Annotated in this window: 48 protein-coding genes, 2 pseudogenes and 1 riboswitch (2 of these 51 cut by a window edge); of the genes and pseudogenes, 5 read left to right on the forward strand and 45 right to left on the reverse strand. The window is 39.3% G+C overall.

The window, feature by feature from the left end:
- The 9 genes from pfkA to ACFQRG_RS20010 all read right to left on the reverse strand — a co-directional run.
- Nucleotides 1-501, reverse strand: the 5' portion of a protein-coding gene (pfkA, locus tag ACFQRG_RS19970) for a 6-phosphofructokinase (protein ID WP_380969464.1). 456 nt of this gene lie to the left of the window's left edge; only the first 501 of its 957 coding nucleotides appear in the window; the start codon lies at nucleotides 499-501; the stop codon falls past the left edge of the window.
- Nucleotides 502-615: 114 nt separating this feature from the next.
- Nucleotides 616-1947, reverse strand: a complete 1332-nt coding sequence (locus ACFQRG_RS19975; RefSeq protein ID WP_380969466.1) for an MFS transporter — start codon at nucleotides 1945-1947, stop codon at nucleotides 616-618.
- 476 nt (nucleotides 1948-2423) lie between these two features.
- A complete protein-coding gene (locus tag ACFQRG_RS19980) occupies nucleotides 2424-3143 on the reverse strand; it encodes a FadR/GntR family transcriptional regulator (RefSeq protein WP_380969468.1) in 720 nt (239 codons plus the stop codon).
- A 162-nt stretch (nucleotides 3144-3305) separates the two neighbouring features.
- On the reverse strand, nucleotides 3306-4064 hold the full coding sequence (locus tag ACFQRG_RS19985) for an SDR family NAD(P)-dependent oxidoreductase (RefSeq protein WP_380969470.1): 759 nt from the start codon (nucleotides 4062-4064) through the stop codon (nucleotides 3306-3308).
- Between the two features lie 37 nt (nucleotides 4065-4101).
- Nucleotides 4102-5052 (reverse strand): transketolase family protein, encoded by a 951-nt coding sequence (locus ACFQRG_RS19990; RefSeq protein ID WP_380969472.1) that lies wholly within the window; start codon nucleotides 5050-5052, stop codon nucleotides 4102-4104.
- On the reverse strand, nucleotides 5053-5886 hold the full coding sequence (locus ACFQRG_RS19995; protein ID WP_380969475.1) for a transketolase: 834 nt from the start codon (nucleotides 5884-5886) through the stop codon (nucleotides 5053-5055).
- 410 nt (nucleotides 5887-6296) lie between these two features.
- Complete coding sequence (locus ACFQRG_RS20000; protein ID WP_380969477.1) at nucleotides 6297-6749, reverse strand: DUF2188 domain-containing protein; 453 nt, start codon at nucleotides 6747-6749, stop codon at nucleotides 6297-6299.
- 142 nt (nucleotides 6750-6891) lie between these two features.
- Nucleotides 6892-8478, reverse strand: a complete 1587-nt coding sequence (locus tag ACFQRG_RS20005; RefSeq protein ID WP_380969479.1) for a plasmid pRiA4b ORF-3 family protein — start codon at nucleotides 8476-8478, stop codon at nucleotides 6892-6894.
- Between the two features lie 17 nt (nucleotides 8479-8495).
- Complete coding sequence (locus ACFQRG_RS20010; protein ID WP_380969481.1) at nucleotides 8496-8870, reverse strand: hypothetical protein; 375 nt, start codon at nucleotides 8868-8870, stop codon at nucleotides 8496-8498.
- A 212-nt stretch (nucleotides 8871-9082) separates the two neighbouring features.
- Here ACFQRG_RS20010 and ACFQRG_RS20015 point away from each other — a divergent pair, with 212 nt between their 5' ends.
- Entirely contained in the window at nucleotides 9083-9979 is an 897-nt protein-coding gene (locus ACFQRG_RS20015; RefSeq protein ID WP_380969483.1) for a LysR family transcriptional regulator, read from the forward strand.
- Nucleotides 9980-10212: 233 nt separating this feature from the next.
- Here the strand turns inward: ACFQRG_RS20015 and ACFQRG_RS20020 are convergent, their stop codons facing one another.
- Nucleotides 10213-11103 carry a hypothetical protein gene (locus ACFQRG_RS20020; protein WP_380969485.1) on the reverse strand — a complete coding sequence of 297 codons (891 nt, stop codon included), beginning with the start codon at nucleotides 11101-11103 and terminating at the stop codon, nucleotides 10213-10215.
- Nucleotides 11104-11511: 408 nt separating this feature from the next.
- Here ACFQRG_RS20020 and ACFQRG_RS20025 point away from each other — a divergent pair, with 408 nt between their 5' ends.
- Nucleotides 11512-12687 carry a hypothetical protein gene (locus ACFQRG_RS20025; protein WP_380969488.1) on the forward strand — a complete coding sequence of 392 codons (1176 nt, stop codon included), beginning with the start codon at nucleotides 11512-11514 and terminating at the stop codon, nucleotides 12685-12687.
- A 294-nt stretch (nucleotides 12688-12981) separates the two neighbouring features.
- On the opposite strand, the pseudogene mmuM reads toward ACFQRG_RS20025, so the two are convergent.
- The 7 genes and pseudogenes from mmuM to ACFQRG_RS20060 form a co-directional block, all read right to left on the reverse strand.
- Nucleotides 12982-13923: pseudogene (mmuM, locus tag ACFQRG_RS20030) on the reverse strand (homocysteine S-methyltransferase).
- Nucleotides 13898-15307, reverse strand: coding sequence for an S-methylmethionine permease (gene mmuP / locus ACFQRG_RS20035; protein WP_380969610.1), 1410 nt, complete (start codon nucleotides 15305-15307; stop codon nucleotides 13898-13900). The pseudogene mmuM and the gene mmuP overlap by 26 nt, the downstream one beginning before the upstream one ends.
- 81 nt (nucleotides 15308-15388) lie before the next feature.
- A riboswitch (SAM riboswitch) is annotated at nucleotides 15389-15493 on the reverse strand.
- Between the two features lie 295 nt (nucleotides 15494-15788).
- On the reverse strand, nucleotides 15789-17147 hold the full coding sequence (locus tag ACFQRG_RS20040; RefSeq protein WP_380969490.1) for an MFS transporter: 1359 nt from the start codon (nucleotides 17145-17147) through the stop codon (nucleotides 15789-15791).
- Nucleotides 17148-17321: 174 nt separating this feature from the next.
- Complete coding sequence (locus ACFQRG_RS20045; protein ID WP_380969492.1) at nucleotides 17322-18608, reverse strand: ammonium transporter; 1287 nt, start codon at nucleotides 18606-18608, stop codon at nucleotides 17322-17324.
- Nucleotides 18608-19018 carry a hypothetical protein gene (locus ACFQRG_RS20050; protein WP_380969494.1) on the reverse strand — a complete coding sequence of 137 codons (411 nt, stop codon included), beginning with the start codon at nucleotides 19016-19018 and terminating at the stop codon, nucleotides 18608-18610. Before ACFQRG_RS20050 ends, ACFQRG_RS20045 begins: the two co-directional genes overlap by 1 nt.
- A 147-nt stretch (nucleotides 19019-19165) precedes the next feature.
- Nucleotides 19166-20509, reverse strand: a pseudogene (locus ACFQRG_RS20055) (GntP family permease).
- Between the two features lie 12 nt (nucleotides 20510-20521).
- Nucleotides 20522-21718: an iron-containing alcohol dehydrogenase gene (locus tag ACFQRG_RS20060; protein ID WP_380969496.1), complete on the reverse strand. Its 1197-nt coding sequence runs from the start codon at nucleotides 21716-21718 to the stop codon at nucleotides 20522-20524.
- Between the two features lie 378 nt (nucleotides 21719-22096).
- Between ACFQRG_RS20060 and ACFQRG_RS20065 the strand changes: the two genes are divergently transcribed.
- Nucleotides 22097-22477: a VOC family protein gene (locus tag ACFQRG_RS20065; protein ID WP_380969498.1), complete on the forward strand. Its 381-nt coding sequence runs from the start codon at nucleotides 22097-22099 to the stop codon at nucleotides 22475-22477.
- Nucleotides 22478-22568: 91 nt separating this feature from the next.
- On the opposite strand, the gene ACFQRG_RS20070 is transcribed toward ACFQRG_RS20065, so the two are convergent.
- The 13 genes from ACFQRG_RS20070 to fabL all read right to left on the reverse strand — a co-directional run bounded on the left by ACFQRG_RS20070 (nucleotide 22569) and on the right by fabL (nucleotide 38127).
- Complete coding sequence (locus ACFQRG_RS20070; protein WP_380969500.1) at nucleotides 22569-23444, reverse strand: DMT family transporter; 876 nt, start codon at nucleotides 23442-23444, stop codon at nucleotides 22569-22571.
- Nucleotides 23445-23650: 206 nt separating this feature from the next.
- On the reverse strand, nucleotides 23651-24628 hold the full coding sequence (locus tag ACFQRG_RS20075) for an ornithine cyclodeaminase family protein (protein ID WP_380969612.1): 978 nt from the start codon (nucleotides 24626-24628) through the stop codon (nucleotides 23651-23653).
- A gap of 102 nt (nucleotides 24629-24730) precedes the next feature.
- Nucleotides 24731-25093, reverse strand: coding sequence for a hypothetical protein (locus ACFQRG_RS20080; RefSeq protein WP_380969503.1), 363 nt, complete (start codon nucleotides 25091-25093; stop codon nucleotides 24731-24733).
- A 57-nt stretch (nucleotides 25094-25150) separates the two neighbouring features.
- Nucleotides 25151-25939 (reverse strand): SDR family oxidoreductase, encoded by a 789-nt coding sequence (locus ACFQRG_RS20085; protein WP_380969505.1) that lies wholly within the window; start codon nucleotides 25937-25939, stop codon nucleotides 25151-25153.
- Nucleotides 25940-25955: 16 nt separating this feature from the next.
- The gene (locus ACFQRG_RS20090) at nucleotides 25956-27971 is read right to left on the reverse strand and encodes an FAD-dependent oxidoreductase (RefSeq protein ID WP_380969507.1); all 2016 of its coding nucleotides are present in this window, start codon (nucleotides 27969-27971) and stop codon (nucleotides 25956-25958) included.
- Between the two features lie 5 nt (nucleotides 27972-27976).
- Nucleotides 27977-29110 carry an acyl-CoA dehydrogenase family protein gene (locus ACFQRG_RS20095; protein ID WP_380969509.1) on the reverse strand — a complete coding sequence of 378 codons (1134 nt, stop codon included), beginning with the start codon at nucleotides 29108-29110 and terminating at the stop codon, nucleotides 27977-27979.
- 27 nt (nucleotides 29111-29137) lie between these two features.
- Nucleotides 29138-30724 carry an AMP-binding protein gene (locus ACFQRG_RS20100; RefSeq protein ID WP_380969512.1) on the reverse strand — a complete coding sequence of 529 codons (1587 nt, stop codon included), beginning with the start codon at nucleotides 30722-30724 and terminating at the stop codon, nucleotides 29138-29140.
- A complete protein-coding gene (gene aroA, locus ACFQRG_RS20105; RefSeq protein ID WP_380969514.1) occupies nucleotides 30718-32052 on the reverse strand; it encodes a 3-phosphoshikimate 1-carboxyvinyltransferase in 1335 nt (444 codons plus the stop codon). Before aroA ends, ACFQRG_RS20100 begins: the two co-directional genes overlap by 7 nt.
- Before the next feature lie 468 nt (nucleotides 32053-32520).
- On the reverse strand, nucleotides 32521-33561 hold the full coding sequence (locus ACFQRG_RS20110) for an alcohol dehydrogenase catalytic domain-containing protein (protein ID WP_380969516.1): 1041 nt from the start codon (nucleotides 33559-33561) through the stop codon (nucleotides 32521-32523).
- 4 nt (nucleotides 33562-33565) lie between these two features.
- Nucleotides 33566-34786, reverse strand: coding sequence for an acyl-CoA dehydrogenase family protein (locus ACFQRG_RS20115; RefSeq protein ID WP_380969518.1), 1221 nt, complete (start codon nucleotides 34784-34786; stop codon nucleotides 33566-33568).
- A 160-nt stretch (nucleotides 34787-34946) separates the two neighbouring features.
- The gene (locus tag ACFQRG_RS20120; RefSeq protein ID WP_380969520.1) at nucleotides 34947-36584 is read right to left on the reverse strand and encodes a class I adenylate-forming enzyme family protein; all 1638 of its coding nucleotides are present in this window, start codon (nucleotides 36582-36584) and stop codon (nucleotides 34947-34949) included.
- A gap of 20 nt (nucleotides 36585-36604) precedes the next feature.
- Nucleotides 36605-36859 carry an acyl carrier protein gene (gene acpP, locus ACFQRG_RS20125; protein ID WP_380969522.1) on the reverse strand — a complete coding sequence of 85 codons (255 nt, stop codon included), beginning with the start codon at nucleotides 36857-36859 and terminating at the stop codon, nucleotides 36605-36607.
- A 494-nt stretch (nucleotides 36860-37353) separates the two neighbouring features.
- A complete protein-coding gene (gene fabL, locus ACFQRG_RS20130) occupies nucleotides 37354-38127 on the reverse strand; it encodes an enoyl-[acyl-carrier-protein] reductase FabL (protein WP_380969525.1) in 774 nt (257 codons plus the stop codon).
- A gap of 240 nt (nucleotides 38128-38367) precedes the next feature.
- Between fabL and ACFQRG_RS20135 the strand changes: the two genes are divergently transcribed.
- Nucleotides 38368-39636 carry a beta-ketoacyl-[acyl-carrier-protein] synthase family protein gene (locus ACFQRG_RS20135; protein WP_380969527.1) on the forward strand — a complete coding sequence of 423 codons (1269 nt, stop codon included), beginning with the start codon at nucleotides 38368-38370 and terminating at the stop codon, nucleotides 39634-39636.
- Nucleotides 39637-39842: 206 nt separating this feature from the next.
- Here ACFQRG_RS20135 and ACFQRG_RS20140 read toward each other — a convergent pair whose 3' ends face one another.
- From ACFQRG_RS20140 to ACFQRG_RS20205, 14 genes are all read right to left on the reverse strand, one after another.
- A complete protein-coding gene (locus tag ACFQRG_RS20140; protein WP_380969529.1) occupies nucleotides 39843-40700 on the reverse strand; it encodes a class II fructose-bisphosphate aldolase in 858 nt (285 codons plus the stop codon).
- Nucleotides 40701-40793: 93 nt separating this feature from the next.
- Nucleotides 40794-42182 carry a nucleobase:cation symporter-2 family protein gene (locus ACFQRG_RS20145; RefSeq protein ID WP_380969531.1) on the reverse strand — a complete coding sequence of 463 codons (1389 nt, stop codon included), beginning with the start codon at nucleotides 42180-42182 and terminating at the stop codon, nucleotides 40794-40796.
- 940 nt (nucleotides 42183-43122) lie between these two features.
- The gene (locus tag ACFQRG_RS20150; protein ID WP_380969533.1) at nucleotides 43123-43995 is read right to left on the reverse strand and encodes an NAD(P)-dependent oxidoreductase; all 873 of its coding nucleotides are present in this window, start codon (nucleotides 43993-43995) and stop codon (nucleotides 43123-43125) included.
- 69 nt (nucleotides 43996-44064) lie between these two features.
- Entirely contained in the window at nucleotides 44065-45417 is a 1353-nt protein-coding gene (locus tag ACFQRG_RS20155; protein WP_380969536.1) for an allantoinase, read from the reverse strand.
- Between the two features lie 41 nt (nucleotides 45418-45458).
- Nucleotides 45459-45893, reverse strand: a complete 435-nt coding sequence (locus ACFQRG_RS20160) for a Fur family transcriptional regulator (protein WP_380969539.1) — start codon at nucleotides 45891-45893, stop codon at nucleotides 45459-45461.
- 207 nt (nucleotides 45894-46100) lie between these two features.
- Nucleotides 46101-47609: a catalase gene (locus ACFQRG_RS20165; RefSeq protein ID WP_380969541.1), complete on the reverse strand. Its 1509-nt coding sequence runs from the start codon at nucleotides 47607-47609 to the stop codon at nucleotides 46101-46103.
- 141 nt (nucleotides 47610-47750) lie between these two features.
- Nucleotides 47751-48701, reverse strand: coding sequence for a ferrochelatase (hemH, locus tag ACFQRG_RS20170; RefSeq protein ID WP_380969614.1), 951 nt, complete (start codon nucleotides 48699-48701; stop codon nucleotides 47751-47753).
- 37 nt (nucleotides 48702-48738) lie between these two features.
- Nucleotides 48739-50091 carry a glutamyl-tRNA reductase gene (hemA, locus tag ACFQRG_RS20175; RefSeq protein WP_380969543.1) on the reverse strand — a complete coding sequence of 451 codons (1353 nt, stop codon included), beginning with the start codon at nucleotides 50089-50091 and terminating at the stop codon, nucleotides 48739-48741.
- A gap of 72 nt (nucleotides 50092-50163) precedes the next feature.
- The gene (tpx, locus tag ACFQRG_RS20180; protein ID WP_380969546.1) at nucleotides 50164-50703 is read right to left on the reverse strand and encodes a thiol peroxidase; all 540 of its coding nucleotides are present in this window, start codon (nucleotides 50701-50703) and stop codon (nucleotides 50164-50166) included.
- Nucleotides 50704-50739: 36 nt separating this feature from the next.
- A complete protein-coding gene (uraH, locus tag ACFQRG_RS20185) occupies nucleotides 50740-51099 on the reverse strand; it encodes a hydroxyisourate hydrolase (RefSeq protein WP_380969548.1) in 360 nt (119 codons plus the stop codon).
- Nucleotides 51096-52634: a factor-independent urate hydroxylase gene (gene pucL / locus ACFQRG_RS20190; RefSeq protein ID WP_380969550.1), complete on the reverse strand. Its 1539-nt coding sequence runs from the start codon at nucleotides 52632-52634 to the stop codon at nucleotides 51096-51098. The genes uraH and pucL overlap by 4 nt, the downstream gene beginning before the upstream one ends.
- A gap of 182 nt (nucleotides 52635-52816) precedes the next feature.
- Entirely contained in the window at nucleotides 52817-54148 is a 1332-nt protein-coding gene (locus ACFQRG_RS20195; RefSeq protein ID WP_380969615.1) for a purine/pyrimidine permease, read from the reverse strand.
- Nucleotides 54149-54150: 2 nt separating this feature from the next.
- Complete coding sequence (locus tag ACFQRG_RS20200) at nucleotides 54151-54918, reverse strand: ABC transporter permease (protein WP_380969552.1); 768 nt, start codon at nucleotides 54916-54918, stop codon at nucleotides 54151-54153.
- Complete coding sequence (locus tag ACFQRG_RS20205; RefSeq protein ID WP_380969554.1) at nucleotides 54918-55673, reverse strand: ABC transporter ATP-binding protein; 756 nt, start codon at nucleotides 55671-55673, stop codon at nucleotides 54918-54920. Before ACFQRG_RS20205 ends, ACFQRG_RS20200 begins: the two co-directional genes overlap by 1 nt.
- 223 nt (nucleotides 55674-55896) lie before the next feature.
- On the opposite strand from ACFQRG_RS20205, the gene ACFQRG_RS20210 reads away from it, so the two are divergent.
- On the forward strand, nucleotides 55897-57111 hold the full coding sequence (locus ACFQRG_RS20210) for a PucR family transcriptional regulator (RefSeq protein WP_380969556.1): 1215 nt from the start codon (nucleotides 55897-55899) through the stop codon (nucleotides 57109-57111).
- A gap of 41 nt (nucleotides 57112-57152) precedes the next feature.
- Here the strand turns inward: ACFQRG_RS20210 and ACFQRG_RS20215 are convergent, their stop codons facing one another.
- Nucleotides 57153-57671: the end of a nucleobase:cation symporter-2 family protein gene (locus ACFQRG_RS20215; protein ID WP_380969558.1), read on the reverse strand. The gene runs 816 nt beyond the window's last position; only the last 519 of its 1335 coding nucleotides appear in the window; its start codon lies beyond the right edge, outside the window — the gene reads right to left on this strand; it ends in the stop codon at nucleotides 57153-57155.

Below are 57671 nucleotides of genomic sequence, written 5' to 3' on the forward strand. Positions count from 1 at the left end.
TTCGACAATAGTCGTCTTATCATGAGAAAAATCTGTATCTTTAATTTTACCTATACACTCCAATACTGTATTTAAAGTTGTATCAAAACCAATAGAATAATCTGTATATGCCAAATCATTGTCTATCGTTCCAGGTATACCGATCACTTTAATACCTAGTTCATGTAATTTTTCGGCTCCTTTTAATGACCCTTCTCCGCCAATTACAACCAAAAAATTTATATCAAATTTTTTTAAAACCTTAATAGCCTTTTTTCTTCCTGTTTCTAGCATAAATTCCGAAGACCTAGAAGTTTTTAATATTGTTCCGCCTTTATCAGCAATATCCTCTACCTTTGAAGAAGTTAATCGCTGAATTTTACCCTCAATTAAACCTTGGTAACCATACTGTATGCCCATTACATCTAGCTGATAGTAATTTGCTGTTTTTACTACCGCTCTAATAGCGACATTCATTCCCGGGGCATCTCCACCGCTTGTTAGGACCCCTATTTTGCTCATAACCAATACACCTCTTACACGATAAGGAAATTTCGCAGTTTATAAAAAATCTCCAGCAACTAGATAAACATTGCTGCCGGAATTCTTTAAGATTGAATCAAGCAACCCAGCCTTTCAACTAGATTTTTCCATCTTTTTTTCACCATTATGACTTAGAGCTTTTCCGGACTGTTTTACCAAAAAGATAACAATACAAGAACCTATAATCATAGTGACACCTAAGAAAATCATACTTGCATTAAAAGATCCTGTTAAATCTTTAATATATCCCACGATGTACGGTCCAAAAAATCCGCCAATATTTCCTATACTATTAATTAGTGCAATGGCTCCTCCAGCTGCTGCTCCGGTTAAGAATGAAGGTGGAATTGCCCAAAATGGTGAGTATGCGCCGAATGCTCCACATAGAGCAATTGTCAGAAGTACAAATGATAAAATAATGCTTGTATTTGCAACATAAGTACTGATTATCATTGCAATGGCACTTATTGTTAAACATACAGCAACATGCCAACGTCTCTCGTTCTTCTTGTCGGAATGATTCCCAACTAAAAACATTGTTACCATAGCACAAACATACATAAGCCCTAAAATCCAGCCCATCCCCTGAGTACTAATAGATACTGTCTCTGATAATCCTTTCGAAATAGTCGGTAAAAACATATTAATTCCGTAATAACCAACCATCCAGCAAAAATATCCTACGGATAAGATTAAAACATCACGATCCTTTAAAGCCTCTAAGAAAGTGTAGTGTTTTACTTGTTGCTTTTCCAGCCTCTCTTTTGTCGTAACATCAATTAACCATTTTTTCTCGTCTTTATTTAACCATTTTACATCTTCAATTTTATCATCAAGATAAAAATAACATACGACACCTAAGATCACGGCTGGAATCGCTTCCAAAATAAATAACCATTGCCAACCGGCTATATCTAACCAGTCAATACTTAGCAAGAATGTGGAGAGCGGGGAACCAATGGCATTAGCAGCAGGTATCGCCAACATGAATCCCGCAATTGCTTTTGCATGATGTTTCGTTTGATAAAAACCGCTTAAATAATTTACTAAACACGGATAAAAGCTGGCTTCAGCAACCCCTAAAAGAAACCGTACAATATAAAATTGAGCAGGAGTTTTTATAAAAACCATTAAAATAGCTATAATGGCCCATGTAACCATTATTCTGCTAATCCATTTTCTTGCTCCAACTTTCGCCATTAAAGCGCTGCCCGGCACCTCTAAAAGAAAATAACCAATGAAGAAGATTCCTGCCCCAAACCCATAAACAGCATTTGAAAAGCCTAAATCTTTATTCATTTCTAGAGCTGCAAATCCAATATTCACTCTATCCAGTATGGATATTGTAAAACATATGAATAAAAATGGAATTAATCTTAATGTAACCTTTTTAGTAGTTGAACGCTCTAATGAAAATTGATCCAATATGATTCCCCCTAAGTTTTCATACGTTAAAAATGTTGCAAACCCTTACATTAAATAATTTAAAATAACACTTTTATCCGTCCTGAAATTCAGTAAAACAAAAAGGTAGATAATATTAGAATTTCAATAACCCCTTTAAAACATAGCATATCTGCCGAGAATTAATGACTTTAGCATTCTCCATCTTTTCTTTTTATAATGGCTTAAAATCTTGCCTATCAACCTCCCCATATTTTTATACGTCCACTTGTATACTTGTCTACTAAGTTACTTGTATAATTAGTATAATTTTATCGATTTTGTTTGTCAATAGTTTTAAAATTATGATTTTAAGCTGTATACAAGGAATCTTAAGATATATTCTGAGCACGGAAAATAAAAAAATTCCCCTTCACTAAAAATGGGGAATTAAAAGTGCATCCTATTGTTTCTCTTTTTAATGCCTTTAAAATTCATTATTGCAGTCAATTTTCGTTTTAATCTTTCCAATACCTGTCATATAAATTTTGCATATGTTTAGTCATAAATTCCATAGCTTCTTTTTCATTGTGTTCCTCAATCGCTTTAATAATTAATTTATGTTCTTTAAAATTAACTTCCCTATAGTCTGGCCGCGTAACGGTTCTATCTCGAATAAATTTCCACATTTCTTGTTGTTTCATCGCATTACTAATAGCCATCATGATGTTAACAAATAAATCATTATGAGAGGCTTTTGCAATACTATAATGTAATTTCTCATCTGTTTCTGGTACATATAAGCCTGCCTCGGTTTCTTCCTCCATCTTTTTGATAGTCGAATGAAGAACCTCTATATCTTCATTATTAGCTCTTTGAGCAGCATATTTTACAATAACAGGCTCTATATTCATCCTCACTTCTACAATATCCTCAGGGGATATTGAATTGAAAAAGATGGCTGATTGCTGACTATCATGGGCAATCTGATTGCTTTTCACATACACCCCTTCACCTTGACGAGAGTAAATAAAGCCATTTAATTCTAATGCACTAAGGGCTTGACGAACAGGGGCACGGCTTACACCAAACTGTTCGCACAGCTCCCTCTCAGCTGGCAGTTTATCACCAATTTTCAATGAACCTGATTGGATTTCTGAAAGAATTTGATTATAAATTTGCATATACAATTTCTTGTTAGATACAGGATTAAAATTAATAATAACCACTTCTCTCATATTGTGTTCGTTGTATTCTAAGTAAGTAATTAGACATGTATAATTATATTAATATTATTAAAAAAGGGCAATAAGCTTAAATCCATTTGTGGAAATTATTTAAATAAATAATATAGACAGGCATCCCTAACAAGAATGCCTGTACAGTAAAAATTATTTAAATTAATCCATATGTGAACCACCGTTAATATCTATTTCCTCACCTGTAATATAAGATGCTTCTTCTGAAGCTAAGAATGCAATGGTTGCAGCAATTTCTTCCGTTTCTCCAGGTCTTCCCATAGGGATTCCCGCAATAACTTCCCTTGCCTGATCCTCAGGAAGGGATTTCCATATGTCTGTATTAACAAGTCCAGGTGCCACACAGTTTACTGTTATTCCATCGAGTGCAACCTCACGTGCAAGGTTCTTTGAGAAACCTAATACGGCAGCCTTTGAAGCGGAATAGTGCGGTCCTCCAAATATTCCTCCTCCGCGTTTTGCTGAAACTGAAGAAAGACTGATGATTCTGCCAAACTTTTGCTTTTTCATCGTTTCTAATACTGATTGAGTGCATAAAAATAATCCAAACATGTTAACATTAAATATTCTTGTTACGTCCTCAAGTGTCATATCTTGAACGGTCACCTTTTGTGAAACCCCTGCATTATTAACAAGGATATCGACCCTTCCATAAGTTTGGAGAACTTTCTCAACCATGGCTTCATTAGATTCTTTACTTGTTACATTTAATTCTATCCCTAAAGCTTTTCCTCCAGCTTCTGTAATAGCATTAACAGTATCCTGAATTCCGTCCATATCTATGTCAGCGACAACTACTGCTGCTCCCTGTTTTGCAAGTGTTAATGCTATTTGACGTCCTATCCCCTTTTTGGAACCACTGCCCGTAACAATCGCTACTCTATTATCTAATTTAAACATTTATACTCTCTCCTCTAGATTAATTGATTTAGATAGTTTACTTGAGCATTTCCTTCGCTGTTTTTAATATGTTTTCTATTGTAATTCCATTAAGTTCTAATAGTTTTTCATATGGTGCGGATTGTCCGAACTGATCTTGCACCCCTATTCTTCTTACGATGCCCTTTCCTTCTTCTGCAACTACTTCACATACAGCACTTCCAAGACCATTTAAAATATTATGATCTTCAATAGTAATGATCTTGCCAATCTTTAAGCAGTCAACGACTGCTTCACGATCTAGGGGTTTAATGGTATGCATGTCTAATAATTTTACAGAAATCCCCTCTTTTTTTAATTGTTTTGCTGTTTCTAAAGCGAGATGAACGGTATCACCATTCGCAATAATAGCTATATCTTTACCTTCTTTGATTTTCTTTGCTTTCCCAATTATAAATTCTTCATTTTCATCATATAGAACTGGAACCTTATCTCTAGTAAAACGAAGGTATACCGGTCCATAAATTTTTGCTGCTTGTTCTACTAATTTTCTGGTAGAATAATAGTCAGCGCCCATTATCACTGTCATATTAGGAAAACTTCTTAAAACTCCCATATCCTCTACAGCTTGATGACTCCCACCATCATTAGCCGGGGTTAGACCTCCATGAGAACAGGCAATTTTTACATTTAGGTTTGGATAACAAATTTCTTGTCTAACTTGCTCCGCCATTCTTAAAGAACCAAATACAGCGTAAGTGCTTACAAATGGGATCTTACCAGTGGTTGCAAGTCCTGCAGCTAAGCCGGCAGCATTCTGCTCAGCGATACCAACATTAATATGTTGATCAGGTAATTGTTTTATGAAATTTACTGTTTTACATGACTTTGCAATATCAACATCAATAACATAAATATTTTTATTTTTTTTACCTAATTCTACGATTTCATCACCAAAGGCTTCTCTAGTAGCTTTTTTTATTGTCAGAGTTTTTTCCATCATACTCATTTATTGTAAACCTCCTGTGATTTCTTCCAATGCCTTCTTGTATTCTTCATCATTAGGAGCCACCCCATGCCACTCAACAACATCTTCCATAAAAGAAACACCTTTACCTTTTACCGTTTCACATACTATACATTTTGGTTTTCCGTTTTTTGCCACTCTTATTTCATCTAATGTTTCAACAATCTCTTCCATAGAATGGCCATCAATTTTTTTCGTTTCAAAACCAAAGGCATCAAATTTCTTTTCTATATCTTGTAAAGGCATAATTTCATCACAAAAACCATCAATTTGAAGTCTATTGTTATCTACAAATATAACTAAATTATCTAATTGATATTTAACTGCGGTTTGAGCAGCCTCCCAAATTTGCCCTTCTTGACACTCTCCGTCTCCTATCAATGCAAAAACTCTATAATCTTTCGAATCTCTTTTTCCTCCTATTGCCATTCCAACTCCACAAGAAAGCCCTTGTCCCAGTGACCCTGTTGAGATATCGATTCCAGGACACTTTTTCATATCTGGGTGCCCTTGAAAAGGAGAACCATACTTTCTTAAAGTGTATATCGTTTCATATGGGACATAACCTCGTAAAGCTAAGGCAGAATATTGTATAGGACAAACATGTCCCTTTGATAGAACAAATCTGTCACGATCTTCCCAAGTTGGATTGTTCGGATCAATGTTCATTTCTTTAAAGTATAATGCGGTCATAATATCTGCTGCAGAGAGTGAACCTCCTGGGTGACCTGACTGTGCTTCGTGAATCATTGTTAAAGCCGTCCTTCTCATTTCAATAGCTTTTTCTTTTAATTCTTCAATACTTATATTTTTCATTTCCGCCACCTCATAAAATTATGAATCGAAATTTTCTAATATTAATTCAAAAAAAATTAAACATTTGTCATATTGTCTACTTGTCTACTAAGTTGACTTGTAATTTAAGTATATCTCTAATTTAATATTTGTCAATCTGAATTTTATATAAATTAATTGATTGTCCTAATTTAATGAAACCAGGGGTATGATAGTAGAACATACGAAGGAAGGTAAAGAAATTGCTAATTAAAAATATAGCAAACAGGATGATTCGTTTACGAATAACAGCCTTACGGATGCATTAAAATTGGCGCTCAAAGGAAAAGAATAATTTAAAGAAAACACTGCAAGCCATTTTCGCTTGCAGTGCTTTCTTTTGTATTTTAAAAAAGGAATTTTTCTATAAGCTAGTTAAGAATGTACACGTTCTAGCTTTTATAAGACACACGATCTTGAATTTTTCCGTTTTTTTTATGAATAATAACTTCGGTCCCCTTATTTTTAGCAATTTCTTTTGCTCGTTTAACCGCTTCATCTTTATGATCTAGAACTTCGCTTGGTTTCTTGGCATCTTGAGATTGTACTGCCCAGCCGTTGGAATGCGGAATAACATGTTCGCCTTTGTCCATGAGTTCCGGACGGCTCTTGTATATCTGACTATCTGACCTTTCTGTCGGATCTACATTTTCCTTCAGCTTACGAATCTCATCCTGGCTGGCATTCTTATACCATTCTTTTGCCTGATTTGTAGCTATTGGAATCGCCCGACCTTCTTCATACCCTTCATCAATCATGGCATTGGCGATATCGATCGCTTTCTTTCGTACGGCATACTTCAAATTTTTCATGGAACTTGGGTAATCATTCATATCCCAAGGCATTGATATCTACCTCCAAGAAATTTAATTGTACTTGTTATAACTATAACCGGGTTATTCATTATTGAAACATCCATGAACTTTGATCAAATCGTTTAATATAAAAAAGCGCGGAGAAAAACATGTTCCTCCGCGCTCTTCCGTATTAAATAAAATGAAACATTTCTTTACGAACTTGTTCGATAATTGGAAGCTTATTAACACCTATACATTTAATTGATAATAATTTGAATATAGGTTGGAGAATCACAGCGTCCTTTTCATTATCCAACCATACTTCTCTTGGTATATGTTCAAGGTTCTCAATCATTTTTAAAAATGATGCTTGCAATTGTTGTGCATATTGATCATGGGCTATAATATCGTGAAATATAATCATTCCTTGTTTTTGTTCAGCTGCTACGACAAAACTTGGATAATATGGACGTTCACCTTTGTTTTCTTGAACAGGTTCCGGTCCATAAAAGGACGAAAATTCAATCGGAATATTTAACTTTTTATATTTATTTTTCATCTGTCTGACAGCAAACTCTGATTCAAATAGCTTTACAGTTCCAATTTCTTCATCTTCATAAAATTTTGGGGTAATTAATTCCTCTTTCCATTCAACTTTCCCGCTCTTTTGGATGGGAAGCCGCGCAAACCATTGATCAAAATGGGATTCGTTAACAAGCTTAGGATTGTTTTTAGTTCTTTGGACAACCTCAATCACTTGTCTGAGCACAATATTAATAATGTCGGCTTCTTCTCCGTCAATCAGCCACGGGTAATAACCTGGTTTAAAGCTGCGGAATAACGGCCATTGTTTTTTACCGCGAAAGCTAAGGCCTTGCCGTTTGATCAGCTTATAGTCGTCAGGTGAAAGTTCATCCCGGTCGGAGAATGAAATCAGGATGCTTCTCTGATTCATAACGAGATCATGATAATCTTCTGCTCCCTCTAATGTTTTAAATATACTTTTTAATCCATCATTGCCTAAATATATGGCGAGTCCAAATTCTTCACCGGCCTCTCCAAGAACGGAACAATACGTCAGCTCACGAGAATCCGGAAGCCCCACGACAATAATTTGATCACTGGACATCCACTCCCAAGGTTTAAGTTTCTTATATTGATCAACGTTATTAAATAGCTCTGACCAGTTGTCTCCCTCTTGTTCCGGTACACTCCAAAAGCTACTGAAATGCTCATTAATCTCTATTGCTAATGCTTTATTGTCAGCTAAAAGTTCCCTATATTCATCATCATCTTCCAAAGACCCTCTGCTGTCTTCCTCAGGTGCAAGTCTCATTGCTTTAATACAACGCGGATAATTAACGCCTTTTTCGACTGGCAATATCTTTTCCAAAACAATTTCATGCTGCCAATCATCACCAAAGTCATAAGTGTACAGGCATTTATCCTTTTCATCCAGTAAATAATCTTCAATTATCTCTTTCTCTTCATCAAGCGATTCCGTTCCAAGACCCAAAAAATCATTATCAACCTTTTGGGATTTAATAATGATATGTCCCGGTTGAAAAGGCCCGTCAAACATGTTATTTAATCGGGCTGATTTTAGATGACCCTCTTTTAATTCAATTCTGAAATCATGAAGATGGTAATCCTCCCAATCAAAAGCGATCTGAATTAACTGATGAAGTGTCTCAAAAGTTATTTTACTGTCCACTTGAATTCTTCGCCATACCGGCGGTTTCATGTATTTTAAGTTGATTTTTAATTGATAGATCATACAGTCGCTCCTTAAGTTTACTGCTTGTTTAAACGCTTAGCGTCAACAAAATGAGTCGCATAAATTTTCTCAACAGAAGGGTCGCCATATTTACTAAATTGCAACTTAACCTTTGGCCCTTTTCCCCACGAATAATAATAAGTCCAAGACGGTTTTAATCCTCGGTTTTGTGCATATGACCTTAGTTCTTTCATGATGTATGAAAGTTGTTTTAAATTCCCCATAATCCCCCGTTCTAAGTAAGGAACCTGCCTTTTTCGCCATTTTTCATGGTCTTTTACAGAAAGTTTATCCATTCGGATAAATAAGTCAACTGCACTGACATAGCCTTTTTCATAAACAATAGCTTCGGCTATGTTGCGAACCCTAATAGCCATTTCTTGACGATTCATAAAATCTCCTTCAATTTTCTTTCTATTTTCTTTAGCCTATCAAAAAGTTGGAGGTTTTAAAATAAAAAAGTAGTATAAAATTGAAAAGCATTATATTTGCCATTATTCCTCCGGCCAATTCGAAAATGCCAAATACTTATATCTTATATCAAGATATGCTTGATGGGTATTTCAAAAACGCATAAACTAAAACAATAAAGGAGGCGTGTTATATGGAATTTAGAGTTTTGCGGTATTTTCTTACTGTTGCAAGGGAAGGAAGCATTACGGGTGCCGCTGATTTTTTGCATGTTACACAGCCAACCTTGTCAAGACAATTAAAAGACCTTGAACAAGAGTTAGGAAAAAAACTATTTATCCGCAGCAGTCACAGTATCATTCTTACCGATGAAGGAATGCTCCTGCGAAAGAGAGCAGAAGAAATCGTTGCTATGGTCGATAAATTAGAGGCAGAATTTAGTTCCATGGAAGAAACAATAGGCGGTGATGTTTATATAGGCGGCGGGGAAACAGACGCCATGAGACAGATTGCACGGGTAGTGAAAAATTTACAGTTAAGTTATCCAAATATACGGTATCACCTCTACAGCGGAAACGAAGACGATGTGACAGAACGGCTTGACAAGGGATTGCTTGACTTTGGTATTTTAATTCAACCAGCTGATTTATCAAAATACAATTATATCAATATCCCAGCCAAAGATGTTTGGGGCGTTGTTATGAGGAAAGACAGTCCTCTTGCTTTTAAAAATACCATTCAAGCCGAGGATTTATTAAATGTTCCGCTAATTTGTTCACGACAGGCTATGAAACAGACTTTTTCAAAAAATGAATTTGCGGATTGGTTTGGTGAAGATTTTAATAAATTAAACGTTGTGACGACATACAATCTTGCATATAATGCTGCCCTTATGGTTGAAGAGGGTATTGGTTATGCAATAACCCTTGATAAAATAGTGGATACGTCCAGTGATAGTAACCTTTGTTTTAGACCGCTGGAGCCAAGACTTGAATCCGGCTTAAATATTGTTTGGAAAAAGCATCAAGTTTTTTCCGCTGCTGCCGATATGTTTTTAAAAGAAATTCAGCGGAAGTTTTCAAATTCTTAATCAGCTGTATAGGCTTAAGTGTAACCTTGATGGGCACTGGGCAGTACCCTAAGCAGAGCTATCACTCAATCGAGTATTATGAAAATCCCTCCTGAATCTTTTACATCTCAGGAGGGGTTTTCAATGGCGACCCTCATCTTGAATCGGTATACTGGTTCCAAACTAATTTCTTCCGGAGAAAATGTTCTTTTCATTTTTAACGTGTTTACTTCCTTTGCTCTCTTTCTTTTCAGTCAAAGATTAAAATCCCTTTTCATTTCCCCGATTGTCTCAAATCGGTCTGTTTCGGCTAAATCCGGATGATCAAACGACATCTCATGCGATTTTAACTTTTTATTAACCTCACGATGGAAGGAATAATCCCAGCGAAGCTTGTGAATGAAATGTTCTCTTGAACCTTCAAACCCAACAGCTTCTTTCAGCCAGTCTAGCGTGTCCGCCTCCCATGCCTCAGGAAGCGGTGAGGTTCCTTGAATGTCTTTGAATCTTAGCATATTGCCGTCGACCTTTAAGGCACGCGGGTTATAATAGCCATAAACCTTTTCAAAGCGCTCACTATTTTGAAGCACACATTTCCCGCCGCGATGTTCGCGCAGTCCATACCCGCCTTCAGTGCTGTTCATATGATCAAACTGTTCTTGATCGACAAGCGTCAGCCAAATCTCCGTTTCAGCACCGGTAACCGGGGCGATGATAGCCGGCAGCGCGCCGTATGGTGCCAAAAAAGACCCATAGACAATATCCGAATCTTTTATCGTTGCCCGGTAGCAAATCGTCAGATCGCTCATATCCGGAGTTAACCCGAATTTATAAGCTAATTGCGCAAGACAAACGTTTGACCCATAGCCAAGCAGCGGAATCCGTTCAGTAATCGGCGCAGCCTGTTCCTTTTTCAAAAATTCCTTCACCGTCATTTTTACCGTACTCGAAAAAGCAAGTGTACCGAGCAGGTCATCGCGCTGTGAAATATGAATCGTACAATCTTCAACGGCTTTTCCATGTTCTTCTTCAATTTTATGGGCTTTTCCTTTATAAAAAATAAACGATGAGACCGGGCGCGGACCGGGGTAAATATCCGGGTGATCATAAGGACTTAAATTAAAAGGTTTCGATTCTCTATACATTTGGGACCTCCATAAAAATTTCCATTGTTTTATCCGTTTATCATTCTTCTGAATTTTACCAAACTCAAATTGAAATTGAAAAATTAAGAGGAGCACTTTTTATTTCATAAAAAAATTATCTGTTTTTGTCGACTTTTAAATTTACAATGTTTCCAGCAGGGGCGATAATGGTTGCGCTTACTAAAAAATTTAGTATTAATTGCCTTGAGTGAAATTTCAAAAAATGACTATTCAAGGCCTTTATCTTATGATAAAATCCTTAAAACATAAAGAATAATTTAAACATTGGTATAAGAAAGCAGTCATACAGTTAAGGACCTGTCCGAAAACCAAAAAGACTATTTTCATAACTTGCCGCTTTATTATTCTAAAAATTCATTAAACTATTTCATAAAAGGGGTCTTTATAATGAATGAACCAATTTTTGCAGCCATGCTTATTTTATTTTTATTGGCTGTTGGCGAACTTATTTCTATTATGACAAGAGCGAGAATTCCTATGTTACTTGTCGTTCTTATAGGATACTTGATCACGCTTTGGACAGGCATCTTCCCAAAAAAGATTATTGATTCATCAACTATAGGCACATTTGGAACGTTAATGATTGCACCGCTGATCGTTCATATGGGAACACTCGTCCCGTTTAAAATTATAAAATCACAAATTAGAGCGGTCATTATCGCTTTATGCGGGGTCGCGGTTGCTGCTGTACTTATTCTTGCCATTATTACGCCTATGTTTGGTTATTCGTCAGCAGTAGCCGGGACAGGACCTTTAACCGGCGGCACCATTGCATTTATATTAACCGCCCAAAAACTGAAGGCTATCGGCCAGACTGGCTTAGTTACCATTCCAGCTCTTATTCTTGCAATACAAAGTTTAATCGGTATGCCGCTTGCCTCATTCTTTCTGCGCCGTCATGCTAAGCATGTCAAGAAAACACTTAATCAGGCAGCTTACACAGAGGTTGCTGCTGCTGCAGACCCTGAAAGCATACTCACTGATTCAAAAAGAAAGACTTGGATTCCGAAAAAATATCAAACGCATGTCATCCTTTTATTGCAGCTATTTATTGGCGGAGCATTAGCTATTTTCTTAGGCAATTTAACCGGCATTAATTATAGCTTATGGGCATTAGTCATTGGTCTAATCGGTGCATATATCGGCTTTTATAATGATAAGATGCTGGAACGTGCGAACTCATTCGGCATCGCTATGGTCGGGATTATCGTGATTACGATGAGCTCTATGAATGATGTAACGATCCATATGTTTGTTGGCTATTTACCGGTCGTTCTCGCCATTATGGCAATAGGTATTGTCGGGATTATCGCAGGCGGCTTTGTTGGGGCAAAATTAATGAAGTGGAACATGAATAAAGGGATTGCAGTAGCCTTAACAGCTTTATTCGGATTCCCCGGTGACTATCTGCTCTGTGAGGAAATCAGCCGCAGTGTCGCTGATAACGAAGCAGAACAGAAAACCATTTTTAATGAAATCCTTACACCAATGCTTGTCGGCGGCTTCACAACCGTCACCACCGCATCAGTTATCATTGCAAGCATCTTAGTTCAGACTATTTAATTGAATATAATTAATCAAAAAAACTATGTCTATAAATGGGATAAGAGAATTGACATGTATATATAATCGCTTAGCTAAAAATTTACAATTTTACTCTGGACTAAAAACAAACACAAATAAAACATGTAAATTAGAAAGAAATCATTTATGAAAAAGAATATCAATCATACTTAAAACCGATTCCCTTATTTTAGGAAATCGGTTTTGTTGCTCTATCTAAGCCGACAAAATATTTTCCACCTACTTATTAATAGACTTTTGTATGGACTTGGATATTACTATATACTCTAGAGGTTAACGCAATTTATTTGCAATCTCCTTAATATGATGGGGTTCTGTTCTGCAGCATCCTCCGATTAATCGTGCTCCTGCATCGTACCATTCCTTGGCTTAAACATCGAAAGACTGACATGATTCTTGGCCATGCCATGTTTTAGTTTCCGGATCATAGTTTTCACCGGAATTCGGATAAACGATAATTGGCTTCTTCGTATTTGTACTTAACACATTGATGGCTTCTGTGACAAACGATGCTGGGGCGCAATTGATGCCAATTGCGGCAATTTGATCATGATCATTAAACATTTTTGCACACTCTTCCAACAAGGTACCGTCACTGATTGTCTTGTTATTTTTCAAAGAGAAAGATAACCAGGCATATGATTCCGGAAAGTCTTTTAATAATGAGGCTAATATCTTTGCTTCTTGCAGAGAAGGAATTGTTTCAAACGCTATTAAATCAGCACCTGCTTCGATCAAAGCTGCCATTCTTGTACGATGAAATTCCGCTAATGTTTCATCTGTAACATTATAGTTTCCTGCATATTCTGAACCATCTGCAAGATATGCCCCATAAGGCCCTACCGATGCCGCAACCAATGGCTTCGGTCTAAATGCCTGCATATCTTGCTGCCAAAAATCATCTCTTGCTTTGCTGGCAAGCAGTACAGTCTTTTTAATTAACTCTAAAGCCTCTTTTTCTTGTATTCCACGTTTAGAAAATCCATTAATAGTAGCTTGATAGCTTGCGGTGATTGCACAATCAGCCCCCGCACGAAAATAGTCAGCATGAACCTGGTAAATCACTTCTGGACTTTCCAGCAGTACTCGCGCAGACCAAAGAGGGTCATTCAAATTGCAGCCATACCGTTCAAGTTCTGTAGCTAAAGCGCCATCCAGAATCATAACTGAATAATCTCGTAAAATAGCATCAATGGGATTGAGTTTTGTTAACATATTTTACTCCTCTCTTCTTCAATCTTTGCGTGAAATAATAACTTCCATAGCAAATAAAAATAAACGGAATACCGCAATAAAGGGCGATTCGTTGTGTAGGGTCAAATGCAATGCCAATACATGAAGCAAGACAAAGTACAAAAGAAGCGATTGGTACAATAGGATATAGCGGTGTACGGTAGGCCAAATCCTGTACTGAATTTCCCTCTTTAATATATTGTCTGCGAAATAGAAATTGCGAAACACTGATACTCATCCAAACAATAACCACAGCTAAACCCGAAATAGATACAAGCACGATATACACAGTTCCTGGTGCAAAAATACTTGAGAGCAAAGCTAAACCGCCGCCTATCATACTAAAAATAATAGCGACCAGCGGTACACCCCGTTTGGTTAACTTTGCGAAAACCGGCGATATAGTCTTTTTATTTGCTAGTGACCAAAGCATTCGGGAAGAAGCATATAAACCAGAGTTTGCCGCAGACAAAATGGCTGTCAAAATAACAAAATTCATAATATCAGCTGCGTATGGCACTCCAATTCGTTCGAAAACTGCTACAAAAGGGCTTTTTAATACTCCCGCATCCGACATTGGCAATAATGCAGATAAAATAACGATCGTTCCTACAAAAAAGATGACCAATCTCCACAATGTTGTGCGAATAGCCTTTGGGATAGTCTTGGCCGGATTTTTCGTTTCTCCAGCTGCAATGCCAATTAATTCAGTTCCAGAAAAGGCAAAATTGACTGCAAGCATTGTCATGATAATAGCAAAAGTACCATTAGGAAATAATCCGGCACTGATAAAGTTAGAAAAGAATGGAGCTGCCTGTGAATTCTTCATTGGAATAATGCCTACCATTGCTGCTACGCCTAAAATAATAAATACGACAATTGCTATGACCTTTACAGAAGCAAACCAGAACTCCGATTCAGCGAAAAACTTAACCGTCAGCGCATTTAATAAAAAGATCAAAATGGCAAATAGTGCACTCCATATCCATACATTAATAGATGGAAACCATCGTTGCATAAGCAAACCTGCAGCTGTAAACTCAGAACCTAATGAAACAGTCCAAGTCAGCCAATACAACCAAGCAACTGTATAACCTGTTCCTGGCCCAATGTATTTCGCAGCATAGCTGTGAAAGGCACCCGTCTCAGGCATATGTACAGATAATTCCCCTAAACATAACATGACCAGATAAACGACTACTGCTCCAATCAGATACGCGAGAATGGTGCCAAATGGGCCGGCCTGTTGGATGGTATAACCTGAACTAAGAAATAATCCGGTTCCAATAACCCCGCCAAGAGACAGCATAACAAGATGTCTTACTTTCATTTTCCTTTGAAATTCCTGCTTTCCTTCGTTACCCATCATACTCTCCTTCTTCATCATCCAGAAAAAACAAAAACACACTCTAAAGAAGAGTGCGTTACCGACAAATAAAAACGTACGCTCTTATCTATCAGGGTTTATCACCCACTGGAATTAGCACAGTATCTTAATAGATCTGTTGCTGAGGTTTCATAGGGCCAGTCCCTCCGCCTCTCTGGATAAGAAATATTTTTTAATAACTTTATCAATTTACGAATTAAACGTCAAGAGAATTCTGCACTTTTACAAATTATGGTCCTTCTAGCACTTAATCTAATTCTTTAATGGTAAATCTTTTACAGATGTCTGTTGCGTTTACTTGCCTCTGCGTAAAATTGGCATCTACTGCTGCAAATTTTTTCCTAACGTATAAAAAGAATCCCAATTTATCTATGAAACATAAAGATAAATTGAGATTTTAAACTAGGGAATCTTAACATTGTAAATCTGCATTTTACTATATATTTTTTTATTTTAGTTACTAAATCTCCTCTAACTCCTTCTTATTTGTCTTAGGCCCAAAACCTCCGATTGAAATGGCCACAATCAACATAGCAACCGAGATAAACCCAAAGACACCGACAACACCAAATTCATGAAGCAATCCAGCGATGATGAATCCCGAGAATACAGAACTTAATCGGCTCCAACCATACGTAAATCCGACACCGGTGGCACGAATGCGTGTTGGATATAACTCCGCCTGGTAAGAATGGAATAAAGTGCTGAACCAGTTATTAAGAAGCGTAATAATAATTCCCATTAGAATAATCAAAGAAGGTATTCTAGTCAAAGAAAAAATAGTACCAGCCACAGCGATTGCGATTGAAATAACAACGATCATCCACTTTCTTTCAAGCCGGTCTGATGTTAACATACCTAAAATTGGGCCAAATGGATTTGCCAAAGCCATGATAAATGTATAGAAGAGTGAATGGACGAGCGTAATACCCTCACTTACTAATAAAGTCGGTACCCAGGAAGCAAACCCGTAAAATCCGATAGTTTGAAATAGATTGAAAACTAACAGCATAATTGTCCGCGATCTGTACGGCGGTTTCCATATTTCTGAGAACTTCCCCTTCTCTTCCGCCTTAACTTCTTTGTGTTGGACAGGCGGCAGTAAACCGACTTCTTGTTCAATCATTTTCTCCAAATGTTTCATCGTTTGATCAGCTTTGTCTATTTGACCATGCTGCTCTTGCCAGCGCGGCGATTCCGGGAGACCAAGTCGAATCCACCAAACAAAAACAGCACCAAGTCCACCGATCAATACAACCCAGCGCCATCCATCCATTAAGAAATGTGTTGGAACAAGCAGATAGGCCAGCAGGGTAACAATAGGAACAGCCCAAAATGTAATAAATTGACTATACGCGATATAAAAACCGCGTTTCGATGAAGGCGTCATCTCAGTAATATAAGTGTCAATGATCACTAATTGTGCGCCAACACCAAATCCGGCACATAACCGAAATATGTCGAGCCATACAGCAGATGGTGCGAAGGCCATACAAATAGTAAAAATAGAGTATATAAGAAGCGAGTAAATATAACCGTTGCGCCTGCCGACTTTATCACTGACATATCCAAAAATTAAAGTCCCAAAAAACATACCTAAAAAACCGGCGCCAACAAAGTAAGCCATGCTCCCTGTCGTTAATAATTTTTCATCTATAAGTGCCGCACCGATGGAGCCGACTAAAAATAACTCATAAAACTCAAAAAAGCCTCCGATAGAAAGCTTGGCTACAAATTTAAGAAAATACTTGGACATCGGAAGGCGGTTCATCCGATCGACAACTGCAGCTTGTTGTTGCTTTTGATATTGTGTTGACATTTTTTTCACCCCTAGAGTCTGTTCTTGTCGAAATAGTAAAAATTATGTTAGCAAATTGTTATAATTACGAATATACTACTTAATTTATGGGCTGTAAATAACAAATTATTTCAAAAATTAAAAAGGAGCCGGATAAAGACTTCCATCTTTATCCGGCTCTTATGCTCCCGTCATTTAATTGGACTCTATATCATCTTCCTGATATTTGATGTAGCGGTCTTCATGATTAATAAAATCGTGTTCCCTATAAGCTGCTATCATACCATGATAACTAATATCCAATCCTACTTCCTCTTCCTCTTCAGTTGCGCGAACAGGGATCCATAATTGAATGACTTTAAGCCCTAACCACGTTAACGCAAATCCCCATAGGCTCAGTATGGCAAGCCCTAAAATTTGGATGATCAATAAGTGCCAGCCCCCGCCGGTAAAAAGTCCGCCATCTTTCGCAAATAAACCTACTGCAATCGTCCCCCATATGCCTGAAACAGCATGAACAGGAAAAGCCCCCACAGGGTCATCGATACGTCTCGCTTCAAGCCAATTTGTTGCGAACATCATGAGCAAACCGGAAACCGCTCCAATAAGAATGGCAACTTGATCACTGACAAATGCACATCCTGCTGTTATGCCAACCAAACCTGCTAATGAACCATTAATGACAGAAGGCGCATCCGACCGATGATAACGAAATAATGTATAAATCAATGTCGTCGCACCGCCTGCTGCTGCGGACAGCATAGTCACAATAGCGATATGCCCGATCCTGCCATCTGTTGCGCTTAGTGTACTCCCGGCGTTAAAACCGAACCAGCCGAACCATAATAAAAATGCACCAACTGAAGCTAGAGGAAGATTGCTTGGTAAAGCGACTGTACTCGTACCCTCAGGTGTCAATTTTCCTTTACGGGGGCCAATAAAAATGGCAGCTGCCAGAGCTGAGAACCCCCCTAACGTATGAATCACCGCTGAGCCGGCGAAATCTTCCATACCTAACTTTCCTAACCAGCCGCTGCCCCAGACCCAATGCCCGGCAATAGGATAAATAAGTGCTGTCATTAAAACAACGAATAGTAAATAAGCCCGAAAATTAATGCGTTCAGCTACTGCACCTGATACGATTGAAATAACTGCAATGACAAATGCAGCTTGGAATAACCAAAATGTATCCAAAGAAATATGAAGATTTAAATGGGAGGGGTGGTTCGCTAACATGAACCCGTCCGTGCCAATTAACCCTAAAAAATCATTTCCGTACATAAGACCAAAGCCGATGAGATAATAACAAAGCGTTCCTATTGTAATATCAGCAAAGACTTTCATAATAATGTTGACATTGTTTTTATGCCTGACAAATCCTGCTTCGAGGAGCGCAAATCCCCCTTCCATAAGCAAAATCATAGCCGCAGTTAAAACAACCCAAATTGTGTCCAAACCTGAACTTACTGTATGAATGGTCATTATTGCAACCCCTCCATTTCTTTCAAGATTCTTAGTTCTTCAATAATGGCTGTTGACAAAACGATTTCGCTTTCAGATGGCCTATTTTCCAAAAACCTTAATGCGTCATCTATTTTGGCAATGTATATCTTTATCTTCTCTATTTTCTTTACACGTTCTTTAACATGAACAAGATATTCGACTGCCTGGTGGTGGCTTGGCGGGCGTCCGGTAAAAAATTTTCGAAATGGGGATAAGGATTGGTATAAAGCTTCTTTCGCTCTCTTGTCTTTTTCGTATTTATAAATTTTGTCCTTAATTTCTTCAATCTCATGCTGCTTTTTCTGTTTTAGTGATTGAAGCAGATCAACTAATTCATTGGATGAAACTTGGAAAATGATATTTTGATACAACTCATCCAAAACATTCATGTCATATCTCCTTACATCAAATGTTATATTTCTTACTATTATATTTATAATTGAATTTTTAGTCAATATTGTCCTCTTTTTTTCTTATTAACTGAGCAAAAAAAAGATGCCCACAAGATGGACACCTTTTTACATACATTTAATTTTTTAGAAAATAGAATACAAGATAACCGCAAGCAGAAGAGCTGCAGTTGGTACAACGACACTTAAATAAAAAATAGGTAAATAAGAGCGTTTATGTGTCTCACCGCATATCGTTCTAATTGTTGTTACGACATAGCCGTTATGCGGCAGTGAATCAAGTCCGCCGGAGGCTAATGAAGAAACACGGTGCATGGCTCCCGGATCTATACCTTGGGACATATAAATAGGAGCCAGTATCGGCAGGGCAATACCCAGCCCTCCGGAAGCAGAACCTGTAATACCGCATATCACCGAGATGCCAATCGCCAATCCTAAAAGCGGCGGACCGGGTATTTCAACAAGTGACTTCACAAGTGATTGGAACGCCGGAACTTTAGCGACAACGCTGCCAAATCCGACAACAGCACATGTGTTTGCCGCAGCAATTAATGCATTTTGCGCCCCTTCTGCCAACGACTTCCAATAATAAGGAACAAACTTAAAGTTTAATAACCAAGTAAGGATAATGCCTATAAAAAGGGATGTCATCGCAGCGGCCGTTGAAGATATCCAATGGGCTAATATATTTAAAATAACGATAACAGCGATTAACGGTAAAAAGGCCAACAGCGCATTCGGTAAAGCTGTATTCCGGGCTGTTCCTCCTGCTTTCGCCTTTTCATCGGCTGCTGAAACTTCACTTTAAGCTTGCGATGCGGCGCCTGCCGGCAATTCAAATTTTTCTCCTTTGGCAACCGCCTTCTTTACCATATAGCCTAACCACAGACCGCCAACAATCATAATTAATAAACCCATGATAAAACCGATAGCCCCGCCGGCTAGTGGTGTTGTATGAAAGAATTTTGTCGGAATAATATTTTGAATTTCAGGGGATCCGGGAGACGTCATTGTAAAAGATACTGAACCAAAAACGAGTGCAGCTGGTATAAACCTGTGTGGAAGATTTGCTTTTTTAAATAACGAAACCGCGATAGGATAGACGGAAAATCCAACAACAAACAGGCTGACACCGCCGTAGGTCATAATGGCACATGCCGCAACAACAGAAAACACGGCGCGCTTTGCTCCTAATTTTCGGCTGACCCAATCGGCAATGGCGTCCGCCGCTTTAGTATCCTGCATCACTTTTCCAAACACAGCGCCAAGCAAAAAGATTAAAAACCATGAGGCAAAATAATCTGTAAAACCGCCCATATAATATTTTGTCATGGCTGTTTCTAAATTAAGTCCCCCGGTAAGCGCGGCAATCACCGAACAAATAATACCGGCAATAATAATATTAATTCCCCTCATTGTTAAATAAACTAACAAGGCGAGAGAAACAATGAGACCAATAATACTTAGCATCTACGTACCCCCTTAATGTTTTATAAACGCTTGAGATTTAAAAACATAATGATACGCATCCTTATAAAGTGATATAATTTCTTGTTTGGACGGCACTTTAGGATTATTGGCAGGACTTCCGCTTTCAATGGCATCATCAGCCATTTTTTCAAGTGAATGATAGAACTTCTCGCTATCAATCCCCCATCCTTTTAAACTCGGAATATCTAACTTATGACAAAGCGCTTTTACATCACCAACAAATTTATCAGCCACCCCCTCCTTCGTAAGCCCTTTCAAATCATCGTAAAGAAATTGACCGATTTCATTTAACCGGCGGGCGCAAGCATCACGCGTGTAATCTAAGACAACCGGCAGCAGCATCGCATTAGATATACCGTGAGGAACGTGAAATAAAGCCCCAATTGGACGCGACATGCCGTGAACCAAACAAACGGATGAGTTAGAAAATGCCGCACCTGCGAGCATTGCCCCATAAGACATGTTAGAACGCGCTTTAACATTTTTACCGTTTTGATAAGCTTCTTCAATGTTTTCCATGATTATTTTTATAGCGGTTAGAGCGATTTGATCCGTAAAAGGCTGCGCTCTTTTAGAAATATAGGCTTCAATCGCATGAGTCAAAGCATCAACACCTGTTGCTGCAGTAACACTTTTAGGAGATGAAAGCGTCAATTCAGGATCGACGATTGCCTTTTCAGGTAAAAATGCCGGCTGCTTGATCATCATTTTTGTATCATTTGTTGTATTTGTTATGACTGTGACATCTGTTGCTTCAGATCCGGTGCCGGCTGTTGTAGGAATGGCAATTAACGGAATGCCCCGCTTACCCGCAACGGTTTTGTTATTCATATAGTCTTGGATTTTCCCGCTGTTTGTTGCTAAAACCGATACAGCCTTAGCTGTGTCAATGCAGCTCCCCCCGCCAACGGCAACGATAACATTACAACTTTCTTGTTTTAAAAGGTCTAAAGCTTCATAGACAAATAGATCTGTAGGTTCAGAATCAATATCCAAATATTTAACATACGATAGGCCCGATGCTTTCAGCTGATCTTCGCATTTTTGGACATAGCCCAGCTTTTCCATAAACTGATCGCTGATAATGAGCACTCTATCACCTAAGTCCTTTGCCTCATCACCCAAATTCTGAATAGAACCCGCTCCATAGAAAATAGCTTTCGGCATTTGCAGCTTGAAAATCGCCATATTAGACTCCCCTCATATTATTTTCACATCCACAACTTTCCTTAAGTTCATAATTTTGTACAACTATTATTTATATTTTAATATAAAATTGGAAATATTAGAATAATAAAATACAACTTCTTCTTTAAATCCAACATGGATGATCCTTCCTTTATTAAATTTGGAATAGAATGATCCAGCCTAAATTGACCAAATATATACCGTTATAATGACAATATTTTAGAAATCATTGTTTCAATGAAAAAAAGGGCTTAAATATGAATTCCATTAAGTGTATAGGTGATATAATACACTTATAAATCTTAAAAACCCAAGCATCATGGAAGCTCAACAGAGGAATCACCAATACAAATCATAAAAGGAAACGGAGTGCATCCAATGATTAATAAGCTGGGGCAAATTATGTTATATGTAAACAACCAAGATGAGGCATTGAAATTTTGGACAGAAAAAGCAGAGTTTAGCGTTATATCTGAAGAAGATAACGGCCAAGGAATGAGATGGATTGAAATTGCGCCAACAAGGGAAGCTGAAACAAGCATCGTTCTTCATAACAAAGAATTAATCGCCAAAATGGAGCCTGAACTAAATCTTAATACACCTTCGTTAATGTTTTACTCGGAAAATCTTGATCAATTATACAAAGATTTTTCGGATAAAAATATCAAAGTCGGAGAAATCGTAAATATGCCTTCCGGCAGAGTATTTAACTTTGCGGATGATGAAGAAAATTACTTTGCAGTTATGGAAAAAAGGTAATTTTGAGCACCAAAAAGACTTAAAAAAATTTAAGTCATTTTGGTGTTTTTATAACCCTCTCCCATTTTTTCTAAAACAAATCTTTTAAATACTATTTTTTCTCGATGATAACAAATAAAACACCAATAAGAATTAGTATAGAGCCTATCCAAAACGTTACACCTATGTTCTCTCCTAGAATAAGCCAACCGAGTAATGTCCCAACCACGGGTTGAAAGAAGAAAAACAGCCCCCCACTTGAGGCGTTAAGCATTTGTAATCCACGATTCCAAAGCAGAAATCCACCTGCTGTTGAAACAATACCCAAATACAAGACTCCTCCCCAAATAGCCGGGTGAGTCAGTTGAGAGATATTAATTGCGTATAACCGCGGTAAAACAAAAGGGGTCAACACAATTAGGGCTATCAAGATGGAATAGGTCGTTACCACAATTTGTGAATAATCATTCGGCACACGCTTTACAAGTACAGACATGAGCGCCCATGTTAAAGCAGCAATAAGCAGTGAAATACCGCCAAGTTTACTGGACAAATTCACATGACCGACTCCAACAATGAGAAAAACTCCAATTGTCGCTAAACAAACGGATAGTCCCTTTTTTAACGTCAATTGTTCTTTAAGAAGTAAGCGTGCAAAAATAACCATAAATGCTGGTGTTGAAGAAGTTATAATGGCTCCCATTTGTGCTGAGGATAGCATTGTACCAGTTTCCTGAGCAACAATTGATATGGCGTTACCAATTATTCCAATGGCTATGATTATTAAGAAATGACGTTTATCGATTCGCCAATTTTGCCGTGATGTTAAGCCGATAATGAGAAGTGCGACAATAGCTACTAAATATCGCATCCACACAAGTTCCAGCGGAGGTATGACCGATACTACAATTTTAACAACAACGTACATACCACCCCAAATACTGGAAGCTAAAGCCAAATATATAGAACCTAAAATGGTGTTTTTCATTTTTATACCCTCCGTCTTTTATTTGGGTCGAAAATACCCCTAACGGAGAGATGTAGTCACCTTCACTCCATTAAGAGCAGAAGAGTGCTACTGGTACATCATTTTCAAATAACGGAGTCCAATACATTTTGATTCACCTCAAGTCCAATCTAATAATAGTTATCTGTTATTGCAGCTGAATATTAGGGTTTTTAGAACGATGTCCCTTAAAGGTTAATACTGGTTCCTACCTTGTTTTTAAGTGCTTTTTCGTAAAAATACTTTGCAACTACAATGTCTACAACTGCTAGTCCTACAGATTTAAATAGAGTGATTTCTTCGTTGCTTTCTCTTCCGTTTCGTTCTCCATTTACAATTTGCCCAAGCTCGCTATAGATATCAGCTTCCTTAAAAACACCTTCCTTTATTGGAACTAGTAAATCACCAGTCTCTTCCAGAGCCGCTTCATTTGATTCAACGACTACTTTGTGTGCTGAAGAAATGGCATGTGACGGCAACTCTTGCATTGTAGGTCTGAATGATCCAACTGCATTCACATGAACACCTGGTTTTAACAGTTCAGAAAAAACTGGTGTTGATGAATTTGTTGTCGTAACAATGATGTCAGCTTCACGTACTGCATCATTTGAATCAGAATATATTTGTACACGTTTACAAAATTTACTTCTAATATACTCAGCAAATTCATGTGCTTTTTGTTCTGTTCTGTTATAAAGGAGGATCTCTTCAATGTCCCGAACAGCCAGTATAGCTTCAACCAGCCCTTTTGCTTGTTCTCCAGTACCGATAATACATAACTTTTTTGAATCTTTACGGGATAAATATTTCGTTGCTACACCTGATAAAGCGCCAGTTCTAATCATTGTTAAATAAGAGCCTTCCAAAAGAGCGATTGGTTCTCCTGTTTTAAAGTCCGATAGCATCACCACTCCTGTTATCGTTTTCTTACCTGATACTTTGTTATTGGGTGCTACTGTTACTACCTTTAATCCAACACTGCTAAGCCCTTCAGCTACAGAAGGCATGGTTAATAATGTATTTTGACCATTCTCAAAAGGAAGGGCGGAACGAATAGGTGTAATAGTTCTTTCCGCTGAAAATTCTCTCAAGGCAATAGCTGCACATTCAATGATTTCATTCATATCTACTAAACTTTTTTGTTCATCAGTATTTATAACTAACATCATTCTTCATCCTCATCTATCTTTATTGAAGTGCGGTTCTATTTATTATCTCTCCTAAAAGCTGTTCTGTAAAAAAAGAAGTCTTTGTGCATGGACAAATCATTACTTTTGACTCCCTGCTTTTGTATCCATTATTGTGACAGTCGATTTATTTTTCACTTCGTCTTCCACCTCATCATAATCAATACTTGCTTCAGGCAGGGCCGAGTATTGACTCCAGATGAAGGTTAAAAGAGCAACGAATGCAACACTAACTAGATCAAAAGGATACTTTAAGAGACCGATTCCTCCAAAAGATCCTAAAAAGGATACAATCATAAGTCCTAAATAGAAAGCTAATAGCCACCAAACTGACTTTACTTGCTGTTTAAAATTAACCTCTTGAACAGGAACCCATTTTTTAGAAAGTAAATAGAAGAAAAACATTAAGAAATAAATGATAACATCAAGGTGCTTGTATGTCACAAAAAAAGAAAAAGATCCCCATGACTTTTCATAGGGATCTTTTTCTTAACTATTTGATTAAAATTCACTTCCGGGCGGATAATGATTGTTAATTGTCAGTCCGCCGTCTATTTTAATGACTTGTCCGGTAATAAAACATGCAGCGTCGCTTGCCAGGAACAAGGAAAGGTTAGAAACATCTTCAGGTTGTGTCAGTCTGCCAAGCGGTGTTTTATAGATGACCCCTTCTTTGTATTTAGCAAATTGATCTCCGGCATAGAAAGTCAAAGAATCAGTTTCAACGACGCCTGGAGAAATACAGTTGGCCGTAATGCCTTTTGGTCCTAATTCTCTTGCAAAGTAGCGAGTAAGAGATTCGAGGGCCGCTTTTGCAGAGCCGATATTAGCGTAACGCGGCAGGGCGAACTCGCTGCCCATGCTTGAACATGTAATGACACGGCCGGCGCGGTCTTCCATTAACGGCACGGAACGCTGAACTGCCTGAAGTGTACTATTAACAACAACTTGATACGTTTTTTCAATATGATAATCTTTAATATCTAAAAGATCTTTGAACGCTGTTGCTGCCGCATTGGCAATAAAGATATCGAGTGCGCCCCATTCCTTTTCAACATGATCGAACATTGCATCGATTTCTTCACGGGAATCGAGGTCTGCTTTGAAAGTAAGAGCTTGTCTTCCTAATTTACGAATGTCCTCAGCTGTCGCTTCAGCCGCTTCCCCTTCTCTGCGATAATGGATGAGAATGTCGGCGCCTTCTTCTGCAAATTTAAGCGCAGTTGCTCGGCCGATACCGCGTGAGCTGCCTGTGATTAGTGCTTTTTTACCTTTTAAAGTTTCACCCATGGATTTCTCTTCCTTTCTAGTTATTAGTCGCTTCTACTTGAGAATTGTAGACTAGATCATATGCTTGGCGGATGGCTTTTGCTGCATTAAGCTCGCTGGCATCGAAGCTCCCGCCAATGACTTCGGTTGGCACGTGTTCTTTTAAGATGTCAAAGAGCTCTCTATCAGCGGTTTGCCCTGCACATATAATGACTTGGTCAGCCTCAATAAATTGCCTGTCCTCGTCACTTTGAACCCAAACACCCTCTTCGGTAATTTCGTGACACTCAAAGCCTTTTAATATATTAACACCTAATCTTCTGAGCTCGGAAAGGAGAACCCAACGTGTCGTTGGCCCTACGCCCTTTGCGGCTCTTTTTGATCTGGAGATAATTGTCACATCAACACGGCGGGGCGATTCAACTTTTACTCCGTATTCACCGAAAAAGTTCTTAACATCAGCCGGCATATCGTTGGCTTGGGCAATAAGATGAGCAAGGTCACAGCCGATGCCCCCGCCGCCGACAATCGCGATTCTTTTACCTAAGGGGATTTTACCGGATAAAATGTCCGAATAATTGGCGACATGCGGGAGATTGGCGCCTTTAAGATGCTCAGGAATATATGGCTTGACGCCTGTCGCTATAATGACCTTATCATAGACTTTTAATTCCTCAATAGTAGGCTTAGTTGATAGTTTTACTATAACATTTAAACGTTCAAGTGACGTTCGATAAAATCTGATCGTCTCAAGAAACTTGTCCTTACCCGGTATTTGCGATGCCAGAAGAAAATGACCGCCTAATTGATCTTTTGCTTCAAAAAGTGTGACTTGACCGCCTTGTTCGGCAGCCGCTTTGGCAGCTGCAAGGCCCGCAACACCGCCGCCGACAACGGCAATTTTACGTTCTTTTTGATTTTTATCCTTACTTTTAAGGCTCCACTCCCATTCGTGACCTGTCCGCGGGTTCACAAGACAGCCGACCGGCAGGAGAGGGTTTCCTAATGTATGATCAAGACATTCTTGGTTGCAGGAAATGCACATATTTAACCCTTCGCGATCGCCTATTTTCGCTTTTAACGCAAATGATTCATCGGCGAGCCAAGGTCTTGCCGGGGCGACAAAGTCCATCAGCTGCTGCTTCAGCATATCTTCAGCAACCTCAGGTGTATGAATGCGATTGGCTCCGATAACAGGAACATCAACTGCTTGACGGATGTCAGATACAACATGAGAAAAGGCTCCGGCCGGAACAGTGGCTGCAACAGTTGGAATCCGTGACTCATGCCAGCCGACGCCTACATTAAGAGCATCGACACCGTACTTGACCAGTTGCTTTGCAAACTCAACAGTCTCCTCACGTGTTGTACTGCCCTCCATATAATCGTCGCCCGACATCCGGTAAATAACAGGGTAATCAGAGCCAGCCCTTTCACGAATTCCAGAGACGATTTCGAGAGGAAGCCGCATCCTTTTATTAAAATCGCCGCCATAATCATCTGACCGTTGATTAGTCAACGGCGAGAGGAACTGATTAAGCAAATAGCCTTCAGACCCCATCATTTCAACAGCATCAAAGCCAGCTGATTTAGCGAATACTGCCCCTTCAATAAAAGCATCCCTGATTTCCTGAATGCCTTTTACTGAAAGTTCAATAGGCGTTTCTTTTGTCACTTTTGACATTACCGGGCTTGGCGCAACTGGGGCAAGACCGGTTTCAGAGCTTTTGGCGTAGCGGCCGTTATGCTGCAATTGCAAAGCAATTTTACCGCCTGCCTGATGGACAGCTTCTGCAAGTTCCTGAAGCTGAGCACGGTGATCTTGTTCTGTTAAACAAAACATATGATCTCCGCCTCCCTCAGGAAGAACGGCAACACCGCCTGTAATGATAAGAGCGGCGCCGCCTTTAGCTCTCTCACTGTAAAAAGCTTTAAGCTGATTCAGCTGCTTCCTGTCACTTTCAATTCCAAGGTGCATTGACCCCATAAGTATCCGGTGGTCCAATTCTAAAGAACCGATTGATCCTTTTTCAAAAAGTAATGAAGCGGTCATATCATTCACCCTTTATTTAAAAAATGTTTAGCGATGACCACTTTTTGTGTTTCTGCAGTGCCTTCTTCAAACCATTGCATACGGGCATCACGATATATTCTTTCTATTTCGCTGCCTTTGAAGTAGCCGATGCCTCCAAAAACCCGCAAAGCTTTATCGGTGACTCTTTTCAGCATTTCAACACTGTAGAATTTCGCCATAGAGGCTTGTGCCGGAACCAGCGCCTCTTGATCCTGGAGCTGGCCGGCATTTTTGCATAAAAGTCGGGCAGCTTCGATATCTGTTGCCATTTCAGCAATGTGGGATTGAATAAGCTGCCGCTTGCTTAACGGCTTGCCGAATGTCACGCGTTCGTTGGCTCTGTCAATTGCAAGATCCAGAGCGCGCTGGGCAAGACCGACACATGTCATCGCAACAGAAATACGGCTTGGATCTAAAAAGCCACTCAAGGCGGCAATTAAACCTTGCCCTGGTTCACCAAGCAGGTTTTCAGCAGGTACACGAGCGTCTTTTAAGATCAAATGAGCGTGCCCTGTCCCTGTTTGCCCCATGGTAGGCGGCATTAATTTAATTTCTAATCCAGGAGTATCCCTTGGCACCATCAAGGCAAGCGTACCGTCATATCCTGTTGTCTCCTCTAAGCGTGCAAAAAGCAAAAAGTAATCGGCAATATCGCCGAAAGAAATCATCCACTTTTCGCCGTTGACAAGATAGTCAGAACCCTCTTTGCGGACAGTTGTTTTCATATCGGCGCCAGAACCGCTGTTAGGCTCTGTTAAGGTAAAGGTTGCTAAAATGTCGCCTGCAATTAGAGGTTTAAGAAACCGTTCTTTCTGTTCATCATTTACAATCGGCAAGAACGGCCGCCAAATACCGTTGCTGACATGTACGATTACCCTGATTGAACCGTGCGACTCGGCAAAGAGCTCAATAATCTCCAGGTATTTAGAAAAAGAAAGACCGCGGCCGCCTAATGATTCCGGGGCTGTTAAATTCAAATACCCCCGTTCTCTTAATTCATCCCAAACCTCTTTCCCGCATTCGCCGGTTTCCTCTATTTTGTTGGAAATTTCCCGAAGAGGACCATTAACATATTCTTTTACATCCGCTTTTAATTGTTGAAACGCTTTGTCGTCCATGAATATCCCCCTACTTTAATTTGGGCATTAGCTTTTGACTTGAAGCTTTTCTGTAATCATTTGTCTTAAAACATATTTTTGTACCTTTCCGGTAATCGTCCGCGGAAGTTCATCAATTAATTCAAGGTGTTCCGGCCAATAGATTTTGGCAACGTTCTTAGAATCCAGATAAGAAGTAATGTCTTCCAACGAAAAATCCATTTGTTCCTTAAGCGTTACATAAGCACAAATCCGCTCGCCCAGACGTGGATCAGGCATTCCGACAATTGCTACGTCTTTAATGTTTTCATGCTGGTATAATAAGTTTTCAATTTCAACAACAGGGATTTTTTCACCGCCGCGGTTAACGATATCCTTGACGCGGCCTGTAATATTTAAATAGCCGTCCTCATCCATGGTAGCTAAGTCGCCTGTAATAAAGAACCCGTTTTCATCAATTGAATCTTCATACCAGTCGTGGTGGCCTAAGTAAGTTTTGAACATCGCCGGTGTTTTGACACGGTACATTCCTTCTACGCCAGGAGCAACCTCGTTACCTTCATCATCGGTAATCTTCATTTCCATGCCTTCTATAACCTGCCCGTCAGTTCCCCAAACTCTTTCATCATTACTAAATGGTGAATTAACACTGACGAGACATGTTTCAGTTGATCCCCAGCCGCCAACAACTTTGCACTCTAATGCAGCAGTTGCGTCATAAGCAAGTTGTCTCGGGACAGCAGCACCTGTTGCAACAAAAATTTTCAATCCTTTTGGCGGATTGGCATCACGGGAAATATCCGCAAGAAACGGCATCGCCGCTTGGACAAAGGTTGAACCATGTTCCTCAATCGCCAGACGTGCTGTTTCAACACTCCATTTTGCTTGCACAACTTGTTTGGCGCCTAGATTAAAAGCCACAATCATACCGTATAAAAAGCCTGTTTGGTGAGCGATTGGCGATGGAACCCAAATCGTGTCTTCTTCTGTTAATCTTAGTGCTTTTCTATGAGCTTCAACTGCAAAGCTCAATGAACCATGCGTTTGAACAACACCTTTAGGTTCGCCGGTTGTACCTGAGGTAAAGAGCAGCTGTGCATTAGTTTCTGAATTCGGTGAGCGTCTGTTAATTTCCTCTAAATCGGGAACACTCGACGCAAGGCCGCCTAAGCAATGTTGCAAATCATGCGGATCCCTGGATTTGATCACAACCTTTGATTCCAGACAAGGAAGTTCAGCTGCAATTCGATCAACCATCGGTTCGTATTGATAATTACGATACTCCTCAGGGAAAATCAAAATTTTACTTTTTGATTTCTTCATAATAAAAGATACTTCATGATCACGAAGCGCTGGTAAAATAGGGCAGGCAGTTGCGCCTACTTTCCAAATCGCAAGCGTAGCAACAACAAATTCCCACCAATTTGGCAAAATGTAAGCAACAAATTCCCCTTGTTTTATCCCTTTATCAATAAGGCCTTGAGCCATACGATTGGCTAAATTCTCCATCTCGCCGTAATTTAATTCAATCGCGCTGGAAAGACTGAGATCAACAATGGCTTCTTTCCCCGGATCAACCTTCTTTAGATTGTCTAAAAATAATGTTTGATTTTCCAGATCGTATTGTTTTACCATGCGGAAACAGCCTCTTTTCTTGATTTTCTTTCGCTTTTTACAATTTTCATAGATAAACCTAATTGTTTCATATGATCTAAGAATTCCGGATAAGAAATTTTATAAGCATTAGGGAAAGTTAAATCACTTACTCCCTCAGCACGCGTTGCAGCCAGTGCAAAAGCCATTTCAACACGATGATCATTGAAAGTAGAGATAGAAGCGGCTTTTAGCGACTCTACTCCTTTAATGATCATATTATCCCCGTCTTCTTTAATATTCGCTCCCATTTTATTCAGCTGCAGCATCGCTTTGACACGATCAGACTCTTTTAATCTGCCGGGTCCGACGTTTTTTAAAACTGTTGTCCCTTTTGAAAGCGCCGCAAGGACACTCATGGCTGGAATTAAATCCGGAATATTCTTCATATCAATTTCAAGATCAGCGGTTGGGCGGATCCCATCATGTTGAATATGAATGCAGTCATTTTCATGATCAACATTAATCGGCAGACCCATTTTTTCTACGATCTCTAAAATTTTTCCCTCTGGATGGGAACCCGCTTGTGAAATGCCTTCTAATGTTAAATTGGACGGATGAAGCGCAGCTAAAACAAGTAAAAAGGCGGCTGATGAAAGATCCGGCTCCAATGTCAGATCACAAGGCTGATATTCTTGATTAGCTGGAACAGTCCACATCCGGCCATTTTCATGTTCAATAACTTTAATACCAAATTGGTTCAGCATTTCAATGGTTAAATTGATATAAGTTTTTTCATTTAATGGCGGAATGGCTTCGACGACAGTGTCTTTAGAAGCAAAAGGCGCTAAAATTAATAAACCGGAAATCCATTGACTCAGCGTACCTTGAATCTTCACATGACCGCCTTCCGGCAAGCCCGGATATACAGTAACAGGTAAGCGGCCTTTATCAGACTCTAATTTGACGCCCATGTCAGATAAGGCATTAAGTAAAGGAGTCATTGGCCTTGCTTTTAGTGCTCTATGCCCATCATAAGTAGCAGGACCATTTTGAGAAAGGGAGCCAAGTCCAATTAAGAATTGGGAGGTGGTTCCAGAGCTTCCGACACGGACAATTTCGTTTGTTGGACGATACGGATGACCTTCAACAATGTAACCATTATCTGTTTTACTTATTTTAATGCCTAAGTCCTTTAGTGAATTAAGGGAATCCTTAATATGTAAAGCCCCCGATTGGCCTGTAATACGTGTCTTTCCTTTAGCTAATGAACCGAAGATTAACGCACGATGTAAATGATATTTAGATGACGGTACCCGGACGACACCGTTAATTTTACCTTCGTATTTTTTAACTTTTAATCTTCCCATTGGGTAAAACCTCCATGTAAGTAGTTTTATATTTAATAATATGGTCCGTACTTATTTCTAATGAGTACTTAATCTTATGAACTGGTCATAAATTTTGCCAATAAAGAAAAGCACTAGTAACAAAACTTCATAAACCACTAAAGGAAGGCTCAAAACTAAATGCTTAAAAAATTTGTATAAAGTTAAAAGATAGCTAGATTCCAAATTAAGGGAATAAAAATTACTTCTGTAATTAAAATATAATATCGATAAACACAGTGTCAAAAACTTTGATTATAAATATTTAAAATAATAGCAAATTTGTCCCCTATTTAGCGATAAGGAAAACTTGTCTGTTGCCAAGATATACTTTTTTGATAGTACAAAACCAAAGTGGGCTTAGCACCCACTTCTTTTTTAATTTGGGAACATAACCTAACTCTAATAACTCAAAAAAAATTTTATTAAACCTGGCATAGCGGTAAAGTGTTATCTTGTTTGATCATTTGGTTTAATGATCCACCTCCCTGAAGAAGCACGGTCATCAGCAAAGGCTTGATTAACATTTTGAAGTTGAAGTGTTCCTGCAATAAGCTTAGTTGGATCAAGCTGCCCCGAATCGGTTAAGTCCATGAGCTTACGAACATCATTAATCATAGATCCGAAACTTGCGATGATACGAATTCCGCGGCGGACAGTTTTGGCAATCGGAATAGAAGCTGTATCCTCTGACATACCAATAATCGTTACTGTGCCCCCAGGCCTTACAACGTCAAACGCCATGGCAGCAGTCTCTTTATTTGCGACCGTATCAATGACGACATCTACCCCGCCTGCTCCTGACCATCGGCGAATTTTTCTCGCCGTACTTCTTGCGCCATCTTGTGTAGAAACACACATCTGTGCACCATATTTTTCAGCAGCTTTCACACCTGAAACGCGGCGAGTGACTGCGCCTAATTGGCCAGCCTCAAAAATCTTAGCCAACTGAAGTGTTGCAAGACCAAGTCCGCCGGTACCAATTACTAGAACCGTTCCGCCAGCCTGAATATCTGAAAGACTCATAGCATGATATGGCGTTGCAAAGGCATCCACTAATAATGCAGCTGCAGCGCTTGAGCAGCGTTTAGACATTCGGATCAACTGGCCAGCCGGAACAATAACCTCTTCCGCAAACCCTCCCGGCAAATGGTAACCGATACACTTTTGCCTTATACAAAGATTTGGCTGATTGTTCTTACAAGGCGAACACGTTCCGCAGGAGATAAATGGATAAACGACAACTTGATCTCCTGCTTGCCAGTCATCCGCATGTTCACCTGTTTCAACAACCGTTCCCGAAATTTCATGCCCCATGATTAATGGGAATACAGTTCCCGCCGGTACAGATTCACCCTTTAAAACTTGGCGGTCACTGCCGCAAACGCCGCATGCATCGACCCGAAGACGGACTTCACCTTTATTTAAAGGCTGACGGTCTGCTTCAACAATAGAAAAGCCTGATTCCGGTGTGAATTGGGCAGCTAGCATCTTATTAGTTCCTTTTTGCTCGTTCACGGCGGCGGGCATTAGTCAGCATTGCTTCAGCAATCGTCATTTTCTGCATTTCAACCGTCCCCTCTTCGAACCATAGTGAGCGGGCATCCCGGTAAAGCCGTTCCACTGGACTGCCTACGCAATAACCGATGCCTCCGAACAAGGAAAGAGCACCGTCAGTAACGTCACCAACCATGCGAATTGCATTTCCTTTTGCGATGGATGCCTCAAGTGAAATATCTTGTCCATTGTCAAACTTCTGTGCAGCATCCATACATAAAAGCCGTGCACTCTGAACGGCAATCTGCATTTCCGCAAGCCGCATTTGAATAGCCTGACGGCTGGCAATTGCTTTTCCAAACGTTTTTCGACTGCGAACCTTCTCTAAAGTAACGTCCAAGGCTTCTTGAGCAAGACCAACAGCACTTTGAGCAATACATGCGCGGCTTTGATCTAAGAATCCTCTGACAGCAACACCAAAACCTTCGCCAATTTCACCAAGCACCTCGTCTTCAGAAACCTCGCAATTATCGAATTTAATAACAGCATGCGAGCACCCTTTATCGCCCATCATGTGGTCCATCGGTTCAAGCTTCATGCCTGCCCGTCCATTCGGCACTAGAAATGCCGTTAATCCGCCTCTGCCGGCACCGCCTTCCATTTTCGCAATGACCGCTATAACAGAAGCTTCTTCAGCGAACGTTATGAGGTGCTTTCTGCCGTTTAAAATAAACTTTCCATTCTCGTATTTTGCCGTTGTCCTAAGATCAATGCCTGTTCCATTGTCGGGCTCAGTCAACGCAAATGCAACGAGTGCACCTTCTTCTACTAACTTTGTCAGCCAAAACTTTTGCTGTTCCTTTGAACCTTGTCCAACGGTACGCCAAATACTGTTATAAGCATGGAAAATCATACGAATTGACCCGTGGCAATGTGCGATTTCCTCAAGAATCGGGAAATAAAGTGTGAGCGGAAGGCCTTCACCGCCAACCCATTTAGGCTGTGTCAGCTTATGAAATCCTAACTCACGCATCCGTTCCCATAGAGCTTCAGGGATTTTTTCGGTACGTTCAATCTGCTCTGCCCAATCCTTTGCCTCTTCTTGACGAAATTGCAGGACCCGATTTCGAATCTCGTTAGCCCGTTTGACAAGCTCAGGATCGATGTTTTGATTATTTAATTGAATAGCGTCCGGTTCGGAAGCATTTAATATACTCATTCCAATCCCCCATTCATGTTTTAGTCTCAAAAGGATGACCCTTTTGAGACCATATTTTACTGTCTTATAGAAGTTGTTCAAAAAGTGGACGTGACGTTTTTTAGCCAATATCGGCTCTTTTTGTCTTTTTTTGAACACTCATTTTAAAAAATAATTATTTTTATGCTTCAAGGCGAAACCGTTCACGCAAGTCCCTATTCTTAATCTTTCCAGAGTGCGTCATCGGCAATTCTCTTAAAAATTCTACTCGATCAGGGAATTGGAACTTCGCCAAACCATGCTGACCTAAGAAATCACGGAGTTCAGGTAAAGAGAATTGTTCGGCGCCTTCCTTCAATACGATACAGGCAACGGTTTGTTGACCGAGCGTTTCATGCGGAGCGCCTACAACAGCAACCCGTTCAACTGCATCGAGACCCGCGATAACATCTTCAACACTCTTAGGGTCTATTTTTGTACCGCCGCGATTGATAACATCGTCTGCGCGCGCGATAAAGGAAAAGCGTCCATTTTCATCCTGGCGCAATAAATCGCCTGAATGGAACCAGCCTTCATTGTCCCATTGACGATTCGCTGCTTTTCCATTTTTATAATAACCTGCACAGAAATTTGGTCCCCGTGACCATAGTTCTCCCGGTTCTCCTTGTTTGACGTCGTTGCCATCTTCATCAACCAATCGAATTTCTATGTCTTTAAGACCAAATCCAACCGTATTGCTCACCGCTTCAATTGGATCATCAGGACGATTGGCTGTGGCTACAAAGCCTTCTGACCAGCCAAACATACCGCCTACTTTAATACCGCCATCCGTTTGTAATCTTTGAAGGACAGTGCTTGGAACAGGCGCTCCGGCATAAATGAACACCCTAACGCTTGATGTATCAGAAGATTTCAAATTTGACGCATTAGCAATATGTATGACATGCGGAGGTGCGCCTATAATGAAATTTGGTTTCTCATTTTCAACCCATTTTAACGCCCGTTTTGCCGAGAAGCGATCCAGAAGAAGGATTCGACCGCCGGCTGCAATCGTCATCATGATACCCGCAAGCATGCCGGTTTGGTGACTGATTGGCGCAAGGTCAAGAACACCGCATTTAGGTTCATAACCAAAGTTTTCAACTAATGTACGTGATGACCAAAGATAATTTGCATGCAGATGAACGATTCCCTTCGGCGATCCTGTTGTACCAGAGGTAAATACCATAACAAATGCATCTAATGGTCCAGGTTTGTTCTCATCAAGAACTTCTTTTGAAAGGACTTTCCCGCTGTCCCGTAATGATGAAAAAGTTTCTACATCATTTTGTACCCGGGAATCATCGCCTTGCAAAATGACGTGTTTTAGGAATGGAAGTTCTTTTTGAATGTCAATGGCTGTATCGTATAGAGGTTGTCCGCGATAATGACCTGCAATAATCCAGGCTTTTGCATTGATTTGCTTCAGGCTTTGAATAAGGGCTTCTCTTCCCAGATCAACTTGTAAAAATACCCCGATCGCTCCAATACGGGCTGCCCCAAATATGGCAATCACATAATCTAGTGTGTTAGGCATTTGAAGACCGATTGTATCGCCTTTACGAATACCCATTTCATAAAGATTGGCAGCAACGGATTCTACTTCTTTCCACATTTCCTTATAGCTAATGCTCCGCTGTTCATCCTTGTGGACAACATCTGGATAGAGTTCTACATCACGCTCTAACACATCGACATAAGATTCTTTCGTCCATACACCTTTTTCGAAGTATTGACGTGCACGTTCTTCTGTCAGCGTCCTGCCTTCAAATTCGAACATAATACTCTCTCCTTTAGTAATTAATCAAGCCGGCCGGCGATGTAATCAACGACTCCTGAAACCGTTGAAAGTTGGCCAAAGTCCGAATCAGGGATTTCAATATCGAATTCATCCTCGAATGCGATGGCAAGTTCAGTAAGATCAAGCGAATCTGCACCAAGGTCGTCAACAAAAAGGCTGCTTCCCTGTACCTTTGACGGTTCAACTTGCAACTGGCTGCAAACAACGTTGCGTACTTTTTCCTCAATTTGTTCTTTTGTTAATGTTGTTGCCATATCATCATCTCCATTTAATTAAATTAATATAGCTTGGGGCAAAACTATTTTATGATTCTTATTACATACGATGTCGTGACCGCCTATACCTTCTTTTCCTGCAACAATACGTACACGTACAGGATATATCAATATAAAAACACCACTGATCGTATAAACATCAAATGGTGTCGTAGTTATAAAAGTATTCTTGGCTAGTCTTTCTCGGTTTATAACCAACAAAACGGCTAACGTGATTTTACACGATACTTATATTTGTCTTCCCCTAATGATTATTGCGCTATTTTCCTAAAAAAATACGACACCTTATATTCGCGTTTATTTTACTCCTATCTTAGTTATAGTTCAACTAGTTTAACAAGTTGAATAAGTCAAATACATAGTTGGATTAATGATAGAAGCCTATTTCACTGCCTTTTAGCCAATTTTATTTTATGTATAAAAATGTTGTTGTATTGTTGATAAAGGAGGAGTCAGTACCAAGCCGAAAACGACTATGGTACAAGCAATGTCATGCCTCCATCCAAACGGACTGTTTGCCCGCGAAGCATTTCCGCTTCCTTGGAACACAAAAATAATGCAACATTGGCAATATCATCAGGTCTCACCATGCGATGATACGGCATCTTCTCTTTGACAGCAGCTAATGTCTTATCCATCTCAGGAAAGTGTCCTAACGCATCCGTCTCCACAGCTCCTGCCGAAATCGCATTGACATTGATTTTACGCGGAGCCAACTCTACGGCAAAGTAACGGACGAGTGATTCAAGTGCGGCCTTACTCGCACCAACAGTTGTATAGAATGGAAATACGCGATCCGAGCCGAACGATGAAAGAGCCAGCATTGCTCCGCCTTCCTCAGGCATCAACTGCGCAGCTTGTTGCGCGCCAATAAGAAACGCCCGGGTATTAATGTTTACAGTCCAATCCCATCCCTTTACATCAACTTCCATAGCAGATCTGTTGCGCCCTGATGCCGCGTTGTGAACAAAAACGTCGAGCCGGCCGAATTCTGACTGTATTTCATTGAACATATTGATAATTTTTTCCTCTTGGGCCATATTAGCCCGAACGAGCAGTGCCTTCTGTCCCAGATCCTCTACCTCTTTTGCCACTTCACGGGCCGCATCGCCATTGCGAAAATAGTTTATAACCACATCAGCGCCTTCCTGAGCAAAACGCAAAGCGAGCTTGCGTCCAATCCCTCGTGAACTGCCGGTCACACATACAACTTTCCCTGTATACCTTTTATTTGGGGTTTGTTCCATATCAATATGCCTCCTCTTAAAATACCTTTAATAACCTTATAACCAATATCCCTAGTTACATTCGAGTCGTTTAAAACCTGAATGATTATCTTTAAGCAAATCGATGTTGCCTTAGTAAAAGGTGTGGTAATATAATGAATATTATCATTATGTATGGACATGGTTCAAACAGTAAACACTTTTGCCATTTAAGTGCTAAAATAAAAAAAGTGCTAAAATAAAAGATGAGGTGAATAACAAATGACCGATCGCACTCGCATCGTCGTCACCGGACTAGGATCAGTCACACCATTCGGCATTGGGATACCTCTGTTTTGGGATGGGATAGTTTCCGGACGCTCCGCCATTCGTGAAACGGAAGATGAGTATCTCCGCCAGTGGGCACCTGCTACAGCCCAAATTCCTGATTTTGATCCATCCGAGTATCTAGTAAAAAAGCAAATTCAAAATTCAGATCGATTTACACAGCTTGGCATCATCGCAGCCATGGAAGCCCTGCGCGATGCAGGTTGGTCAGATCACCATTCTTTAAATAAAAGTTATTCCGCCGATCGTATTGGCATATCAATAGGATGCGCCTTTGGCGGCGTTCAGACCTTAGAAGAAGGGGCATCGCGAATTTCCACCGGACGCTCAAACCGGGTCGGACCCCGCCTTGTTCCAAAAGCAATCCCTAACGCAGCAGGAGCAGCCATTGCAAAACAATTCCACTTCCACGGTCCGGTTATGACGTACTCAACAGCCTGCGCCTCCTCAGCAAATTCTATTGGGGAAGCAAGTTACTGGCTGAGACTGGATGAAGCAGATATGGTATTAGCAGGCGGGGCAGAGTGTCTATTCAGTCCGGCTATTTTGGCTGGTCTTCGTGATGCCGGTGCAATTGCTACGGAAGGTCCGGAAGACTTTGGTCAATGGTCGCGCCCATTTGACAAAGATCGTGCGGGTATGGTGATGGGCGAAGGTGCTGCTATGATCGTTCTCGAAAAGCTCGAACATGCCAAAGCGCGCGGAGCTCATATTTATGCTGAACTTATCGGCTACGGTTCATCTAATGATGCTTACCATGAAACATCTCCAGATCCTAAGGGGCGCGGAGCAGAACTTGCGATGCAAAGAGCGCTTAGGAGCGCCAAATTAAAGGCTTGTGATATTGATTATATCAATGCCCATGCAACGGCTACTCCTGCTGGGGACCTCGCGGAATCTACTGCGCTTCAAAATACATTCGGCAAGCACTTAGACAGCATCCCTGTAAGTTCTATTAAAGGCTCAGTCGGCCATATGCTTGGTGCAGCAGGCGCCATTGAAAGCATCGCCTGTATCAAGGCAATGTGTACGAATACTTTGCCGCCTACGTTGAATTGTGATCAAAAAGAAGAAACTGCACCTCGTGATGTTGTACCAAACCACAGCCGCTCTCAGCACGTCACACGGGCACTAAGTAATTCATTTGGCTTCGGCGGACAAAATGGTGTAGTTATTTGGCAAAACGCAGAACTCATAAAATAAATGAAAAACAAAAAGCAGCGATTAGCTGCTTTTTGCATTTTTGAGAAATTGCTCTAAATTAGATAAAGCGGAGTACAAGAATCGAAAAGCCGATCCGGGATCACCCTTTTAAAAATCGCTCCTAAACTTAAAAATTCCGCCCCTCCTACCTCCTGATCCTGACAGATACACCTCTTAACTAGCCATTTACATATAAGACAAATTTGTTATAAAACCGGTTTAACTTGATTAGAAAAGATGCGTACAAATTTCACCATGGTTTTCTTCATCTCTTGCTCCATTTTAGCATTTACAGTCGATAAGTGCGGCATTTCCTCGTTTTTAAACGCTGTTTCAAATGCAGATTTCAAAAAGGAAACCGCAGCAATTGAAACTTCTGTATTCACATTAATTTTACAAATTCCTAAATCAATAGCTTGTTTTAATTTATCCTCTGAAGTTCCTGATCCCCCGTGAAGGACTAATGGGATATTGACTGAATCACGAATCTTTTTAAGACGATTAAAGTCAATATTGGGTTCGCCCTTATATAAGCCGTGGACCGTTCCAATTGCTGCTGCTAAAAAATCAATATCCGTTTCTTCGACAAATTGTTTCGCTGATTCTGGATCAGTTAATGTACCATCGCCCTCTTCCTCATCCGAAAAAGCGCCTTTAGCCATCGATCCGATTTCAGCCTCGACCGAAACATCAGCCAAATGGGCTATCTCAGTAATTTCTTTTGTACGCTCGATATTTTCTGAAAGTGAATACTTGGAACCATCAAACATGACGGAAGTAAATCCGCACTGAATCGCACGAATAATAGATTCCTTTTCATAAGCGTGGTCTAAGTGGAGTGAAACAGGAACACTTGCCTTTAAAGCCATCGCTCTAACCATAGCTGCAAATCCTTCGATATCAACAGTTGGAAAATAACGTTCTCCCAAAGCGATAATAACGGGCTGCTGTTCGTCTTCGGCGGCTGCAATCGCCGCTTGTACCGTTTCAAGACTATACGTATTAAATGCCGCGACCGCGTACTTATTCTTTTGCGCTTGTTTCAAAATCTTTTTCGTGTTCATTAACAATGTCTTCTCCCCCTTGTTTGTGATATAAAAAGAAGGCGGTTTCAAAAATAGAAATCGCCCGCAGGTTAAGATTCTTCTTGATGTTTACTATTTTTCTTGAGGATTGACAGCCCCCCATGCGGCATTTGGCTCAGCTTCGCTGTTCCTTGGCCGTATGCTGAAAAATCCCTTAAATGTATGGAAATTAAGACATACGTTCAACACTACAGCACAAAGGCAAGCTGAAAACATCCCATTCTCAAATAATGTCTTCATTAACCAAGGCATATGATTAAATACGCCTGGGTCAAAATTCGATCCAACACCAATAGCAATACTTGTTCCTATGATTAAGGTATTATGGTTTCCCGAGAAGTCAACCCTTGAAAGAATCGATATACCCGCAGAAATAACCATTCCAAAAATCGCAAGCATCGCACCTCCGCGTACACATGATGGAATGACCGTTATAAAGGCAGAGAATTTTGGAAAAAAACTTAGAACGATTAATATACATCCTGTTGTTATGGTAATAAAACGGTTTTTAAATCCGCTTAGAGACATAACACCTATGTTTTCATTTAAAAATGCATGGGGTACAGAGTTAAACATCCCTGATATGACTTGACCGACTGCTTGTCCCCTTAATCCTCTGATTGTGTCTTTGTCTGTTGTTTCGGTTCCGCATGTTTCATCTAACACTGAATACGATCCTATACATTGAATAAGGTTTATTAAACAGAAGATAGACATTGTCATTATCGCATTTAAATGAAACTCCGGCAGTCCAAAGTGAAACGGCGTTACGACTTGCAGCCAATTTGCGTCTGCAACCGGGTTAAAATCTATCATGCCGAAAATACCTGCCAGTATCGTTCCAATTAATACTCCAATAAGTATGGCCATGGTTTTCAAAAAACCTTTACAAAACTTATGAAGCAATATGATTAAAGCTATAACAATTGTTCCAATTAACATATTGGCAGATGACCCATGAACGGGTGAACTTTCTCCGCCTGCAAAATCTTTAAATGCTGTAGGAGCCAGTGAAATACCCATTATTGTAATGAATGTTCCTGTAACAATCTTTGGGAAAAAAATCAGTAACTTGTCAAAGAAAAACGATAAAAGAAAAATGATAATCCCTGATGCTATAATTGAACCAAAAAGAGTAGGAAGACCATACTGTTTCCCTATGACGATCATAGGCCCTAACGTTATAAAGGAAGACCCCATAAATAGCGGGAGTTTTGAACCGATCCCTTTGCCAATCCCAATCACCTGAATTAAGATAGCTACTCCGCTTGTAAAAAAAATAGCTGAAACTAAATAGGCAAGGGTTTTTGAATCAAGTCCCATAGCACTTCCGACCAAAACCGGGACCATAAATGACCCTACCATTGTTACTAAATGTTGAAGCCCCAGCGGCAATAATTTCGATAAAGGCAACTTCTCACTAAAGACAGCGGTTACACCGTTTGGTTTATTTGTGTTCATCCTTAGCCTCCTAAAATTGATTGAACCTCAAACAATAGTCTCGTAATAACGTTTCGTAACCATAACTAGTAAGTAATGTTGTAAAAAATAATGAGATCTTCATATTCTTCTAGGAAAAATTAAAAACAATTTGGAATAACCCGAAACCCTTTTTATGCTCAATTATTTCAAAACACTTTCCATGCTTTATCCCTCAAACAAAGAGAATAATTTAATGGTCAGATTGTTGTTGCTTATTGAGTAACTGCGTTTTAAAAACGTTTTAAAAAAAACGATTTTTATCTGATATTTGTTTTTATAAATAACAAGATAGTAACCTTAAAATTGTGATTTGAATCAGCAGCAGATACAAACGAATATTTCAAATCATCTTAATAATGTTGTTTATTACGAAACTGCGTTTCGGTATTGGTTTAAAAAAACTTTACACCATGTCATAAATTGACGATTGTGATTTGTTTAAACATAAATGAAGAAAAATTTCGTCTTCTTCTAAGATGATAGTTACTTATCTTTAAAAACGGCCATGGATATAAGCGAATATGACATTCTTCGTCACCTATTATCCCCCTTCTAAAACAATCAATTTTCAGGCGGTGAATAAGTGAGGACATCCATTCACCACTTAATAGATTATAAAGACTAGAAACATTGTGTTTTGGGTATATGTAATTGACTGTATTTTAATATAAAATACTTTTCAACTGGATAAAAAATTCTGAATATTTAGGACGTAGGATACAATGCCTCTAAATCATTATAGTACTATTATAATCTATTTCATAAAGATTCTCAACATTAAAGCGACAATTTTCTCATATTTATTGTAAAATATATTCGAAGCAGTAAAAATTGAGTTAAAGAGAATTAAATTTCTTTTATAGGATAAAAAAGAACGTAATACGCCATATTACATTCTTTTTCATCACAAGCAGCTTGCTCATTTAGCCTGCTCTCTCATAAATAAATACATAGCCGACATATCATCATCTTGGAATACACTATCTTTAGCTTCCTTTAATAGTTCCTCAACCTGATTGCCTAATGGTAATGTTAACGTATTTTTTTCCGCCATTTTCTGAACAAGAGATATATCTTTATATAATAGTTTTAATGCAAAACCAGGCTTATACTCCTCTTTAGAAATATGTTGGGTATAATGACGTTCATAAATCCGGCTTTGAGCATAGCTGTTATTAAGAATTTCAAATAAGGTTTCAAAAGCGATTCCATTTTTTTCAGCTAAACATAAAGCTTCACTAACTGCTTGTGTATGAACACTGACCATATATTGATTAATCAGTTTAATAACTGTACCATTGCCTACTTTCCCAGTATAGAAAATGTTTTGGCCAAGTACCTCAAATATAGGATACACCTTATCAAAAACTTTCTTGTCTCCGCCAACCATTATGCTTAATGTTCCCAATCTTGCCCCTTCGTTTCCTCCGCTGATTGGCGCATCCAGAAAGTCGATCCCCTTTTTCTTTGCTTCATTATATATTTTTTCATTTATATCCGGAGAAACCGTGCTAAAATCAATTAAAATCAATCCTCTTTTTCCATTGGCAATAATACCTTCCTCTCCAAGATAGACCCTCTCTACATCACTTGGCAAAGGCAAGCATGTCATGATAACATCAACTTCTTGAGCCACTTGTACTAAAGAATCTCCTACAATCCCGCCGGATTCGGCAAAAATCTCTTCCTTCTTTTTACTGCGGTTTATTCCAAATGTTTCATAGTTTGCTTTAACCAGATTTACAGCCATCGGAAGTCCCATGTTGCCCAATCCGACAAATGCAAGCTTCATAGTTTACCTCTCCTTATATCCATAAATTTTTCCATTATGAGATAACATTGCTCCTGGGTAAAGGCGTTATTAAGGGATTGTTTCATATTTTGAACTTATTTTTCCATTTTCAAATACAACTTTTCCCTTTACTATTGTTGTTACATTTTTCCCTCTGTATGTTCTTCCTATAAAAGGGGAATACGGATGACGGTAGAATAAGTCTTCTTCACTTAAACGATAAAGTTGATTAAGATTAATAATTGCCAGATCGGCCTCGCTTCCAACTGAAATGTTGCCTTTTTGGGGATATAATCCAAATCGTTTCGCAGGGTTGGCAGAAGTCGCCTCAACAATTCTTTTTAGAGGGATCCCCCGTTTCCAATATCCTTCTTCCAATAATATCATCAGTGTTGTCTGCGCTCCCGAAATACCTCCCCATACTTTAAACATGTCGTTGTCTTTAACTTGTTTCATAGCAGGCGGAGCAGGAGAATGATCTGATCCGATAATATCAACTTCACCATTAGCAAATGATTCCCATAACGCTTCTACTTCATCTGCATCCCTTAATGGCGGGGCACACTTTGCGACCGGACCTATTTTCATAAAATCATCCGATGACAGTGAAAGATAATGCGGACAAGTTTCTACAGTTACATCTACACCTTTTTCTTTTGCCTTCGTTACCAGAGAAATAACTTTGCTGCTGCTTGCATGAACAATATGGACTTTACAGCCTGTTGTTTCCGCAAATGAAAGAATTCTTCCCACAGCTTCAATCTCGGAAACTATCGGACGAGATTCACAGTAATCAAGAGCTGACTTTTTTCCGGAAAGGCGTTTTTGTTCAGCCAGTTGTTCTGTAATAACAGTACTTTCCGCATGAACCGCCAATATCGAACCGAAACTCGCGATTTTCTCCATTCCTTTATAAAGCGTGATGTCATCTGCATTCTGAAATTCATCTATGCCGCTTGGTGACATAAATGCTTTAAAACCAATAACCCCGCAATGATACAGATCCTCTAAATCATTTAAATTATTAGGAACTAATCCACCCCAAAGTCTAAAATCAACGATTGATTTTTGACTTGCCAGCTTTTTCTTTAATTCAAAACCTTCCTTATTAATTGTAGGCGGAAAACTGTTTAAAGGCATATCAAAAAATGTTGTTACGCCGCCTGCCGCCAAACTTCTGCTTCCGGTCGAAAAACCTTCCCATTCCGTTCTTCCGGGTTCATTAAAATGAACATGGGAATCAATTAATCCTGGAAAGATATGAAGGTCTGTTGCATCGATTTCTTTTAGGCACGTCCCTTTCAAACCTCCGCATTCGGATATTTCTGAAATTAACCCGTTTTTTATTGCGATATCACCTTTACTTTCGGAGAAAGAAGTCACAATTGTTCCGTTTCGTATGATAAGATCGTAAGTTGACATATCTCCACTCCCTATTCAGTAATATAAAAAATTTAGCTGTTTTATTTTTGACTCTGCTTACATACCGAACAAATACCATGAACTTCAAAAAGATGATGGTTTATTTGAAACCCTGACAGTTTTTCCACATAAGCTTCTACTTCTTTTAATTCAGGATAGTTAAAGTCGCGCATTCTCCCGCATGATTTACAGACAACATGATAATGGGGTTCTGTTACCCACTCAAAACGGCTGGCGTCTTCACCGTATTTCAGCTCGTTAATAATGCCATTTTTTTTTAAGCACTTTAAGTTGTTATATATTGTTGCATTCGTTATATTAGGAAACTTGTTGCTTAACGATTTATAGATCTCGTCTTCTGTAGGATGCGAATCAGTATTTGCTAAGTATTCTAATATCGCTAAACGCTGCGGGGTCAGTCTAATCCGATTTTCTTTTAAAAGTGCAAGCCCTTCCTCCAAACGATGTTGATTCATTTCAACACCTCATTAGTCATATATAAAATTGATATTAGAAAAGATCATCTGCAAGATGATCTTTTCTAAAGATTAAATGAGAATAGATTGAGAAAACACTAAAAACATTGAGAAAAGATAGATTGAGATAAAATGAGAATTTTCCTGCACACCTGCAAAATATTACTTTATAAACCTAGCATTTTTCCGCTTAGAAAAAATAGTTACTTAGCTTTTAAGCGCTAATTCTTCTTCAACCTCGCTCCAGCTGATACCAATTGCTTCTGCTACACCTTTTCCGTAAGCCGGATCTGCTTTGTAGCAATGCTCAATATGACGAAGCTGGATATGTTTTTCTACACCGTCAATATTACGTGCAGTATTTTCGAACAGTACTTGTTGCTGCTCTTTGCTCATCAAATTGAAAAGCTTGCCTGGCTGTTCAAAGTAGTTATCATCATCTTCCCTGTAATCCCAACGGTCAGCTGCACCGTACAGTTCTAGAGGCGGCTCTTTATATTCAGTTTGTTCTTGCCACTCACCATAACTGTTCGGCTCATAATGAAGGGTGCTGCCTTGGTTGCCGTCAACTCTCATCGCCCCGTCACGATGATAGCTATGGAAAGGACATCTCGGTTGGTTAACAGGAATTTGATGGTGGTTAACGCCTAAACGATAACGCGCAGCATCACCGTAAGAGAATAAACGGCCTTGTAACATTCTGTCTGGTGAGAACCCGATACCAGGTACAACATTTGCCGGCGTAAAGGCCGCTTGTTCTACATCAGCAAAATAGTTCTCAGGATTTTTGTTCAGTTCAAATTCGCCCACTTCAATGAGCGGGAAGTCCTTTTTATACCATACTTTAGTTAGGTCGAATGGGTTGTACGGCATATTATTTGCCTGCTCTTCAGTCATGACTTGAATGTACATTTTCCATTTCGGAAAGTTGCCATTTTCAATTGCCTCATATAGATCTTTCTGATGGCTTTCACGATCTTTACCAATAAGAGTTTCTGCTTCCTGGTCTGTTAAGTTTTCAATACCTTGTTGTGAACGGAAATGGAATTTAACCCAAACGCGTTCATTATCAGCATTGATCATACTGAACGTATGGCTTCCGAAACCATGCATCGTTCGATAAGACTTCGGAATTCCGCGGTCACTCATTACAATCGTCACTTGATGAAGCGCTTCAGGCAATCCGGTCCAGAAATCCCAGTTATTATTCGCACTGCGCATATTCGTACGAGGGTCACGCTTTACAGCATGGTTCAAATCAGGGAACTTCAGCGGGTCTCTAAAAAAGAATACAGGCGTGTTGTTCCCAACAATGTCCCAGTTTCCTTCTTCAGTATAAAACCTTACAGCAAACCCGCGAATATCACGTTCTGCGTCCGCAGCACCGCGTTCACCGGCAACTGTTGAAAAACGAATGAACATATCTGTTTTCTTACCGATTTCTGAGAAAATTTTTGCTTTAGTATATTTTGTAATATCATGCGTTACGGTAAATGTACCAAACGCGCCGGATCCTTTTGCATGCATGCGTCGCTCAGGAATAACTTCACGGTCAAAATGAGCCATTTTTTCAAGAAACCAGACATCTTGTAAAAGTACAGGCCCTCTTGGACCGGCAGTCATTGTGTTTTGATTCTCAGCAACCGGTGCACCTGCAGCTGTAGTAAACTTCTTACGATTTTGATTTGCATCCGTAGAATTATTTTTATTAACCAACTGATTCACCCCATTCGGAAATTTTATCATTTTGAATAATTATTATTCATAAAATCAACAAAGCAAAAAGTTAAAATAATAACTTTATGATTTTATGTATCAAGTAATAATTATTATAATATAGTTATAATTCAATAACTTCTAAATGTCAACTGTAATTTTGTTAATTTCTCTGACTTTTTTTGAAACTGCCGATGCAAGCCCTTCTATAAAACTTAAATGGGTATTTGGCATTCTGGGCCGAAAATAATTGACCCCTAACTCCTCTGTCACTGCTTTACATTCGAAATCATTATCATACAAAACTTCTAAGTGATCGGCTACAAATCCAATTGGACAATATATAAAAGAAGTGTATCCATGTTTTCTGTATAATTCTTTCGTAAGATCTTGAACATCCGGACCGAGCCAAGGTTCTTCAGTAGCTCCGGCACTTTGCCAACCTATCGAGTAATATTTCAGATTTGCTTTTTCAGCGATTAATTCAGCCGTTTTTGCCAGTTGTTCCGGATAAGGGTCGTTATTTATAAGAATTTTTTCCGGAAGACTGTGTGCTGAAAATATGACCATTGACTTTGACAAATCATTAATCATCAGCTGTGTTCTTTTTATCTGATTGGCCCAGAATCCGATAAATTTTGGTTCATCATACCAGGAATTAATGTGATGAATAAGCGGGCCATTAATTTTATCTGACATCGATTTAGCCCGATCATTGTACGCCTTTAAACTGTAAACGGAATAATGAGGTGCGAGTATAATGCTGATTGCCTCTTCGATTCCATCATCTTTCATTTGCTTAACGGCATCTTCAATAAAAGGATAAGTATGCTTATATCCTAAATACAAATTAAACCGAATATCATCGTACCAATGATTAAGCTTTAAAACTAAATGCTTCGCTTGATTTCGCGTTATTTTAGCGAGAGGTGAAATTCCTCCTATTTGTCTATACCGTTTTTTTAAATCCTCTATCTGACTTGCAGAAGGCTTTCTCCCATGCCGGATATGAGTATAATAGGATTCAACCTCAAACAAACTGGACGGGGTACCATAAGCCATGACTAGCAGTCCTATTTTTTTCCTCATAATCGCCTCCTCATTTATGACGGAAATCCAATCTATGATTTTATGAAAAAACAGGTATTTCCCTTTTCTTTTTATCAATTAAATTTTTTTCCATACTGTATTGAGTAGATCGTTCTTGTTCTTTCAATTCTTCCTCAAGACCAAATATATTTATGAATAGATCCAGCACTTCTTCACGATTTGGGTTCGCAACCATTTCTTTCATACGAATAAGAGGAAAGTGCAGCATCTGATTAACAATTGTTTTCGAATATTTGCGAATAACCCTGAGTTCCCTTTCTGTTAATTCAGGTAATTTATTTTCTATATGACGGACAGCCTCTTCGTGAATGGATAATGATTTTTCACGTAATGCGCTAATAACCGGGATAACACCAAGCGTATTAAGCCACGACTTAAACTTTTCTATTTCCTGATTAATCATTATTTCTATTTTCTCTGCTTCAGCGGCCCTCTCTTGTATATTTGCTTCAACAATGTATGTCAAATCATCAATATTGTATAAGAACACATCATCCAAATCGTTAATAGCGGGGTGCAAATTCCTAGGAACTGCAATATCAACTAAAAATAATTGGCGTTTTTTTCTTTTTTGAATAATTGATTCAATATCTTTCTTACTTAATACATAACTGTCTGTACGCAGTGAACTAATGACGATATCGGCTTGGATTAAAGCATACGGAAGATCGTCTGACGTTAAAGCCAATCCGTTAAATTTTTCAGCTATAACCCTGGCTTTCTCATACGTTCTGTTAACGACAATAATATTGCCGGTTCCGTTTGCAGCGAGATGTTTCGCCGTTAATTCACCCATCTCTCCTGCACCAAGAATAACAACCGTTTTGTTTTTAAAATTGTCGAAGATTTTCTTTCCTAATTCTATAGCAGCATAACTGACGGAAACTGCATTTCTGCTGATATTTGTTTGTGAATGGGCACGCTTAGCTAATGTAACCGCCTGCTTAAACAGCATGTTAAAAATCGTGCCTGTCGCCTTCAAACTTTGGCTTTGGAAAAAGGCGTCTTTTACTTGACCTAAAATCTGTGTCTCGCCTAAAATCATTGAATCAAGTCCGCAAGCTACACGAAAGAGATGACCTATCGCTTCAGCATTTTCTTTAATATAAAGATAATTAATAAACTCTGACCGATCTATTCCAAACCACTCTTCAAGAAATCCTTTTACGTAATGCCTTCCAGTATGTAATTGATCGACAACCGTATACAATTCCATTCGATTGCATGTATCAACAATGACACACTCTTGAATACTGTTTCTATGAAGAAGAGTTTGAATCGCCCCCGATTTAAACTCTTCTCCGAAAGCAAAACGTTCCCGGATTTCAACAGGAGCAGTGTTAAAATTTAAACCAATGACTAAGATGTGCATCAAAAAACACCCCGCTATATCGTTTTGGAATCACCTTCTTCAAATTAGGCTTTAATTTTCACCTAAAAAACATTATTTCACAGAATTAACGGTTGCCTTAGCAGATTTAACGGCTTCCAAGGCTGCTTCATAGTTTGGATGCTGTGTCACTTCAGGAACGTATTCAACATACGTCACAACATCTTCTGAATTTACAACAAAAATTGCGCGGCATTCCAGCCGATGTTCTTTCATATATGTTCCATATGCTTTTCCAAAAGACATGCTGTAATGATCAGATAATGTTTCAACAGCATTAATTCCGGCCGCTCCGCACCATCTGCTTTGTGCAAAAGGAAGATCAGCACTGATTGTCAAAACCTTTACATCATCACCAAGGCTTGCCGCCTCTTTATTGAAACGGCGTGTTTGTTCGTCACAAACCCCGGTATCCAATGAAGGGACCACACTAATAAGCCGAATTTTTCCTTTGGAATCTGCAAGCGTTACTTTAGAACGATCATTTGATAAAACTTCAAAATCTGGCGCTTTATCCCCCGGTTTAATTTCCGGTCCAATTAATGTTGCGGGATTTCCGCCCAGTGTCACTATACCTTTTCTTTCCTGTGTCATTCACTATTCCCCCTTGATTCGTCAAAAGTTTTAAGCTTAGCTTCCGCGATACGTGCTGTAACCTCCTGGAGCAACCAGCAGAGGAACGTGATAATGATCCTCTGCATCTGCTATATTAAATCGGAGCGGAACTTTGTCTATGAAAGGAAAGGTGCTTGAATGCACACCCTCCCTCTGGAAATAATCAGCTACATAAAATACCAGTTCATATGTGCCAATTTTAAATTCACTGCCGTCCAGCAGCGGAGAATCAACTCGCCCGTCGCTATTTGTGTGAACAGTACGAATCAACGATCGGTTATCTTCAGAATCTAATAACCAAAGCTCAATTTTAATCTCTTTCGCCGGGATACCTTTTGTTAAATCCAAAACATGAGTTGTTAATCGGCCGTTCATGCTTTTGCAGTATGTGCAGCGCCAGAAGCTGCCCTTCCTTCTTTTTCTAGATCTTCGCGTGTAACAATAAATCTTTGGAATCCATAAGGAGGACGTGGTTCTGTAAATACTTGTCCTTTTGATCCCGGAATATCCTCAACAACCGGTTCCCATGTCTTGTTATTCGATTCAAATCCAATAGTAGCCAGCTGCGGGAAACGTTCAAGGGCACGAAGTCCAATTTCATAGATTAAATGTTGGATCGAACGATTCTCAAGATCATTGAAAACTGTTGCGCAAATATCACGGATTTGTTCTGCCGGTACATAATTAGATGTATCAGAACCAATGGCATCAATAACGTTATTATAAGTCCAATCAAGGTTTAGATAGATGAATAATGGACGATCTTTTGCCTCTGGCAGCGTTGTATATTCATCCTTAATATATCCGTAGAATGAGCTTCCGCTTACTTTAATAAGATGCAATTGAGAAATACCGCTCGTTTGCTTTGTAATTTCAGTGCCATTAGCCGTACGTTTAACTTCTACTGTCGTTGTAGCATGCTCGTTGCGTGAATGACGATAGACGAGATCGCTTTCATTTAATCCTGATTGACCGCCAACTTCTACCTTATCAAACGGAATTTCATCACATGTAATCTCAACTGCGTCTATATGAGAATATGTTTCAAGGAAGCGCTCACATACAAATGTAGCAAAACCTTCTAATGTAGAGCCCTCATATTTTGCAGCATGGCGAAGCATAAAGTTCTTCATGGAATCCGTTGCCACGATGAGGCTGTTATCTCCTTCAGTAAATGAAGTTAAAAAAGCATCACCTTTTAAAGCGATCGTTGCATTCGTACCTAAAATAACATTGTTACGTCCGGTAAACCCTGATTCCGGTATTCTTTTTACTCCTTCAAGCGGTTTTGCGTACGTACGAAAAACAAAAACGTCACCTTTTCCATAATACATTGTCCTTTGATTACTCATTTCAAAACCTCCCTTATTATTTAAAAAATCGTTTAAGCGAAATCCGGCAATTTTATAAATTTGTTCTAACGCCTCTTTAAATTCTGCCTCCGGAGATAATTGCAATCTCTTTAGCATAGATTGACGTATCGTTTCCTTTGTATGACCGCGGACAGCCAAAATGAAAGGAAAACCAAATTTTTCTGTATACGCCTTGTTTAGAGACAGAAAATCTTCGGACTCCTCTTTTGAAAGTTTGTCGAGTCCGGCTCCGGACTGTTCCTTTACCGAAGCATTTGCCATACGAACCCGAGCAGCTAAATCAGGATGAGCCCTGAGCAATGCAAGTTTCTCTTCATAACTGGCAGCATCTACGACACCTACCATAGCATCGTGAAGGTCAGATACATCAGAAAATGGACGTTTCTCCCATGAACGTTCAGCTACCCAAGGTGAATGTTCAAAAATCCAGCCTAATGCTCCTGTAAACGACTCACGATCCATTTGATTGACCAAATCAAAATTTAACTTGTTGTTTACCATGTCATCAATCCTTTCCACTGAACAATGAATGTTCATTGATCAACCCCTTTCAGAGGATTAATTTAATTGTAATATTCGATCGATTTTTGGTCATTAGCCATGGGAGCTAAATTACAGGAGAATTAATTGTGCACAGAGCCTAATGCGTTGTCGTAAGTTATTTTCCGCATAAAAAAAGATAAACCTGACAGTGAATGATCAGGTTTATCGCAGCTTGGTTACGAAATATTTGTCGAATTTTGATTAGTTTGATGCTTCACAGGCTTTTCTTTTTTTTTAACCCAAACTTGTTCCATAATAATTACAATCATTGTACCAACAAGCAATCCATTCCCGCACACATATTGTATAATCGAAGGTAAGCCTTGAAACACAGCCGGCGGCAAAAACATAACACCAATGCCAAATAACAAGGTTAGCCCTAATATCGTAAGCCTTCGCTCATCTAACCTTTCTTTTGTTATGGACAACAATGCGACACCGACTGATTGGACAAACGTTGCCAGCATCGCTGCGTTTGCTATCGGAGCCGGCAGTAAAGAAAGAAAGTTAATAATAGCTGGAATAAGGGCGATCCCTGTTAGGAAAATCGATGCAATCAAAAAAGGCCGTAAACACCGCTGGCCTGTCATGCGAACATATCCTACGGAGCTGTTTAAAGGAACAATCCCTACAACCGAAAAGAGTGAACAAAGAATTTGAGTAATACCTGCGAATGAACTGGCACGATTGAAATCTTTCTTTTTAGTTTCACCATCCGAAAGAACATTTCCCATCGCTGATATATTGGAAACTAAATTTGACACTAACATAAATGCAAGAATTAACGCTGATAAAGCCATCCCGCTGTCCAAACGCGGATATCCCCATGCAAAAATTTCCGGGATCCGGATCCATTCCTTTGAAACCGGTGAGGGTGAACCTTTGCCAACAAGATAAAAAACAAGCCATCCTGCTGAAATACCAATTAATAAAGAAAAAGTACGAAGCCATCCCCGTCCCCAAAACGATAATCCAACTATAATAAGAAAAACACCGAACGCAATAATAAATGCAATTACATCGGGTTTACCGCTAATATCATTCACATTCATCATTCCTTTTAAGAAAACACCGCTTAACTGTATTGAAAGCAAAAAAAGAAAAACCCCTGTTACCAAAGGAGTGAAGAGCGTCAAAATACGTTTAATCATTCCCGTTATCCCTAAAATGAAAAGCATTAAACCAGCGATGATCATGCCGCCTTCTAATATTTGCAATGTATCGCTGAAACTGTGCCCCTTATGAACAGCCATATTCCCCATAATGACAAATACACCGAGCCAAGTACCCGCCGGACCATCCATAATCGGCATCCTGTGTCCAATCCATCCTTGCAGAAACGTCGATAGACCGACAACGAGAAAAGTCCGTTGCATTAAATGGGTAACCTCAGTTGCAGACAAATGGAAAATTCCCCCTACAACAATTGGAATCGCGACACTATTCACAAAGAAAAAAATAAGCCACTGAAAAACACTTAATCCGCTTTTAGAATAATCCCGAATAATATTCATGAGCTATATCTCCTGCTTTTCTCCGATAACATTGAATCCTTTGTAAACCACATTCTATAAGTTATTAGACTTAACAGCATACTAGTGACTGCAGGGGATGCTGCAAATAAAAACATGATCAGAATCTGATACCGTACTGCTTCAATTGGACTTGCTCCCGCGACGATCATACCTGTCATAACACCGGGAAGCATCACTAAACCAACTGTCTTCATGTTGTCTATGTTAGGAATCATACTTGCCTTTACCGCTCTTGCCAGTACATCTTGAATTGATTGTCTTGTTGTAGCCCCGAGAGCCAGTAATGTTTCGATTTCTCCTGAAGAGGTTTCTACTTCCCTGTTCATTTGTGATAGAAACAAGCTGCATGCGATCATTGAGTTTCCCGCCACCATTCCACCCATAGGAATGATATATCGCGGTGTTGGTTCAATGATTCGAAATCCAAGCATTAGAACAAGTGTCAGCGTTTCTGTAAAAGCAATCGTTATTGCAACTTTCCACCATATACCTCTAAAGCCTTTAGCTCTTTGTGAAACATTCAAGGATGCCACACCTATCATCATCATGATTATTAAAATAATTAAACCAGGTTGGTTAGATCGAAAAACATATTGTAAAACATATCCAATAAGGAATAATTGAACGGCCGATCTTACCGTGTTTATAGCAAGATCCCTTTCCAAACCCAGCTTTTGCCAATAGGAAATCATGATTGTAATTAAAATGAATAGTAAAGTAGAAAACAACGCCAGGTTAGACATTATACGAACACCTCAATTTGATTGCTGCTTTTCGAAAACGACTGTTGCATTAAGGACTTAGATAAATCAGTTTCAGGACTTTTAAACAAAGATTGCGGATCGGTATCTTCAATGAGCCTTCCTTCACTTAGAAGCCATATACGTTGGCCTATATTTTGTGCTTGCTTAACATTATGTGTTACCGAAATGATAGTCATTTCCTTTTCATAATGGCATGACTTAATAAATTCCTCGACTAATTGAGTTGAATGAATATCTAAAGAAGAAGTCACTTCATCAAGTAAAAGAATATCCGGATTTAATAATATTGTTCTAATCAATGCTAATCGTTGCTTTTCACCCCCGGATAATAGCGAGGCTTGCTTATTCCAATCTAAATAAGAAAGCCCGACATCACTCAGTAATTGTTTAACGTACATAGAGTTAAAAGTTGAACGATGAAGACGGCTTACAATCCGAAGATTATCTTCAACCGTTCCCGGCAGCATCACGGGTTGCTGTCCAACATATCCTACTTTCATCCTCCATTCCGATGGGGACCAATCCTTTTCCATTTTTCCATGCAAATAAATATGACCGCTGTCAGGAGATTCAAGCCGTCCCAGAATCCGCAACAACGTACTTTTCCCTTGGCCGGAAGCACCTAAGATGAAAATAATGGCAGGTTTTTCAATAGAGGTTGTGACATTCGATAACAACTTTAATGTATTTGAAGAGATACTTTTAGAGAGTTGATCAACATATAAAACCGCCAAAAAAACCCCTCCTTTCAATAAGATGTTTTAACAAATGTACTAATCTTTAAATCTATTTATCCAGTTTTAGAAATTTTTATTATTTTTAGATTACACCAGAGGCAATATGAGGTCATTATTCCAATAGACTAGTTTTCATATAACCATATTGTGCACACAGCCTAATCTTAACCTAGAATCATGATATAATTGTCTTGGATGTTTTGAAAGGAATGTGATTGCAATGAACTTAACATTAGAAGAAGCCTTACAAATCCCCCCATTAAACCGTTGTACCGTAGTTGCTGGTAATAACGGACTTGACCGCAAAATTAATTCTGTTAACAGCTTCGATGCCCCCGATGTCATTCCGTGGCTAAAACAAGGGGAGCTGGTACTAACCAGCGGATATGTCTTCAAGAATGATGAAGCAGCCCAAGTTGAACTGATTCATGAAATGGCCAAAAAAGGATGCGCAGGGCTTTGTATTCAAATAAAATATTTCCTGCCTAAATTACCGGAAGCAATGTTGAAGACCGCAAATAACTTAAAACTGCCCTTGATCGAGATTCCAAATGATCTTTCCTTATCAGATTTGTTAGCTTCGTTGATGCGTGAAGTGTTCACCTATGAAAATGAGCATAAAGGCCAAGAAAAAAAGAAAATATTCCTTTCCCAACTTCTAAAAGGCGAACTTAACGGTAAGGATGCCATTCTTGCAAATGGAAGAGAATTTGGACTGAAACCTGGTTGCGGATACATTTGTTTATTTGTTTCCTTATTAGATCCGGCACACGATTTGAAAAAAGAAACAGCCGATTTTTTATTAGAGACAGCCCGTTCATTTAACAAAGACTTTGGTATCGATTATTTAACGATGGAACTTGATCATTTCGTTATTGTCATCTTACAGTCAGGAGAACATCTGGAGAACGAACATTTACATAAGTTAGCCCTTCAATTTGCAAAAAAGTTTGATGAATTAAATAACGGCGATCAAGCCAACCAAATAAAAATCGGAATTGGTACAGGATGCAGTGATGTTCTTGAGATCAGCAGAAGCTATCAACAGGCATGTGAAGCTGTAAATATAGGTTCCCGGGTCTATCCAAAATCTATGAACCATCATATTTACGATTATGTTGATTTAGAGTCCTATTTTATTTTGCAACAGGCTCCTGCTAATTTACTGTCACAATACATTTCCCGTACGATCGAAAAATTAATCCAATACGATAAAGATAATCAAACAGATCTTATTAAAACCTTAGATGTATACTTATCTTGTTGCGGACGCCAATCTGAGGCTGCCCGTTTGTTAGGCGTACATCGAAACACAATTAACTTTAGAATGACTAAAATCAAAGAACTTTTAGGTAAGGATTTAGATGATGGTGAAACAGTTTTTCGCGTGCAATTGGCGTTAAAAATATCCCGCCTGTTAAATTTGGCAAAATAGAAAAAGGTCTGGATTTTTTCAGACCTTTTTACTGTTATGATTTATAAACTTGGCTCAAGAGGACTATCCTGTTCTTCAACATTTTGCTCCTTGGTATTCTTCGGCTTTTTAAATTCATTTAATACAATGTTTAAGACAAAACTAGCGAAGGTTCCTAAAATGACACCGTTTTTAACCAACATTGCAATTGTTGCCGGAAGATGGTCAAAAGCATTTGCAACTGTATGTGTTCCTATTGCCAAACCTACTCCAACCGCAATAATTAATTGGTTAGACGGGTTTGTAAAGTCCACTTTGGACATCATTCTTAATGCAGTTGAAATGAGCATACCGAACATTGGAACCATCGCACCGCCAAGTACCGCCGGAGGAATGATAACTGCTAAAGCCGCAATTTTTGGGAATAGTCCTAATATTGCCAAAATAATACCGGCGTTTAAGATGATTTTACGATTTGTTACCCCAGTTAACGCTACTAATCCAACATTTTGGGCGAAAGTTGAATGATTAAAGTTATTAAATATACCGCTTATAACGGCACCCAGACCTTCTGCTCTTAA

The sequence above is a fragment of the Scopulibacillus cellulosilyticus genome (assembly GCF_042665295.1).
GTDB lineage: Bacteria > Bacillota > Bacilli > Bacillales > Sporolactobacillaceae > Scopulibacillus_A > Scopulibacillus_A cellulosilyticus.

Coding starts and splice junctions, on each gene's coding strand:
- ACFQRG_RS19980 (WP_380969468.1), bottom strand. CDS start 3,143: ATGAGAGAAGTGGTTATTATTAATTTTAATCCTGTATCTAACAAGAAA.
- ACFQRG_RS19985 (WP_380969470.1), bottom strand. CDS start 4,064: ATGTTTAAATTAGATAATAGAGTAGCGATTGTTACGGGCAGTGGTTCC.
- ACFQRG_RS19990 (WP_380969472.1), bottom strand. CDS start 5,052: ATGAGTATGATGGAAAAAACTCTGACAATAAAAAAAGCTACTAGAGAA.
- ACFQRG_RS19995 (WP_380969475.1), bottom strand. CDS start 5,886: ATGAAAAATATAAGTATTGAAGAATTAAAAGAAAAAGCTATTGAAATG.
- ACFQRG_RS20000 (WP_380969477.1), bottom strand. CDS start 6,749: ATGCCTTGGGATATGAATGATTACCCAAGTTCCATGAAAAATTTGAAG.
- ACFQRG_RS20005 (WP_380969479.1), bottom strand. CDS start 8,478: ATGATCTATCAATTAAAAATCAACTTAAAATACATGAAACCGCCGGTA.
- ACFQRG_RS20010 (WP_380969481.1), bottom strand. CDS start 8,870: ATGAATCGTCAAGAAATGGCTATTAGGGTTCGCAACATAGCCGAAGCT.
- ACFQRG_RS20015 (WP_380969483.1), top strand. CDS start 9,083: ATGGAATTTAGAGTTTTGCGGTATTTTCTTACTGTTGCAAGGGAAGGA.
- ACFQRG_RS20020 (WP_380969485.1), bottom strand. CDS start 11,103: ATGTATAGAGAATCGAAACCTTTTAATTTAAGTCCTTATGATCACCCG.
- ACFQRG_RS20025 (WP_380969488.1), top strand. CDS start 11,512: ATGAATGAACCAATTTTTGCAGCCATGCTTATTTTATTTTTATTGGCT.
- mmuP (WP_380969610.1), bottom strand. CDS start 15,307: ATGGGTAACGAAGGAAAGCAGGAATTTCAAAGGAAAATGAAAGTAAGA.
- ACFQRG_RS20040 (WP_380969490.1), bottom strand. CDS start 17,147: ATGTCAACACAATATCAAAAGCAACAACAAGCTGCAGTTGTCGATCGG.
- ACFQRG_RS20045 (WP_380969492.1), bottom strand. CDS start 18,608: ATGACCATTCATACAGTAAGTTCAGGTTTGGACACAATTTGGGTTGTT.
- ACFQRG_RS20050 (WP_380969494.1), bottom strand. CDS start 19,018: ATGAATGTTTTGGATGAGTTGTATCAAAATATCATTTTCCAAGTTTCA.
- ACFQRG_RS20060 (WP_380969496.1), bottom strand. CDS start 21,718: ATGGCGATTTTCAAGCTGCAAATGCCGAAAGCTATTTTCTATGGAGCG.
- ACFQRG_RS20065 (WP_380969498.1), top strand. CDS start 22,097: ATGATTAATAAGCTGGGGCAAATTATGTTATATGTAAACAACCAAGAT.
- ACFQRG_RS20070 (WP_380969500.1), bottom strand. CDS start 23,444: ATGAAAAACACCATTTTAGGTTCTATATATTTGGCTTTAGCTTCCAGT.
- ACFQRG_RS20075 (WP_380969612.1), bottom strand. CDS start 24,628: ATGTTAGTTATAAATACTGATGAACAAAAAAGTTTAGTAGATATGAAT.
- ACFQRG_RS20085 (WP_380969505.1), bottom strand. CDS start 25,939: ATGGGTGAAACTTTAAAAGGTAAAAAAGCACTAATCACAGGCAGCTCA.
- ACFQRG_RS20090 (WP_380969507.1), bottom strand. CDS start 27,971: ATGACCGCTTCATTACTTTTTGAAAAAGGATCAATCGGTTCTTTAGAA.
- ACFQRG_RS20095 (WP_380969509.1), bottom strand. CDS start 29,110: ATGGACGACAAAGCGTTTCAACAATTAAAAGCGGATGTAAAAGAATAT.
- ACFQRG_RS20100 (WP_380969512.1), bottom strand. CDS start 30,724: ATGGTAAAACAATACGATCTGGAAAATCAAACATTATTTTTAGACAAT.
- aroA (WP_380969514.1), bottom strand. CDS start 32,052: ATGGGAAGATTAAAAGTTAAAAAATACGAAGGTAAAATTAACGGTGTC.
- ACFQRG_RS20110 (WP_380969516.1), bottom strand. CDS start 33,561: ATGCTAGCTGCCCAATTCACACCGGAATCAGGCTTTTCTATTGTTGAA.
- ACFQRG_RS20115 (WP_380969518.1), bottom strand. CDS start 34,786: ATGAGTATATTAAATGCTTCCGAACCGGACGCTATTCAATTAAATAAT.
- ACFQRG_RS20120 (WP_380969520.1), bottom strand. CDS start 36,584: ATGTTCGAATTTGAAGGCAGGACGCTGACAGAAGAACGTGCACGTCAA.
- acpP (WP_380969522.1), bottom strand. CDS start 36,859: ATGGCAACAACATTAACAAAAGAACAAATTGAGGAAAAAGTACGCAAC.
- fabL (WP_380969525.1), bottom strand. CDS start 38,127: ATGGAACAAACCCCAAATAAAAGGTATACAGGGAAAGTTGTATGTGTG.
- ACFQRG_RS20135 (WP_380969527.1), top strand. CDS start 38,368: ATGACCGATCGCACTCGCATCGTCGTCACCGGACTAGGATCAGTCACA.
- ACFQRG_RS20140 (WP_380969529.1), bottom strand. CDS start 40,700: ATGAACACGAAAAAGATTTTGAAACAAGCGCAAAAGAATAAGTACGCG.
- ACFQRG_RS20145 (WP_380969531.1), bottom strand. CDS start 42,182: ATGAACACAAATAAACCAAACGGTGTAACCGCTGTCTTTAGTGAGAAG.
- ACFQRG_RS20150 (WP_380969533.1), bottom strand. CDS start 43,995: ATGAAGCTTGCATTTGTCGGATTGGGCAACATGGGACTTCCGATGGCT.
- ACFQRG_RS20155 (WP_380969536.1), bottom strand. CDS start 45,417: ATGTCAACTTACGATCTTATCATACGAAACGGAACAATTGTGACTTCT.
- ACFQRG_RS20160 (WP_380969539.1), bottom strand. CDS start 45,893: ATGAATCAACATCGTTTGGAGGAAGGGCTTGCACTTTTAAAAGAAAAT.
- hemA (WP_380969543.1), bottom strand. CDS start 50,091: ATGCACATCTTAGTCATTGGTTTAAATTTTAACACTGCTCCTGTTGAA.
- tpx (WP_380969546.1), bottom strand. CDS start 50,703: ATGACACAGGAAAGAAAAGGTATAGTGACACTGGGCGGAAATCCCGCA.
- uraH (WP_380969548.1), bottom strand. CDS start 51,099: ATGAACGGCCGATTAACAACTCATGTTTTGGATTTAACAAAAGGTATC.
- pucL (WP_380969550.1), bottom strand. CDS start 52,634: ATGAACATTCATTGTTCAGTGGAAAGGATTGATGACATGGTAAACAAC.
- ACFQRG_RS20200 (WP_380969552.1), bottom strand. CDS start 54,918: ATGTCTAACCTGGCGTTGTTTTCTACTTTACTATTCATTTTAATTACA.
- ACFQRG_RS20210 (WP_380969556.1), top strand. CDS start 55,897: ATGAACTTAACATTAGAAGAAGCCTTACAAATCCCCCCATTAAACCGT.